This is a genomic window from Bacillus sp. SRB3LM (assembly GCF_015712745.1).
Classification (GTDB): domain Bacteria; phylum Bacillota; class Bacilli; order Bacillales; family Bacillaceae_G; genus Bacillus_A; species Bacillus_A thuringiensis_K.
Genome location: NZ_VWVQ01000021.1, coordinates 1 through 57,671 on the forward strand (window position 1 = coordinate 1; position 57,671 = coordinate 57,671).

Here is a 57,671-nt window from a genome sequence, read left to right on the forward strand (position 1 = left end):
CATAAAAAAATCCCCTCCAGATAAAACAGTATTGAGTCCATCATATCAGATGGACTCTTTTTTTACTGTCTACCTATAGGGGATAATACCAGCCTCAATAATAAGACTGACTCTTTTTTATATGGTAACTAGTTTAATACTTTAACTGTAACTGTTTTACGTCCCCAGTTACTAGATGTGCCTTTATCTGGCATTAAAACATCGATTTTATTTCCTTTAATAGCTCCACCAGTATCACCAGCGATTGCTACTCCGTAACCTTCAACCCATACTTTTGAACCTAATGGAATGACACTTGGGTCAACTGCAATAAGTTTCATGTTTGGATTAGCTGTTAAGTTGTGACCTAAAGCTGATTTTACTTGGTCGCCTGCTTTATAACCATTTTCAAGTGGATCTGCTGTGTAAGCAGTTGCTACAACGCGTAGTTCACGAGAAGATGATGGTGCACTTGTTTCAGTTTCTTTTGCAACAGGTTGTTGTGTAGCAGGTTTTTGAGCTTTAGCCGCTTCACGAGCTTTAGTTGACTCTTGAGCTTTAGCTGCCTCACGAGCTTCAGCTGCTTCTTGAGCTTTAGCTGCTTCACGAGCTTTAGCTGCCTCTTGAGCTTTAGCCGCTGCTTGAGCTTCAGCTGCTTCTTGAGCTTTAGCTGCTTCACGAGCTTTAGCTGCTTCTTGAGCTTTAGCTTCTGCTTGAGCTTCAGCTGCTGCCTGAGCTTTAGCTGCTTCTTGAGCTTTAGCTGCTTCACGAGCTTTAGCTGCTTCTTGAGCCTTAGCTTCTGCTTGAGCTTCTGCCGCTTCACGAGCTTTAGTTGCTTCTACTGCTTTAGCTTTTGCTTGAGTTTCAGCTACTTCCTGAGCTTTAACTGCTTCACGAACTTTAGCTGTATCTTGAACTTGAGTTGTTTTTTCAACTTTAGCTACTGGTTGAACTTTAACTGGTGCTTTACCTGTTAAGTAAGGAACATGAACATAAGCTGTTTTTCCGTTATATTCAAATTGAATCCAATCATTTTGTACTTGGTGTGTTGTTTCAATTACATCATCTTTTTTCAACTTACCAAGAATCTCTGAGTCTGTGTTTGCTCCAGCACGTACGTTTAATACGTTTGCCGTTACGTAGTAAGTGTCTTTTGTATAGTCAGCGCTTATGAAAGCTTCTTTACCGCTATTCAATTGAACTTTTGACCAACCATTTTCTGTATGTAAAACATTTACTTTATATCCATCTAATAATTTTCCTACAACTTTTGATTCAGTAGTTGGGTTTTCTCGTACGTTTAGTACGTCAGTCGTTACGATTGTTTCTGCTTTAGCAGATGTTGTGAAAATCCCAAGACCAAAAACCGCTGCTGTTGCTATACCCATAAATTTTTTCATAATAGCCTCCATTGCATTTGTTTTCGTTGACCTCATTATAGCAACCATTATTTTCTTATTTGCGAAAAACATAAAATTACAAAGCTTTCGTAACGGGGCATTAATATTCTGTAACAATTCCATAAATATCCTGATAGCGCTTCCTTGTTGTTTTTTGGCGTATTAGGGCATATAAAACACAAAATGAGTAGCATTTCAATTACTGTAACGTTAATAATGTTACAGTAATGTTTCTTGATGATATCTATGGTATTACAAAAGTGGCGTATTTTACTGTTCGAATGGAAATTTAGTTATGAAACGATAATCTTTTTAGGCGTGAAAATATATAAATGAGGTGAAATTTAATAAAATATCGATATAATTGTTACAAAATCAGTCGAAGTATGGAAAAAATTACGCCTTGATTTTCGTCTGTTACATAGTATTTTTGCAATAATAGAATTAGATAATAGCCTTAGTACCTATAAATAATGAAGAGTATTAGAATGATAGTTGTAACGTGAAACATATATAATAGAAGAAACTCAATTTAGTAGATGAATAAAAAACGCAGGAGTGTAAACTCCTGCGTTTTTTATTCATATCGTAAACATTCAATTGGATCCAGTTTTGCAGCTTTGTTAGCTGGTAGTAGACCGAATATAATACCAATTAACATAGAGATACCTACTGCAAGAAGTCCAAGTTCTTTTGAGACAACGAGTGGCCATCCGGCAAAGATGGAGACGATCCAAGCGAAGAAGATGCCGAGCATGAATCCGATGAAACCACCTAGTCCTGTTAAAATACAAGATTCAATTAAGAATTGTGTTAATACTTTACCACGCGTTGCACCAAGTGCTTTACGAATACCAATTTCACGTGTACGTTCTGTTACAGATACAAGCATGATGTTCATTACACCGATACCACCAACAAGTAAGGAGATAGCAGCAATACCACCGAATACCATTTTCATCATACCGATAGATTCGTCTAATTGCTTCGTAAATTCACCTAAGTCCTGTGCTTTGAATTTATTTTCAAATTTAGGAGATTTCATTTCGTTTAAAACAGAAACGGCTTGTTTTTCTACACTTTTACGCTCTGTTGGGGAGGTCATTGTTAATTTTACAGAGTCATACTCAGTTACTCCTGAAATGACAGGGACATTTTCAAGTGACGTATACCCTTCAGCCATAGCCATTCCGAATTCATTTTTCGTTTCGTACACACCGACTACCTTATACGGCTTTCCTTTTATATCAGTGTATAAATTTGATTCCCAACCATTAAATAATTTATTGAAAGCTTCTTCATTTAATATAACAGCAGGAATTGCTTGTGTTAATTCGCTGTCGTTTAATTCGCGACCGTGAACTAATTTTATTTTCGAATCTGTCATGAAGTCGCCTGTTCCACCTATTAAATCAAGCGAGACATCTTTTGAACCAGAAGCTGCTTTTACTTTCATACGTACATCTGGATACACATCCTTAACGCCTGGAACAGTTTGAAGACGTTTTAGCATATCAGCTGTAATTTTGGCAATATCTGTTCCATAGTCAGAGTTATCGTAGTAAATCGTTATTTCATTATCTTTTCCTTGGCCTAATTCTTTTTTAAACTTTGCGTTTGTACCATCACCCATTGAAATGATAGTAATGATAGCGCTAATACCGATAATAATACCTAACATCGTTAAGATAGAACGCATTTTATGAGCAAAGATAGAGGAAAGGGCCATGCGTATATTTTCACTCGTGTTCAAAATTAACCTCTCCAATCTTGGACGATATTTCCGTCACGAATTACAATTTGACGTGCTGCAGCTTCTCCAATTTCACGATCGTGGGTAATCATAATGATTGTTGAGCCTTGTTTGTTTAATTCGTAAAAGAGGTCCATAATTTGTGTACTCGTTTTCGTATCAAGTGCTCCCGTCGGTTCATCGGCTAAAATGAACTTTGGATTATTTACGATTGCACGTGCAACTGCGACACGCTGTTTTTGTCCACCTGATAATTCGTTCGGTAAGTGAGTAGCACGATCAGCTAAACCTACTTTTGTTAAAGCTGCTAGTGAGCGTTCACGTCGCTCTTTTTTATCAACACCTGCATAAATAAGAGGCAATTCAACATTTTGCATTGCTGTAAGTCTCGGTAATAACATAAAGTTTTGGAATACGAATCCGATTTCTTTATTACGGACATGTGCAAGTTCTGTTTCAGACATGTTTGAAATGTTTTGTCCAGCCAGCTCGTACGTACCTGTCGTCGGTTTATCTAAGCAACCGATAATGTTCATTAATGTTGATTTACCAGAACCAGAAGGTCCCATAATAGAAGTGAATTCTCCTTGGTTCAGTGTTACGTCAATTCCATGTAATATTTGAACGGATTCTGTACCATTTTGGAAGGATTTCGTGATGCCTTTTAAGTTAATCACTGGGCGACAACCTCCATACCATCTTTTAAGTCTTTTTCAGGTTTAGAGATAACTTCCTCGCCTTTTTTCACTCCAGAAACTTTTGCTTCGCTATCAGTTTCGAATTCAACAGTAACTGCTTGTTCTTTCGCTTTACCGTCTTTTACAACGAAGACAACATTTTTATCACCTTTTTTCACGATACTGCTTTTCGGAACAATGGTACCAGTTGCTTCGCCAGATTTACTTGTTACGTAAACGTGGAAGCCGTTTTGTAGTTCGTCACTATTATCTAATGTGACAGTGAATTGATAGTTAGAAACAGTTTTATTTTCATCCATGCTCTTTAAAGGTGTAGAACCGATTTCTGTTACTTTTCCTGTCCAAGTCTTACCAGCGACAGTTTTTGATGAAACAGTTACTTCTTGCCCAACTTTCATACTAGCAAGCTCATATTCAGAAAGTTGACCTTTTACTTTAAATTGACCAGCGTGACGAAGAGTAATTCCGCTCATACCTGTTTTTTCGTCAGCAGTTTTTACGATATCATCAATTACGCCATCAGCAGGACTTGTTACAGAAAGAGTGTTTACTTTCTCTTTTGCTGCTTTAATCATTTCATCAGCTTTTTCAACTTCAAACTTTTTCATTTCAAGTTGTGATTCTAATTGCCCAACTTCAACTTCTGATGCTTTTAATGCTTCAGCAGGAAGGCCTGCGTTTTTATCTTTTTGTAATTTTTGTTTCGCTGCATCAATTTGTTTTTGGAACAATGTTACTTCTTTTTGTGCGATTTTCTTTTGCATTTCTGCTTCTGTTATACCTTGTTTCGCAGTCGGATCATTGTATTTAAATAGAAGCTGACCCTTTTTCACTTCATCGCCTTTTTTAACAGCTAATTCATATGTTCCTTTTGTTGGATCGAATGAAATAGTTTCAATTCCATTTGGAATAACTTCGCCACCAAATTTTTGCGCGTTTTGGATTTGTTTTTCAGTTACTTTATATCCGCTATATGCCATTGCTACTTCTGAACCGCCACCAGCAAATGCAAAGTATGATCCAGCTGCAATTCCGATTGCTACTACACTAGTAATTAACACTTTATTTTTCTTCTTCATCTATTTATCACCTTTTCGTTCGTTTTAGTATCTACATTAAGTATAGAAGAGGTAAAGAATCTGACAAATCGTTTTAGCTTACAATAACCTTACAGTTTTGTAAGGTATGAATATGTAAATGTAAGGTAGAGGTTGTCCTAGTGTAAGCAAATGAATTGACTCGTCGTTTCTTTCTTACAATAATATTGTATGGAGGAAAGGAGGAAGGAAGATGGAAGCTTATTTTAGCGCGCATCCATTAAAACCGTTTATTCCCTATTCAAGGCAACATGCCATTATATTATTTATTATGTTGGTGGGGATATTTTTCCTATATCAATACCAAGATGTATTACGTCAAAATGAGTGGAATATAACGGTTCGATATGCGATTGCATTTCTATTTATAGGGAGTGAAATTGGACTGCATATGTGGGAGTGGAAAGCAGGGATTTTTGAGCTAGCCACTTCATTACCATTCGAGTTATGTACGATTAGTTTGTTGTTAGCATCGATTATGATTGTAACGAAAAGTTACCGTATATATGAGATTGTATTTTTTACGGGAATTATTGGTGCATCACAAGCCATTTTAACACCAAATTTGCAATATGCTTTTCCGCATTTTCGTTTCATTGAATATTTTATCGCGCATGTATTGCTCATTTGGGCACCACTCTTTATGACTTGGGTGGAAGGCTATAGACCGACCTTGCAATCTATTAAGCGTACGATGATATTTTTAAACATATTAATTCCGCTTGTTTCGTTTGTAAATTACAAAACAGGCGGTAATTATATGTTTTTAGCTCATAAGCCAGAGACTGCTTCATTACTCGATATGTTAGGACCGCATCCTTACTATATTATTTCATTAGAGCTTGCAGCGCTTATTGGATGTTTCATTTTATATATGCCGTTTGCGAAAAGAGAAGGGCATACGCATAAAGAATCACTAGGATCATAGCCTAGTGATTTTTCGTCTTTAAAATATTTACAATTCAGAAAATTAAGAATAGAATTAAGGGGTAAATTATATATAGAGAGAAGGGAAAACGTGGTCAAAAAAGTTTTTCTAAATGGAATGGAAGTGACGATTCAATTTCTTATTTCGATTTTGGGGATTATTATGTTAGGGGCTCTGCCGAAATTGTTTTATGGATTTAAGCTGGATGTATCAAAGTACATACAGAGTTTAAAAGAAGTGTTTGTGAACTTAATGGATATTTCCAATTTGCAATATGTGAGAGGTAAATTTTTATTTCCGCAGCTGTTCGTCCATTATAAAGAAACGATTATTATTTTTTTAGCTGCTTTTTTTATTTCATTATTTGTAGCATTTTGTATTGTTTATGTAATTATGAATAGTTCACCGCGTATACAACATCGAATTAAATCATTTCTTATCTTCCTAGAATCCATTCCAGATATCCTTCTTATTTTAGTATCACAAATTTTAGTTGTATGGTTTTTTAAACAAACAGGTTTTTTACCTTTTCAAATTGCTTCAATTGGAGGCGAGTCGATTAGGGGGTTGCCAATATTGTGTTTGAGCATTCCGACTACGATTATGTTTGTAAAAATGGTCGTGCTTCGTTTTGAAAATGAACTAGAAAAAGATTATGTACTATTTGCTAAGGCGAAAGGGCTGGGGCGCTTTCATATTTTAAATCGTCATATTTTACGAAATGTGTTGCTTAGTACATTATTCTTTGCGAAAACGAACATCTTTTTTATGTTATCTAATTTATATATTATAGAATGGATTTTTAATACGGGTGGTATTTTTATGTTTTTGAAATCGTATTTCGGTATTAGAGTTGAGGTTTTCATCGTTAGTGTGCTTCTTATATATATTCCGATTTTTATTTTATTTAAATTGTTTCATTATCTCATTCCGGCTGCGATGAAGGAGAGATTATAATATGTGGACGTATATAAAACGTGATAAAAGATTTTGGATAAGCATTGGGTTTCTTCTCTTATTAGTTCTTTTGAGCATCGGAAATACGTTATGGAATGATGGACATATTAGACAAGTTACATTGCAATATGATGCGGATGAAAATCCACAAGTGCCACCGTTTCCACCTTCATTACAATTTTTACTCGGGACAGACCGGAAAGGGTATGACCTGTTACATTTAGTCATTGAGGGCGCGAAGTGGACGATTGGTATATCTATTTTAATTGCGGCACTTAGAATGGTAATAGGTGTGTTTTTCGGTGTCGTACTCGGAACGTATATAAAAAGAGGATTTTCAAAAATTGAGGCTTTCTTTGATAGTTTTACAGTTATTCCGACAGTTATGATTGCGTATTTTTTTCTTCAATCTGCAAATTCATTTGGAAGCGGAGAGGAGACAACAACCTTTTTTGAAAGGGCTTCGTTTCAAGTGGTATTACTTGTACTGCTTGTAATGCCAGTTATTGCACTGTATGTTGCGAAGGAAGTTCGTAAATTGCGAACGGAAGAATTTGTTGATGCCGCGCGCATATTAGGTGGATCGAGAAGACATATTGTTATAAAACATATTTTTCCGCATCTCTATATGCCATTTATACTCGTATTTCTTCAGCAGTTTACGCAGACTCTTACTATTTTACTGCACTTAGGATTACTTGAAGTGTTCTTTGGTGGGACTGTTACGTTTGGTGGACCTATAAAAGAGGTGGAATCTTATACGCATGAATGGTCAGGTTTAATTGGAGTATACTTTAGATCATTAACAGTGCATCCATGGATTCCTCTCGTCCCAATTACATTTTTCGGGCTTACTATTTTTCAGGAAATATGATTGTAAAAAGTATAGAAGAGGCGATGTTGAAGGTAAGGTTAGGAGGAGAGCTAAAGAAGGATGTTGTAGAAGAGGAACAATCTGTTGTGCAGTCGAAAGAAGAGTTATTTACTTTTAAGCATACGATGTGAAAATAAAGAAAAGAAGCAAGCATGTATTTCATGCTTGCTTCTTTTCTTTATTTGGTAGAAACTTCGCCTTCAGCTTCTGTTTGCGGAATAAAGTATCCAATTATACCACCGATGATTGCTGGAACGATCCAGCCGATTCCTAAGTTATAAAAAGGAATCGTGTGTACGATATTAGCGATAAAACTTGGTATCATTCCCACATTATCAAGTGCATGAATACAGCTAATAATAAATGCTGCGATCATCGCTCCGATGTAGACAGAAGGTTTACGTTTCGTATATTTATCGATAAATGATACGAAAATTAAAATGATTGTAATTGGGTACAAAATAATTAATACAGGTAGTGTGATTTTAATTAATAAGCTTAATCCTAAGTTTGAAATAACGAAGCTAAAGATACAAACGTATAGTACAAGCTTTTTGTATGAAACATTTGTTAGCACTGTTGTGAAGTAATTTGCAAATGCACTTACAACACCAATTGCCGTTGTTAAACAAGCGAAGATAATGGCGATACTTAATAAAATATTACCGCTTGTCCCAAAGAATTGATACATAACAGTAGCTAATAGTTGACCACCGTTTTCGAATTGCCCTAAGTTTCCGTTTGAAGCTCCGATATAACCGAGTAAGAAGTAAACAATTGTTAAGAATAGAGCAGCGATGCTTCCGCAAATGATTGTATATTTTGCGATAGATTTCTTCTCTTGTATACCGTTTTGACGAATTGCATTTACAACAATTGTTGATAGAACGAGAGCGCCAATTGCATCTAACGTTAAAAATCCTTCAAGAAATCCTTTGAAAAACGGGATGTCTTTATAGTCACCGATAGGCTCTGCAAACGTTCCTGGTGAAAGAATCGCTTTTGTTGCCATAATTGCAATAATTACAAGTAAAATTGGCGTTAATATTTTACCGATATGATCTACTAGCTTGGATGGATTTAATGATAAGAAGTAAACGACTGTAAAGAAAATCGCACTAAAAACTAACATAGAATACCATTGATCTGTGAAAAGTGGTACAATCCCAATTTCATAAGATACAGATCCAGTTCGTGGAATAACAAATAGTGGGCCGATTGAAAGATAAATAATGATAGCGAATACTGCTGCGAATTTTGGATGAACACGGCTCGCTAAAGTGTTAAAACTACCACCAGCAAGGGCAACAGCAACGATAGCAAGTAAAGATAAACCGACGTCTGTAATAATAAATCCTGTAATGGAAACCCACATATTTTCTCCGGAAGAAAGACCAAGAAGGGGTGGGAAAATCATATTACCAGCACCGAAGAAAACTGCGAATAGTAATAAACTAATCGAAAGTATTTGCGCTGGTTTCAAAGTTGTACGCATATAAAGAAAATCCTCCTAATGAGTATTTTTGTCGAAAATTCAAATAATTTGTCGAGTAACTGTTATTATTTTAAAGGTCTGATGACTAGAAAGCAATAGGGAATTTTGAAAAAATTAAAAAATAATGCATTAAATCGAATAAATATACTATTTGTATGTTTAATAGGAAGGATTTAACTTTTAACGTGAAAAAAACACATATCGCTAGGATACGTGTATTAAAAATATATTTTTCTATCGCGTTCTTCTTTTAAAATTTCAACGGCTTCTCGGAAGCGTTGGGAATGGACAATTTCTCGTTCGCGTAAAAAGCGTAAGCTGTCATTTATGTCGGGATCGTCAGATTGGTTGATAAGCCACTGATATGTGGCACGCGCTTTTTCTTCAGCTGCAATATCTTCGTATAGGTCGGCAATTGGATCACCTTTAGCTTGTATATAGGTTGCAGTAAATGGAACACCAGCTGCGTTATGGTAATGAAGTGCGCTGTCATGATCGACGTAATGAGGGTCGAGACCAGCTGCCTTCATCTGTTCAGGAGTCGCATCTTTTGTCAGCTTATAAACCATCGTAGCAATCATTTCAAGATGCGCAAATTCTTCTGTACCAATATCGGTAAGGAGGCCAATGACTTTATCAGGAATGGTATAACGCTGGTTTAAGTAACGTAGTGCAGCAGCTAATTCTCCATCTGCACCACCGTATTGCTCAATTAATAATTTGGCAAGTGCTGGATTACAAGTTCCTACTTTAACAGGGTATTGTAATTTTTTTTCATAAATCCACATAGTTTCTCTCCTTTATATTTGCCATGGCCAAGGACCTTTACTCCATTCCCAAGGGGCATTAGAATAGCTATTTCCATACTGTTGAAGCGGTCCATATTTTTCTTCCACCTGTTGTTTTAATACTCTTCGTTTATAGGAAAAATCATTAAATTGGTTAATAACTGCTGTATCGTCTGGGTGGGTGTCTAAGTAAAGAGTTAGTTCAACTAATACAAAGTCTAATTCTTGGAGATTCTCTAAAAGTCGATAATACTCTTCTGGTAGAGGTTGATTCACGTCAGTAGTCACCGCCCTTTTTTATAAGGATTTTCGTAATAATCATAAAAAACAGGCCATAAAGTTCCTTTTTGTAGTGCTTCTTTCGGTGAGAATTGTGGTAAATTTGGCGGTTGAAAACCTAAATATAAATTAGGAGGGGTAGAGTAATATTTTTTCCCAATAGGAGGGCAAGGATCTTGAGGGCTATGATATGGCACATATGATTTCATGTATTTATCCATTAATAAACCTCCCTATATCTTCATCACTACGTATTGTATTCAGACATAATGAGCATTTATGACACATATAAAAAAGTAATAAGTACAGGGGGAATGAATGTGGAGAATGTAAAGAATTTAATCGTGTTAGAAGTAAAAAACTTAAAGGAAACTCTGTATTTTTACGAAGGGATTTTAGGAATAACACCTAGTTCATTGAGGCCGCAATTAGATGTTACAGGGGTTTGGTATGATATCGATTCAACGAGAATTAGTTTTGTTATGAATCGCATGTTAGGAGGAAGAGAAAAGAGTGTTACGAATTTATGCGAGGTTATAACATTTTCAATTTCTAACATAGAGAAGTTAAAAAAGAAGCTAACGTTTTATGAAATTTTATATATAGAAAACAAAAGTGAGAAGAGTATTGTAGTACAAGACCCAGATGGATATAAACTTCAAGTGATAGAGAAGGATGAATAAACGGAGGGGATTTAGTGGAGAGAAGTTATGAAGAAAGTGCGTTGTTTGAGCATCAATTTTGGCTAAAGGTACTTACTGATCATGCACAATTTTTACTGGATGCATTAGCTCCGAAGGAAAAAGAGGATATAAAGAAAGCTACTTACTTTGTTGAAACATTTACGAATCTGTTAAATAAAGTTCGCAATGTGAATCTGATGGTATTCTCCAAAGAGGCAGAACAAGCCGCTAAGGAGATTCGGGCGTTTAAATTAGATACTATACAGAAACAGCTGGAAGGGAAAATTACTATTCATTTTACGCCAACTTTTATTAATCATATGGTAAACGAAGTGGAAGAGTATATAACGGTTTTAGAGTTTTTGAAGAAAGGGGAAGTTCCGCCTGTTTTTCATGAATTACATTATCATCTCGTTTGGTTAACAGATGCGGCTGGTCATGCAGGTTCTATTTCTGGTGGGCTAGATCTTGTTGAAAAAAAATTGAAAGAGAAAAGCGAAGAATTTACGAAGCATTTTGAACAATTTTACTTAAAGGCAGTTGAGATGACTGGATATTTACGAACGGAGCTTCATCATTTTCCAGCATTAAAGAAGTTTACGAAAGATGTTTCACTTGAATTGAAATTATTTTCGCATTTTTTACATGAAGTGGAAGAGCTCGAGTTATCGAATGAAGTATTAAGTGTATTATCAGCTAGAATGGCAGATCATATGGCAAGAGAGGAATGTTACTACTTATTAAAACTAGCTCAATCGTCTGGACTTGAAATGCCAAAATGTAATCCGCTTTAAAGAAAAAGAGGCCAATTTTATTTGGCCTCTTTGTCTGTTTTATTGTTTCTTTTTATTTTTGCTTGTTCAATGCTTGCCTGTAATGTCTCCATAATATTAATGATGTTCGGAGCTGGAGAGATTGTTTCAGTTTTTTCCTGTTGTTCAATTTTATTCTCGATTAATTCGGTAAGGGCTTCTTTATATTCATCTGTATACATTTCTTGTTCAAAAGGATTTGTAAGATGGTGGATTAAATTAATTGCTGCCGTGAGTTCTTGTTTTTGTATAGGATAATTTTCGTTACTTGGTAAGTTAGGTGTATTTGTTATTTCGCGAATTTCATTAGGGTAGTGGATGGTTTGTAACATTAGCCCATCTTCAAAGTTACGGATAATAGCTAAATGTTGTTTTTTTCTAATAGAAATATGAATAAGCCCAAGTTTATTTGTACGTTCAAGAGCTTCTTTTAATAATAAATAGGATTTTTCATGTCCTGGGGTAGGACCTATAAAATAAGAACGGTCATAAAGAACAGAATTGATTTCGTTATTTTGGACAAAAGATATAATCCGAATGGATCGTGGTTCGTGAGCTTTTTGCAACTCAGCTAATTCTTTTTCATCCATAATAATGTATTTATGAGGTGCATATTCATAGGCTTTTACAATATCTGTATCATCAATTTCTTCATCCGTACAATCAGGAGCAAATTTTTTATATTTAATAGGTGTTAAGCATTCTTTATGGAGACTTAAAAATTTTATATCGTTTTCTTCTACGGCACTGTATAGTTTAATTCCTATATTTAATAGTCCAAGTGAAAGTGCACCTTTCCAGACGGTATGCAAATGAAACATCTCCTTTCGTTCAAAAATGGTTATGTATATTATGAGATAGTAAGAAATTTCCTATACGTTTTTTGTTTTTTACGGAAGGGATTGGGATATAAAATATATTGACAAGCTCTCTGAAATATTTTAATGTGATTGTATAAAATTGTGTATAAAGGGGAGTAACTTATTACAGTAAAGTCGTCATTACAGGGAGAAACCCTCGGCTTTATTGGCAACGTTTCGTTGTTAGTGAGACCTTTACCAGCAATGGTAAAGGCCCCTTATTGTCTTTTTGAGGACCCTTACCATATTTGGTAGGGTCCTTTTCGTATACAAAGAGAGGAGAAATAAAAATGAAAAAACTTATTAGTAGATTAAGAGTTGTATTTCATGTTCGCCGATTTGTTCCATTCCTATTTGACTTTTTCACTTCAAAAGAGGTTTCAATAAAGAAGAAAATTTTATCTATCGCTTTTTTAGTTGGTTATGTAGCGATGCCGCTTGATTTAATTCCAGACTTTTTACCGTTTATCGGTATTTTAGATGATATTGGAATTGTGTTATTTATTTTGAACCGAATTGTAAAAATGGCGCCAGTTCAATTACAAGAAAAGCATAACGTAAACGTAGGATAGGAGTTAAAAATATGGAGCAAATGATTTTAGATATAATCGAGTTTTTAAAGCAGTTTTCTTATTTTGGAGTTGTGTTAGCATTAACGTTTGAATTTATTCCAGCAGAAGTAGTTTTGCCCATGGTTGGGTATTGGGTGTACGAGGGAGATATGAATTTTTGGCTCGCTGTATTAGCTGGAACACTGGGCGGAACGACAGGACCTTTAACGTTATATGCCCTCGGTTATTACGGCGGTCGTCCTCTATTAATAAAATACGGGAAATACTTCTTTATTAAAGAAGAACAAATTCAAAAAGCGGATGATTTCTTTGAGAAATATGGACCGGTTGTAGCATTTGTTGGACGCTTTGTGCCAGGGGTTCGAACCCTTATTTCTGTCCCATGTGGTATGGCGAAAATGAATATATGGAAATTTAGCATATATACATTTATAGCAATGTTTCCGTTAACGACTTTGTATGTTTATTTTGGAATGAAATTAGGTCCGCATTGGGAGAAGGCAGCGGATGTTGTTGGGCAATATATGCTACCAATATTAGGAGGCGTTATTCTTATCGTTGCTAGTATCTTTGTCTATAAATATATGAAGAAAAGAAATAAAACGGAATCTATTTAGTCATTTGAATATTTTTTGAAAATAGATGAATAGTACAGGCAAAAGACTCTGAGGGACATACACATATAGGGAATATAAAAGAGAGAGGGGAAACAACTATGTCTTGTGAGTGCTCAGGGTCAGCATTAACTTGTTGTCCAGATAAAAATTATGTGCAAGATAAAGTGTGTAGTCCGTGGTCTGCTACTGTAGTTGCAACAGCAATTGATAATGTTCTCTATACAAATAATATTAACCAAAACGTAATTGGTACTGGTTTTGTTAAATATGATGTTGGACCAGGCCCAATTACTGTAGAGGCGCTTGATTCTGCTGGTACTGTAATAGATACACAAACATTAAATCCAGGAACGAGTATCGGGTTTACGTATCGTCGTTTTGATATTATACAAGTTGTGTTACCTGCAACACCTGCTGGAACGTATCAGGGAGAATTTTGTATTACAACACGTTATCCACTTTCATAGCAGAATAGGAGAGGATCGAAATGGGAATGAGAAGTTCCAGTTTGTCTTGTTGTTCTAATAAAACACTTGTGCAAGATCAAGTATGTACAGACTGGTCTATTACAGGTGCTGGTACTCAAATTGTATATACAAATAATATCACGCAAGAAGTATATGGTTCAGGTTATGTGAAATATGATGTAGGTGCCAACCCGATTACAGTTGATTTTTTAGTAGGTGCAACAGTAGTTGATACAATTACTGTACAACCACAAAGTAGTGGTACTTTCACTGTCCGATATTTTACTACTGTCCGAATTACTACGACAGGAACGACTGTTAATCAAGGAGAGTTTTGTATTACAGTACGTTATCCAATCTCATAAAAAGCATACCGTGAACGGTATGCTTTTTATATTAAGGAAATAATGAAATTGGTATTCTATAAGCAACATGTAAATTCGCAACAGTACTTGCCTTCTAAATATAGTGAAAGATTACTTGTTATATTGATAATATTGATCGACTGTAGGTCTTTTCCTGTGTACGATATTGTATTACCAGGAAACACAGTGAAAATATTGGTTACTGTTCCAATGATTTGAATTGTAATTGCTTCGGTGCTGCTAGTACTATTGTAAACCGAGACAGTACCTGATATAAGTAGTATCCCATCACTTTGCCATAGTATCATTGATTGTGATGCATCTTTGGCAGAGGGGATGGTGTTATTAGTTATGAGGAAATTCCCTGCAAATTCATTTTTTACTCGCTCGCAATTTGGATTTGGAGGAGGGGACGGTGGACAAGGGTCTGGACAAATAATAGATAAAGGAGCGAAACAGCCAATATTTTTTTTATTCTTCAATACAACCCCTCCTTTTAAGTTGTCTTTTACTACTATTAAATGTAAAAGTATGGCCGATGTGTTAAAAAAAGAAGGAAATATTAAAAATTAAGATTGTCTAATAGGCTTAAACCTTAACTTATCATTAGTGTTATAGAAAAGATTATATGTGAATAGTCATAGGAAAAGAATGATCAGACTCTTTTAGACAAAAGGTGGTTGTATACAATAGTACAAGTAATGTTGGACTTAATTTCTAATTAACTGTATATTTACAAAAATCTAATAAAGTTCATTTGTTATTTAAACGACATTAACATGTATTAGATAAAATAGCCCTTGTAATGAATCAATTATTATGAGGAGGATTCACGTGGACAGAAATGCTTTAAGAAAAGTAAAAGGCCTTATTGGATTATTAATGGTTTTTGTATTAGCATTTGTATCATTTCCGTGGAGTACATCAGTCAAAGCGGAAGAGAAAAAGCAAGAAAAGGCACCAAGTGAGAAGAAAATAGTTTTCCCTGTTGTAAGTGATGTTCATATTAAAAATAGTGGAACAGATGATATGTTTCGCTGGAAAAGAGCGATTGAACAGTTCAATACGCTTGCACCAAAGCAAGATGCTTTTGTTATTGTAGGAGATTTTACTGATTCAGGGTCTGTGCAGCAATATGATCGTTTCATGCAAGTGTATAATGACAATGCAAATAAAGATGCGGTGCGAATGAATTCTCTAGGTAACCATGATTATTGGAACGGTTTATCCGTAGAGGGAGCACAGAAGCGTTTCTTAGAAAAAACAGGTATGGAATCAATTTATTATCATAAAGTGGTGAAAGGATATCACTTCCTTGTTATGTCGCCAGAAAATGGGACAACACATGGATATTATTCAGATAAACAAATTAATTGGTTAAAAGAAGAGATGGCAAAGGCGCAAAAAGATGACCCGGAAAAACCGATTTTCGTATTTTTACATCAACATATTAAAGATACAGTGTACGGTAGCCAAGAATGGGGAACGAAGGATAGTGCAAAAATTAATGCAGTATTAAAAGAATACCCACAAGTCATTACGTTTTCAGGTCATTCACATTATCCATTAGATGATCCAAGGTCGATTCATCAAAAAGACTTTACATCTGTTGGTACGTCTTCTGTAAGCTATATGGAGGTAGAGGGCGGTAAAGTGCAAGGGAATATTCCTTTAGAATCGCGTGCATTAAGCCAAGGTTTATTAGTAGAAGTAGACGATAAAGAAGTAACGATTAATCGTCGTGATTTCCATACAAATTCTTGGACAGGTGAGCCTTGGAAAATTAAATTACCAGCAAAGAAAGAAACTTTTACACATGTAGAAGATCGTGATAAAGAAAAACCATCTTTTTCGACAGATGCGAAGTTATCAGTATCAAATGTAACAGAAAATGCAGCAACAGTAACATTCCCACAAGCATTGGACAACCTTCTCGTTCATTCGTATCGCGTACAAGCGAAGGATAAACAAACGGGAGAGATTAAAAACAAGTTATTAGCATTCTCAGAGTTTTATCGTGATCCAGTACCAAAAGATCTTACGTTTACGCTTGCTGGGTTAGAGGGTGGGAAAACATATACACTTGAAGTAGTTGCGATTGATTCATTTGGCAATGAAACCGCGCAGCCGTTAACAGCAGAAATTACTACAAAAAAAGATAATATTGACCCGAATGTGAAAGTACCAAAAGCGGATGTTTTTGATGTAAACTTTGCAGATGGTACATTTAAAGACAATTCACCATTTGGTACAAAAGGTGATGTGAAGGGCAATGTGGTTATTGAATATGATAAAGCATTGAAGAAGAATGCTATGAAGTTAAACGGAAAAGCAAATACATTTGGATATCTTCCATTTTCAGCAGCACAAAAAGAGAAAATAGCAAATACGTTTACGTTAGAAACTGTGTTTTCAATGAATGAAATTCGCGGGCAAGGTATTTTGCAAAATACAGAGAGCGGCGGAATTGGTTTTGAGTCTACAGGAAGTGGATATGTTGAATTATGGGCTCACATTGGCGGTAGCTACAAACGTGTTGGCGCTCAATTGGAAGCGAACAAAACGTATCATTTAACAGGAACATATAATGGAAGCGAAGTGGCAATTTACGTAGATGGTAAAAAAGTAAATAGTCAGTCAGCTCAAGGAAAAGTTTATAACCCGAACGTACCATTTGCATTTGGAGCGGATCCTGATAGTAACGGAAATGGTGGTATTCCGTTAAATGGACAAATCGCGCTTGCGAAATTATATAGTAAAGCGTTAAGTTCTTCAGAAGTATTAGCAGCGTACAATGAGTTTTCTAACCGTACGAAGTTAGAGCAAGTAAATGCGCTATTTGAAGAGCTTGGAAAAGTAAAAGAAGTGTTAGCTGGTACGTATGAGTTTGGTGACAAGCCAGGTCAATATTCAAAAGAAGCATTTCAAGAATTAGAGAAAAGCTTTAACATAGCAAAGCAAGCATTTGAAAATGTAGGGAGTACGGGAGAGCAAATCGTTCAAACGTATAACGAATTAAAAACAGCTAATGTAACATTTGTACAATCTAAAGTAGTAGAACAACTGAAAACACCGAAAGAAAAATTACAAATTAATATTGAATCTGCAAAAGCAGTAGTGAAAAAAGCGCAAGCTGCAAATGTAACGGACGGTTCAATGAAATCATTGAGCCAAAAAATTACAGTGGCAGAATCTGTGTTAAAAGATGCGAAAGTAAAAGATACACAAGTAGAAACGATGAATCGTACGATGGAATATGCGATTTCACTCGTTGAAAAAAGTATGAACAAATAAGAGAGAAGAAAAGAAGCTTATCATGATAGGCTTCTTTTTTGTTATACTAAAAGTAGCATAGAAAGAAGGAGCGAATAATTTGGAACAGAAAAAGCTAAAAAGAATTCTTGAATATGTATGGATCGCGGTTGTGCTCCTTGTAGGATATTATTTATTAAAAGATAAAAGTATTTGGGTTTTATTCTTAATGACGTTTTTATTAGCAGGATTAGGAACGTTATTTATTAACTTCTTCTTTGATAGTTTGAATGCCTGGAAGAAGAAAAAGAAGGGGACGAAGTAAAGGAGGGAATATATGCAAAAGTGGAAGCTCATATATCAGGTGATTATTTTCTTAGTGCTTGTGGGTATTGGAATGGTCAAATATTCGACACCAATAGGAAATTGGGCATGGTTTACAGCTTGCATCGGCATATTTTTCATTTTACAATCGTTAACGAAAAAATATAATAGTACAGAAAGATAGCTCGCCGTTTTATCGGCGAGCTATTTTGTTATGCTTTTTTCTGTTCATCATCTGTTTTTTCGTTAGCTAAATGACTATGTTTCCTAGAGTAGAAGAAATAGAAGCATAAGCCGACTATAAGCCAAACTGCAAAGCTAATCCATGTTGTTTTAGACAAATTGATCATTAAATATAAGCAGCAAAGAATCGCGACAACTGGTAGTACAGGTACGAAAGGTGTACGGAATCCACGTTTTAAGTCAGGATGTGTTTTTCGTAAAATAAGTACAGCGCAGCAAACGAATGTAAAGGCTGTTAATGTACCGATATTTACTAAATTCGCTAGCAAATGTAAGTCTAAAAGGCCTGCTAATAAAGCGGCAATGACGCCAGTAATCCATGTATTTAATAAAGGGATTTTTACTCTTTTATTTACACGTGCTAACGCTTTTGGAAGTAGACCGTCACGGCTCATCGCATATGAAACGCGAACTTGTCCATACATCACGACTAGGAGGACGGTCGTCATTCCAGTCATCGCTCCAACAGCGAGTAGTCCTGCAATTGCATCTTCACCAACGAAGTGCAATGCAAATGCAACTGGATCAGAAACGTCTAATTGTGTATAAGGAACCATACCTGTTAAAACGAAAGATACAATCATATATAAAATAGTACAAATAAGAAGGGAACCAATAATACCAATTGGTAAATCACGCTGTGGTTTTTTCGTTTCTTCCGCAGCGGTTGCGATTGCATCAAAACCTAAAAAGGCGAAAAACACAGTGGCAGCGCCAGTAATAATACCGTCGTATCCGAATGGAATGAACGGTGTCCAGTTTTCAGGTTTTACATATTTTGCGCCTGCTACGATAAAAGCGATAATAACGGCTAACTTGATAAGAACCATAATATTATTAATGCGTGCGCTTTCGCGTATACCAAAACTTAAAAGGGCAGTAATGATGAGTAAAATACAAACAGCTGGTAAATCGATGAGACCACCTTTTCCTACGCCGGGGGCTGAGGCGATTATGGCGGGCAGGTGTATATTGAACCCTTGTAGTAAAGATTGCAAATAACCAGACCAACCGACAGCTACTGCTGCAACGGCAAGTAAATATTCGAGCATTAAACACCATCCGACGATGAAGGCGACAACTTCTCCGACTGTCATGTATGCGTAAGTATACACACTTCCTGAGACAGGAATAGAAGAAGCAAATTCAGCATAACAAAAGGCTACACAAGCACAAGTAAATGCAGCAATAAGGAATGATAGCATAATACCAGGACCAGAATGTTTTGCTGCAACAATACCTGTTAATACAAAGATCCCTGTCCCAATTACGGCGCCGATTCCTAAAAATGTTAAATCGAGTGCAGTTAATGTTCTATCTAGCTGCTTTGGTGATTCAGTACTAAGCGCTTTTTTTCGTAATAATGACTTCACTTTGGACTCTCCCCCCATTTTTTTATTTCCATAACTGCGACTATAGTATGAGCCCATTAAAAAGAGTAAGTAAGGAAGTGGAGGTGCAGTTATGGTATGTAGTTTTTTTTAAAATTGCTGGATTAATCTTAATATAATTCAGAATATTTTGTCAAATAAAAATATGACAAATAAAATGCGGATCAATAGGGGAAACTACTTGCAGAAATGGACGGGGGTTAATAATCTACTTGGATGGAGAACCCCACTGATTAAAGTTAAAGTAGGAGCAGATGCTATGTTATTTTATTTTGAACTTGTCGTCATTTTACTTTGTACGAAATTAGCTGGTGACATTAGTGTGAGACTTGGTCAGCCTTCTGTACTTGGTAAGTTAATTGTCGGTATTATTATCGGTCCGGCTGTACTTGGTATTATTAATAGTTCTGAACTGATCGATGAACTGAGTGAGATTGGTGTTTTGTTACTTATGTTTATGGCGGGACTTGAAACAGATTTAGAAGAGTTAAATCGGAATTTGAAATCGTCGTTTGCAGTAGCGGCCGGTGGAATTATTTTTCCTTTCATCGGTGGTTATGTAACAGGATTGCTGTTTGGATTAATACAGTCCCATGCCATTTTTTTAGGGTTATTACTTTGCGCAACATCGGTTAGTATTACGGTCCAGACGCTACGTGATCTAGGAAAAATGAATACGAGAGAAAGTACAACAATTTTAGGTGCTGCCGTATTTGATGATGTCATTGTCGTTATTTTATTGGCATTTGTAATGAGTTTTTTAGGAACACAAGATGTGAATATAACACTTGTCATTGTAAAGAAAATTATTTTCTTTGTAAGTATTGTTTTTATTGCTTGGAAAGTCGTTCCTTGGATTATGAAAATGCTTGTACCGCTTCGTGTAACAGAAGCGTTAATTAGCGCGGCTCTTATTATTTGTTTCTCTTTTTCTTATTACAGTGAAATGATGGGAATTGCAGGTATTATTGGAGCGTTTGCAGCGGGAATTGCTATTTCTCAAACAGAGTATAAGCATGAAGTGGAACATAAAATTGAACCGATTGCTTATGCAATATTTGTTCCAGTATTCTTCGTAAGTATCGGAATGGAAATTACATTTCAAGGTATTGGAAGCCAGCTTTGGTTCATTATTATTATGACTCTCATTGCGATTTTCACAAAGTTAATCGGATCAGGTTTAGGAGCAAGGCTGACAGGATTTAATCTCCAATCTTCTATTAGTATTGGCGCGGGGATGGTATCACGTGGTGAAGTAGCGCTTATCATCGCTGCAAATGGACTTACGGCGAATTTATTAGCGAAAGAAAATTTCACAGCGATTGTTATTGTTGTTATATTGACGACGATTATTACACCGCCACTTTTGAAGAAATATTTTGTATAGAGAGGAAGGGCTTATCTGATGTAGGTAAGCTCTTTTTTTATTCCAAAAAGCAATGATCATATAGCATGAAGGGTTTGTAATTATGGTAAAATCTATGTATGTGATATGACAAGGAGAGGGAAGTGTGAAGATTACGAAGGAGAAGGTTATTGGTGTAATCGTACTTATTGCAGTATGTATACCATTTACTGCATGGAAAGAATCAAAAGTGAAAGATTTTCCGGTTTCTATTTTTTCGGAAGAAGCAGATGGTGAGTACGGTCAGAAGCTGAAATATACTGCTTTTTTACCTGATGTTGCGATTTGGATGAACGGTTGGGAAAAGAAGTGGACAGAAGGGGAAAGAACTGTTTATCAAAAAGGGAATCGCATTGTAAATGTGTTTCATCCTCCTGGCGATGATGGTTATTACCTTCTTGAAGCAAGAGAAAATAAGTGAACGCAACCGTAAGAAGTGGAGGTTAAATAGTGAAAGCTTCAACATTACTATTTAAAATTGAAAGTAATATGGATCAATTTTCACCAGCTGAGAAGAAGGTTGCCATGTACATAATGGAGAATGCAGAGATTGTACCGAATTTAACGACGAAAGAAGTGTCAACGAATGCAGGCGCAAGTGAAGCGAGTGTCGTTCGCTTTTGTAAATCGATTGGAATCGGAAGTTTTAAAGCATTTAAGATAGCACTCGTTCGTGAATTAACGATTGCTGATTATAATATTAACGATTTTTCAGTGATGAATACAGAAGATGGACCGTATGATTTATTTAATAAAGTTACTTATGTGAATAAAGCTGCAATTGAGGCGAGCGTGACGGCGATAGATAAAAAAGAACTTGAAAAAGCTGCAGATCGTATTGTAAATGCCGATAAAATTATCTTTTATGGAGTAGGCGGATCAGCTACTCCGGCGATGGACGGAGCTTATAAATTTACAAGGCTCGGATTTACAGCGATGATGCTATCTGATTTTCATATGATGTTGCCGCTTGTGACGAATTTAAAAGAAGGCGATATATTTGTTGCGATTTCAACATCTGGTCGAACGAAAGATGTGCTTGAAATGGCGCAGTATGCAAAGAGACAAGGTGCAACTGTTATTGGAATTACGAAACTAGATCAATCATCACCGTTATATAAAGAAGCGGATATTCGCCTTTGTATGCCAGATGTAGAACAAGATCATCGTATTGCGAGTATTGCTTCGAGAATGACGCAATTGAATATGATCGATGCTTTATATGTGATTACTTTCAATCGAATTGGTAATAAAGTATTGAATCAATTTATGGAGACACGAGAAGAAGCGTTGCGGTTACGGAAGTTAAAGTAGAAGAAAAGATGAGGAGACTCATCTTTTTTTATCCCCCTATTTGCCGGGCAGTAAGACCCTCACTTCAAAATTCAGCGGAAGCAAAGAAAGTTAGGTGGGGATCAACTGCCCGTAAATGCCCGATTGGTGCGGGCTAATAATCAGTGGGGATGAACAAAACCCACACTGATTAAAGTTTCACTTTATTATCTTTGACAAAAATATGTCATGTTGTGAAATTTTATTTCATAAAATAAGAAAGAGTAATTGATTTTTAGTTTCTTAAAGTTATAATAAAAGTGTGAAATATAATTTCAAAGAGGGTGGCAATATGTTAGAAAATTTATCGACAGAACATCGTAATGAGAAAACAATGAATTTGGATGAGATGAGCATAAAAGAAGTGTTGCAAAGTATGAATGAAGAAGATCGAACTGTTGCGTTAGCAGTTGAAAAAGAGATAGAACAAATTGAAAAGGTTGTACAGACTGTTATTAAATCTTTTGAAGAAGAGGGACGTTTAATTTACATTGGTGCTGGTACGAGTGGTCGTTTAGGTATTCTAGATGCAGTGGAATGTCCGCCGACATTTGGCACGGATGATAAAATGGTGCAAGGATTTATAGCAGGTGGATTGAAAGCGTTTACTAAAGCGGTGGAAGGTGCCGAAGATCGCGAAGAGTTAGCAGAAGAAGATTTAAAAAGTATTGGATTAAATGAGAAAGATACAGTGATTGGAATTGCTGCAAGTGGCAGAACTCCTTACATAATTGGCGGCTTGAAATACGCACAGAGTGTAGGAGCGAGTACAGCGAGTATTTCTTGTAATAAAAATGCTGAAATAAGTAAATATGCAAAGTTAAATGTGGAAGTAGAGACAGGTGCAGAAATATTAACAGGATCAACGCGTTTAAAAGCTGGTACAGCACAAAAATTAGTGTTGAATATGATTTCAACAGCTTCGATGATTGGTGTAGGAAAAGTATATAAAAACTTAATGGTAGATGTTCAATCCACAAATGAAAAGTTAGTAGAACGGTCAAAACGAATTATTGTGGAAGCAACAGGCGCTAGTTATGAAGTAGCGGCAGAGTATTATGAAAAGGCAGAACGTAACGTAAAAGCTGCCATTGTTATGGTGTTGTTGCAGTGTGAATATGGGGAAGCACTGGAGAAACTAAAATACGCTAAAGGGTTTGTGAAGAAAGCACTATAAAATAATAGGGAGGGGGATTCTATTATGAAGAAAGAAGAGAGAATGGCCAAGGAAATTTCGGAGCAACTTGGAGGAATAAAAAATATTCGTAGTATTGCTCATTGTATGACGAGACTACGATTAACGCTTCATGATGAAAGTAAAGTAAATATGGACCTTTTAAAAAAAGTTGAAGGCGTTATGGGTGTTATAGAAGATGAGACGCTTCAAGTTGTCGTTGGTCCAGGAACAGTAAATAAAGTAGCAGCTGAAATGGAAGGCTTAACAGGACTACGAATTGGTGAGGTAGCAGATCATCACCTTGAAGATATTGGGCAAGAGATGAAATCAGAGATTAAGAAGAAAAATAATACACCGGTGAAAAACTTTTTACGAAAAATAGGAAGTATTTTCATTCCGTTAATTCCAGGACTTGTTGCGTCAGGAATTATAAACGGGGTTGCTAACTTTGCGAAAAACGCTGGTGCTGATCCAAATGCAACGTGGTTACAAATGTTACTACTCATTGGCGGCGGTATCTTTACATTCTTAGGAATTTTAGTTGGTTGGAATACAGCGAAAGAGTTCGGCGGGACACCGGTTCTTGGGGCAATTGCTGGCATTTTAATTTTCAACCCAGCGATGGCAAACGTAAAATTGTTTGGTGAAGCATTAGTGCCCGGACGTGGCGGATTGTTCGCAGTTATTTTTGCAGCATGGCTTATGGTTGTAGTGGAAAGACAAGTTCGAAAAGCAGTGCCGAATGCAGTTGATATTATCGTGACACCACTCATTACTGTATTAGTTGTAAGTATCGTAACGATGTTAGCCATTCAGCCATTAGCAGGTTTCTTATCAGATGGTATTACGAGCGGAATTAATGCTATTTTAAATATTGGCGGAGCATTTGCTGGCGCAGTACTTGCGGGAACATTTTTACCTCTCGTTATGGTCGGATTGCATCACGGTTTAACACCAATTCATATGGAATTTATTAATCAAACACACGTAACACCTTTATTACCAGTACTCGCAATGGCTGGTGCTGGCCAAGTAGGCGCAGCAATTGCGATTTATGTGAAAACAAAAAACAAACGACTTCGAAATGTAATTAAAGGTGGATTGCCAGTTGGCTTTTTAGGAATTGGTGAGCCGCTATTATACGGGGTTACATTACCACTTGGGAAACCGTTTATTACTGCTTGTTTAGGAGCGGCTGTCGGTGGTGCATTCCAAGCAGTTATGCAAACAGCTTCTCTTGGAATTGGCGTATCAGGGCTATCTTTAATTCCGTTAATTGCTGACAATAAATATTTACTATATTTCTTAGGTTTAGTAATTGCATATGCTTTCGGATTTATCTTTACGTACTTCTTCGGATTTAAAGAAGAAATGGCAGAAAACATATAGAGAAAGGGATTCCTTTCTCTTTTTCTATTAATAGAGAGGGAGATTTATATGATCGGAGTTTCCATTTATCTTTCAAAAGAACGAGTAGAGAAACAAGAAGAGTGGCTAAAAGTAGCGAAGGAACATGGGTTTATATCTATTTTTACATCACTGCACATTCCAGAAGATGATCCAAATACGTATAAAGAGTTAATTCAAATATTAGGGAAACAAGCTTTTGCACATGAAATGGAGCTAATGGTTGATGTTTCTCCAAAATCGTTACACCATTTAGGGCTAACATATGAAAATGTGGAAGAGCTATTGGACTGGGGTATTACCGGTTTAAGAATGGATTACGGCATTGCGCCAAAAGAAATTGCAAGCGTATCTCATAAGATGAAAGTAGCTTTAAATGCGAGTACGATTACAAAGTCATTTTGGAAAGAATTACTTGCAGAACATATAAGAGTAGAGAATGTAGAAGCATGGCATAATTTTTACCCACGTCCAGAAACAGGACTAGCAAAGTCCTTCTTACAAAAGCAAAATCAATATTTACAGAAGTGCGGAATAAAGACGATGGCATTTATTCCAGGAGATGCGGAAAAACGTGGTCCGTTATATGAAGGTTTACCGACTTTAGAAAAACATCGCAATATGCGCCCGCTTGAAGCATACTTAGAACTTGTTCAAGATTGTGGTGTTGATAAAGTATTGATTGGAGATATAAGCGCAAGTTTAGAAAGTATGAAAGAAGTAGCTAGTGCAAGTAGAGGGATTATTCCATTGCGTTACAAATCATTTATAACTGATAAAGAAGTATTAAAAGTGGTGGAGCAAGTGCATACAAATAGACTAGATCCGTCTCGTGATGCTATTCGATCTGTAGAATCAAGGGAAGGAAATAGAGTGATGTTACAGCCGATGCATACAATTGTAAGAAAGAAAGGTAGCATTACAATTGATAATGAATTGTACGGTAGATATGCAGGAGAGATGCAAGTTGCCACACATGATTTACCTGTAGATGAGAAAGTGAATGTTGTTGGAATGGTTGTAGAAGAGGATATTTCTTTATTGCCGTATGTTGGCGCTGGAAAAATGTTTCAACTTTTTTGTGCGATAGAGTAAAAGCTTGAATTAGCGCTATTTTGTAAGAAAACATTATCCGTAAAAGGGATAATGTTTTTTGTTTTCTTTAAAAAAGTATTTGACGAATGAATTGAAATACCGTATTGTTTTGACTTGTAAATAAAAGTTCACTATAACAAAACGAAAAGGAGAGTTCAAAATGAACCAATATATTGGGAATTTAATTATTCGTATCGTGTTAGGAGTAACGTTCTTTGCGCACGGTTTAGCGAAGTTTCAATCAGGTATCGATAACGTAGCAGGATGGTTTACAAGCATCGGCTTACCAGGTGGCCTTGCATACGGCGTAGCAACAGTTGAATTAGTTGGTGGTATATTATTAATTATCGGTTTAGGTGTACGATATGTAGGATTGTTATTCGCTCTTATTTTAGCTGGAGCTATCGTAAAGGTAAATGGAGCAGCAGGTTTATTAGGAGATGGAAAGAATCCAGGATATGAATTAGATCTTGCATTATTATCAATGGGTGCGTATTTATTCGTAGTAAAAGCAGAAGGATATGTAGATCGTTTCTTAAAAGAGAAAGTAATGAAAACGAAGTAAATTTTATTTATAAATGTTGACTTGAAGAAATATTGTAACTATAATGATTACAACTAATGAATTACGAATGAAACAATTTAAATATTTTTTTACACAAGATGTAACTACATTAGTTACGTCTTGTGTAAAAATAAATAAACGGGAGGAAGTAATATGCCTAAATCAAATTTAGAAATTATTAAAAGCACGTATGAAGGATCAGCTTCTTCAAATGCAAAGCATTTAGCAGAAGCCTTCTCTGAAAAAGTGGAATGGACAGAGGCAGAAGGGTTCCCGTATGGCGGAACATATAAAGGCGTAGAAGCTATAATGGAAAATGTATTTAGCCGTTTAGGATCAGAATGGGATGATTATAAAGCAAGTGTAAATACGTATCATGAAGTAAACGGAAAAGATGTAATTATTGCTGAAGGTGTTTATTCAGGAATTTATAAAGAAACGGGAAAATCATTTGAAGCAGAATTTGTTCATGTATGGCAACTTGAGAACGGAAAAATTGTGAAGTTTAAGCAATATGTAGATAGTCATATTGTTAGGGAAGCGATGAAGAGATAATGCTTTTTAAATGGATCGTAGGTATATGCATTACAATTATAGTAATTTTCTCGTCTATAGTTGGCGGAAAGAAATTGCTTGCATATGTGGAAAAAGAAAATAAAAATATTCAAATCGAGCGAGCGGCAAACGAAAAAGAGAAAAAAGCTGCAGAAGAAGCTCCGCAAATTAGTGAAGGTGAAATTATTTCTACTATGCATAAAATGGTGCACCAAAAGGTAAAATCCTCTGAAAAATGGGGATTTGTAGAGATGACAAAAAAGGAGATTTCTAATGTAAAAAGAGATATTGAAAATAGTACAGGTTTTCAATATAAAATGAAGTTATTTTCTATTATAAATAGATGGGAAAAAGGAGATTTTTCTCAAACTGTTGAGGAGCATAACTTTTTATGGAGCCTTCAAGGTGGAGATACTGGCAAGGCGACGGAACGTTTATCGCCAGAAGAGGAAAAGCAGTATATAAAAGAAATGAAGAGTAAATAAAAACATCGCCAACCCAGATGACGATGTTTTTTCATTAAGAATGTTTTCGTATTAAAGGTCTAGTTGGCTGAACGGCAACAGTTTTGAAATGAGAAAATAAATAACATCCTGTTACAACGACCATTGTCCCTACAATTTGTATCCACGTTAATTCTTCACCGAGGAAAAGGAATGCTAAAATCGCTGTGAAAATCGGATTGAAGTTTAGAAAAATCCCGGATGTCGTAGCTCCTAATTTTTGTACACCAATATTCCAAAATACCATACAAAGAACTGTCGAAATAAGCCCAGTATATAAAAGTGATGTGATGAAAGAAGTATTTATATTTGAAACAGTGAAGCTACCTATGTTAAACGGTAGTAATAAAATAACGCCGAAAATACCAGAGTACAACGTTGCCATAAGTGGTGTAGTTGTTTTTGTTGCCCATTTACTACAAACAGAATAGATTCCCCAAATACAAACTGCTGCAATCATCCATAAATCGCCACTATTAAAATGTAGTGAAAATAAAAGCGAGAAATCCCCTTTTAATAGGACGAGGATAACCCCGAAGAATGAAAGAATCATGGATAGGATTTGGAGTGTATTTACTTTTTCTTTTAGAAATAATACTGAAAATAATGCGATTGAAATTGCATTCAAAGTAGAGATAAGACCTACATTTGTAGCGGATGTTTTTTCTAATGCTAAAAATTGAAAGATGTTAAAAAGAGCGACCCCTGAAATTCCCATCAATATTAACGGAAGTATTGCGGTACGTGGTGGAAGGATTTTCTTTTCTTTAAACCATACCATTGGTAATAAACAAACAATCGCAATCATCCATCTTAAATTTGTCAGTGTCATCGGCGATGCATGATCAACGAGTGATTTTCCAACGACAAAATTTCCTCCCCATAATAAGCTCGTTAGTAATAGTAAAAAGACGTAAAAATAAGGCATGCTAAAATCCCCTTTTTTGTAATCAATACGAATTGTAAATAATTTTAGCATTTTTCTTTATTGTGTAATATATTCTTTTGTATAATGGTTAAAACTCGATAAAATATTTAGTTATGAATGATATTTACGGAATAATATTCAGTTTTGTGTAAGGTATAAGGTATTTTTTCGAATAATCATCGGTAAGAAAAAAGGGGGAATTGTAATGGAGTCGTCTGTTATTAAAGTGTTGGATGATTTGGATGTACAAATTTTAGATATATTGCAGAAGGAGTCACAAGTAAGTAATGCAGAGCTGGCACGTCGCGTTAATTTATCACCGGCTGCGATGCATGCAAGAATAAAAAGATTGGATGGGGAAGGTTTCATCGATAAGCAAGTTGCGATTTTAAATCAAGAAAAGCTTGGATTTGATTTATTATGTTTTATTTTTATGAGTACAAATATTCATCAATTTGACAAGCTGGAAGTGTTGGAGAAAGAATTAGAATCGATGCCGGAAGTGTTAGAATGTCACTGTTTAACAGGAGAGTACGATTATTTATTAAAGGTTGCAAATCGTGATCGTAAAGAACTGGAGCAGTTTATTAGAAAGCTGAATAAGCTTGGTATTACACGTATACAGACAAGTTTAGCACTTCGTGAAATTAAATATTCAACAGTATTGCCGATACGAGATGAGGAACCGAGCATCGATTAGATTGCTTGGTTTTTTGTTTGCATAAAGTGATTGACGAGGAGAAAAGAGAGATGTATTATTATATAAAATTATGAATTAAAATTCATTTTAAATTATAAATATTAATATTGAGGGGCAAGGGGATGTAATATGAAAATCTGTAATGCGGTGACGAGTGATGTGAAAGAAATTTATAGTCTTATTGAGGTTTATGCAAAAGAGGGAGTTGTTTTACCACGTTCTCTTTTGTCTCTTTATCAATATTTGCAATGTTTATATGTTATGAAAGAAGAAGAGAAAGTTGTTGGAGTTGCTGGTTTACATGTGTTAGGAGAGGACCTTGCAGAAGTTCGGTCGTTAGTCGTTTCGCATACATATGCAGGGAAAGGAATCGGGCGTATGTTAGTGAATCATGTAATAAATGAAGCAGTGAAAATAAAAGTAAGTAGAGTCATTTCTTTAACATATGAAACAGAATTTTTTCAAAAGTGTGGATTTGATTTTGTGAATAGAGATGCGCTACCAGAGAAAGTATGGGTTGATTGTAGACATTGTCCAAAGGTTGATTATTGTGATGAGGTGGCGATGATTCGATATGTTGGATGAAATAAAAGGAAAAAAGAGCAGCTAGCAAAAGCTAACTGCTCCATTCAAGGGATCTCTCCAAGGGGGAGTGGAGAAAATATTATGTTACTAGCAGTATTGACAGATTATTAAGAAATATACAAATCAGATGAAAGAAATTTTAAATAAACTTTCGGCATTGACAGTTTTTAAAATGTTCATGTACAATATATATGAATGACATTCAGTCATTTTTATGTGACAGGATGCAGTTAGCTTAGAAATGGAACAAATACAATGGTAAATGAGGATGATAGTTGTTTTTATATAGTATTGATGAAAGAGTATATTTTTTTAAAACAAAAATGACTGATAGTCAGTCACAAGAGGTGAGAGGTATGAAAAATAAAGCTTGGTTATATGTCATATTAACATGTATCTTTGAAATTTTTTGGGTGTTTGGTTTTAATACAGCCAATACTTGGTGGCATTGGATTATTATTTTAGGAGTTATCGCTGTTGATTTTCACTTCCTTTCTAAAGCGTGTGAACATCTTGCAACAGGGACTGTATATGCTGTTTTCGCCGGAGCTGGTACGGTAGGTACTTTCTTAATGGATGTATTTCTTTTCGGTGGAAGTTTCAGTGTAGGGAAGTTATTTTTTATCGTGATGGTTGTAGCTGGCGTTATCGGTTTAAAGCTAGCTGATAATAAAGAAGAAACTGTGGAAGGAGCTGCTTAAAAATGGGTTGGTTTTTCGTATTTTGTGCTGCAATTAGTGAAATAGTCGGTGTGATAGGACTTAAAATGTATAGTAAAGATAAGACATTAGCCAATGGTGCGATTTATATCGGTGGGTTTGCTACATCCTTCGCATTTTTGTATACTTCCTTCTTATTTTTACAAGTAAGTGTCGCGTATGCGGTTTGGATTGGTATCGGAACAGCAGGTGCAGTTTTGTTAAACATGTTCTTGTTTGGTGAGTCGAAAAGTAAAGCGCGTATCATTAGTGTGTTTCTTATTGTATGTGGAGTGACAGGATTAAAGGCACTTTCTTAAAGATATATTGCATTTTTATCTCCTAATTGTTTATTAGGAGATTTTATTATAAAAAAACGATTTCCTCTTAGAGTTCACTATCATTGACAGTACAATCGATTATCTTATAAAATGAGTGACAGTCATTCAATATGCGTGTGAAAGGGTTTAGATGATGAATAAAAAAGAGAAAATTGTCTATGCAGCTATTGAAGTGTTTCAGGAGAAGGGCGTCGAAAAAACGAAGATTTCTGATATCGTGAAATTAGCTGGCATTGCGCAAGGAACTTTCTATTTATATTTTCCTTCTAAGTTATCTGTTATGCCTGCAATAGCAGAAGTGATGGTTGAAAAGATGATACTTGCAGTGAAAGAAAAAGTGCAAAACAATGCGCCTTTCTCAAGTAAAGTGACGCAAGTAATAGATGCGGTGTTTCACTTTATAGCTGAATATCGTGAAATACAAGCTTTAATGTATGCTGGTCTTGCATCTACAGAACATATAAAAGAATGGGAAGCTGTGTATGAGCCCCTTTATATGTGGCTAAGTGAATTTTTAAATGAGGCAAAAGAAGCTGGTGAAATTCGTAATTCGGTTCACGCAGAGCGAACAGCGAAGTTATTTATCGCTCTAGTTGAATCAGCAGCGGAACAAGTGTATTTATATGATCATAAAGATGATGAGCAGGTGGATTTGCAAAAGGAAGAAGTACTAGATTTTTTAACACATGCACTACATATAAAGAAGTAGTAAGATGAACCTGTCTGAGAAGGTAGGTTCATTTTTGAGGAAAAATGAATGATAGTCATTCACCTAATACTTATGTATGTGTGGAAGGATAGAGTGAAATTCTAATGAGTGGAGGCATCTCTACTCATGATTAGCCCACAAATAGCAGGATAAAGAAAAAGCTTCTTGGGCATTATTTTTTGGGAGGAGCTTACGGGAAGAGGTGTTAAAAGTGAAGAAACCGATAAAAGAACAAAAGATGGTACTGGTCATTCTTTTGAGTAATATATTTATCGCTTTTCTAGGGATTGGATTAATCATTCCGGTTATGCCGTCCTTTATGAATGACATGCATTTAACAGGGAAGACGATGGGGTATCTCGTTGCAGTGTTTGCAATGGCTCAGCTTATTGCTTCACCTATTACAGGCCGGTGGGTTGATCTTTACGGTAGGAAGAAAATGATAATCATTGGATTATTTATTTTTGGTGTTTCAGAGCTTCTTTTTGGATTAGGAAAAGATGTGTGGATGCTTTATGTAGCGAGGGTGTTAGGCGGAATTAGTGCTGCTTTTATTATGCCTGGTGTTACGGCATATGTTGCGGATATTACATCTATTCAGGAACGTCCAAAGGCTATGGGATACTTATCTGCGGCTATTAGTACTGGATTCATTATAGGGCCTGGAATCGGCGGATTTATTGCAGAATACGGTATACGTGTGCCGTTTTTTGTTGCAGCAGCAATTGCCTTTATAGCATGTGTGATTTCGATATTTATTTTAAAAGAACCGTTAACGAAAGAAGAGCTTGCAGAGATTTCTTCTAATACGAAAGAATCAAGCTTTATTGGTGATTTAAAGAAATCATTACATCCAATGTATGCAATTGCATTTATTATCGTATTTGTACTCGCATTCGGATTATCAGCATATGAAACTGTGTTTAGTCTGTTCTCTGATCATAAATTTGGATTCACACCGAAAGATATCGCAGCAATTATTACAATTAGTTCAATCTTTGGGGTAGTTGTGCAAGTATTTATGTTTGGCAAATTGGTAGACATGTTCGGTGAGAAAGTATTAATTCAAATATGTTTAATTGTAGGTGCAGTGTTAGCATTCGTCTCAACTGTAGTCTTTAATTATTGGATTGTACTTCTCGTTACGTGCTTTATTTTCCTTGCATTTGATTTACTTCGTCCAGCTTTAACGACGTTTTTATCAAAAGCAGCTGGAAAAGAGCAAGGATTCGTTGCTGGGATGAACTCGACTTATACGAGTTTAGGAAATATCGCAGGACCAGCGATGGGCGGAATATTATTTGATATGAATATTCATTATCCATATGCATTTTCAGGCGTTGTTTTAATAGTTGGTCTCGGCATTACATTTATGTGGAGAGAGAAACAGTTGGCTGAAAGTTTTGCGAAGTAATGGGAATAAAGAATGATTGGAAAGCCCCTTTTTGTAAGGGGCTTTTTTTCATGTTAACGTAGGACTCGCTTTTTATATAATTTTTAGAACGGATCAACTTCAGCTAAGTCTGGAGTGGTACTAGGCTGTAGCAAAAGCTTTTTTAGTGTTCCTACTTTAGAAAGAGCTACTAATATGTAGTCACTAATCAGTAAAATAAGTCCAATAACGCTTAACGTTTGTAAGCTCACTTCATTATTATTCGTTTCCGTTGGATTTGAGGGCGTTGAAGGTGGATTGTTATTCATGATTAAGGCTCCCATCTTTTTTATTTATATATGTGTAAAATCATTATTTAACTTATGGATAGGAATCGTATAGTCATTTTCACTATATGAGAAATGACTATGAAAAGTGATTAGAAATTTGGGGACGAGAAAAGAGTGTAAACCAAAAGGTCATTAAAACTGCACTTTTGGATTACACTCTTTTTATTTATCTCGCTATTTGTGGAGGTCGGATTGCCTGTAAACGACCAGTTGGTGAGGGCTAATAATCAGTAGGGGATGAACAAAACCCCACTGATTAAATTTTTTTCATACAAATAAAATGAGGTTAGCCAAAGTAACTATCCTAATATACGTAACGATTCTTCAATAAACGCTGGGATATCCTCCGGTTGTCTACTTGTGACTAGCTGATTTTGGCATACGACAACCTCTTTGTCATGAAAATGTCCACCAGCATTTTTTAAGTCGACCGCAATAGATTTATATCCAGTCACATCGCGTCCTTCAAGTGTTTGTGCAGTGATGAGTAATTGGGGTCCGTGACAAATAGCAAAAACAGGTTTTTTCGCATCCATAAATGCTTTGCTAAAGCGAACAAAACGTTCATCTGCACGAAGTATATCTGGGGAAAATCCGCCTGGTATGAAGAGTGCATCAAAGTTTTCTGGAGAAACACCATCAATATTTTTATCAATTACGACTTCGCTTTTTTCTTGTTTACCGTGTACCGTTTTACCTTTTTCCATTTCAATAGTTGTTAATTCATATCCCTTCTGTTTAAAAGCTTCTACTGGCTCTGTGTATTCTGTGTCCTCGAAATAATCCGTTATTAAAATAGCAATTTTTTTACTCATTCTAATCCGCTCCTTACATTATATTATCGGTTCCAGAATCGTCCTTGGGCAATGCCTTCTATAAATGACTCAATTGAAGTGTTTGTTAAGTTGTAAACTCCTGCTCCATCCAGTTTCACCTTACTATGGTCTAAAGCATGAGGGTCACTAAGGACATGAGCTATCGGTTTAAAATGTTTAAAAGTAGTTTCTGCAAATTCTAAAACAGGGGGTTGAATGACAGATTTACTACTAAACACTAATACTGCATCAAAAAGTGAGGAGTCTGCTGTTGTATAAGTATCCGTTACTTTAATGGAATTATTGAAATGATAAATTTTATTATCTATGATGCTATAGTTAATTCGATGCTGTGCAAAAGCTTGAATCCATTCGGACAGAAGAGAGATGCTTGGGTCACCATTTAATAGAATTGCAACATTTTTGGAATCAGCTTTAAAAATAGTATTGGACATGCTGAGTGCAGGTGATTTTGCATCTGAATTTACTTCGTGATTTTCCTTAGGTAAAGGAGCTCCAATAATGTTAGCGACTTCTTGTGCTAATTGACGATCGACGTGGTTTAAAAGAGCAATTACATTTGCCTTCACCATGTCTGATTTGCACTTCCCAACTTCAAAGCAAAAAGCTTCTTTTATATGTTGCTTTTCAATAGGGCTCATACTATTATAGAAAAGTTTAGCCTGAGAATAAAAGTTAAGGAAGCTTTTACTGCGCCCTCTAATTTTATGTCCATCAATCTTTTCTTGATAATGCTCATATCCTCCTTGTTCTGCTTGGACTGTTGCTGGTTGATTATTATTTAAGCCATTAGGATGATAGCTTGTTTGACCACGATGAATTTGCATTTGATGCATACCATCACGTTGATTATTATGAAAAGGACATACAGGCTGATTAATAGGGATTTGATGGAAATTAGGTCCTCCTAAACGAGATAATTGTGTATCTGTATAGGAGAATAATCTTCCTTGCAGAAGAGGGTCATTTGAAAAATCAATACCTGGTACGACATGACCAGGGTGGAAAGCTACCTGCTCCGTTTCCGCAAAGAAGTTATCAACATTTTTGTTCAATGTCATTTTACCAACTAGTTTTACAGGAACTTCTTCTTCCGGCCATAATTTCGTTGGATCTAAAATATCAAAATCAAATGCATGCTCATCTTCTTCTGGAATTAACTGTAATCCAAGCTCCCATTCCGGATAATCGCCTTTTTCAATTGCTTCGTATAAATCTTGACGATAGAAATCAGGATTTTTCCCAGCAATCTTTTGAGCTTCATCCCATACTAATGAATGAACCCCAAGGGCAGGTTTCCAGTGAAACTTTACGAAATGGGCTTTTCCTTCTGCGTTAATGAGTCGAAATGTGTGAACTCCAAAACCTTCCATCATTCGTAAACTACGCGGAATAGCACGGTCGCTCATTTGCCACATGACCATATGCGTGGACTCAGGGTTATGTGCAACAAAATCCCAAAAGGTATCATGAGCGCTAGCTCCTTGAGGAATATCATTATGTGGTTCTGGTTTAACTGCATGGACAAAATCAGGGAATTTAATAGCATCTTGGATAAAGAATACTGGCATATTATTGCCTACTAAATCATAGTTTCCTTCATCTGTATAAAATTTTGTAGCGAATCCGCGTACATCTCTTACTGTGTCGTTGGATCCTTTAGAACCTTGAACGGTTGAGAAACGTACAAATACAGGTGTTTTCTTTGAAGGATTTGTAAGAAAATCTGCTTTCGTATATGCTTCTAACGATTCATAAAGCTGAAAATAACCATGAGCGCCAACTCCGCGTGCATGAACAATTCTTTCGGGAATTCGCTCGTGATCAAAATGGGTCATTTTCTCGCGAAAGTGGAAATCCTCCATTAAGGTTGGGCCTCTTAAGCCCATCTTTAAAGAAAATTCATCTTCGGCTATTTTTACTCCTTGGTTTGTTGTTAAAGCATGTTTGTATTGATTGTCAGTAACGTGATGCTTCAATTGTTCCGTTTTTTTATTCACAATATAGGCCCCTCCTTTACTCTGTTAATTTAATAGATACCCTTTTTATTAGGACGTAAACATGTATTATCATTTTTGTATGTAAAATCATAAAATATCGGTTGTTCCGGTGATTCTTGTTTGAGGAAAAAAATAAAACGCCAAGGAGAAAATTTATTTTCTCCTTGGCGTTTAAGATAATTCTTTTCGTTAAAACGAGGAAACACGTTGCTTCGTTTTTGGTACAATAATAAATTTGATCCAGAGTAACCCGATAATCATAATGATAAGGCTATGTAAAATTTCTCCTGTAGCAAGGAGTATAACAATTGAAAATACAATGAGCTGAATGCTTAACAATATAAAGATTAAGTGAAGAAATTGATTCAGTCGTTTTTCAGTATCAATTGGATATAATGCTACAATAATATTTCCCGAAAAATATTTCCATAGGGAACGGAGCTGCATAGAAATCATATATAGGACGATGTAAGCGATAGCGCCCTTTACGTATATGTTTGGTATAAAATATAAGGCGAAGGCACCAATCAGCCCTAAGCGAATATATATACCGAAATAATCATTCCCGCGTAAAAATGCGAGTGTATGTAAATAGAAGAAAGTTGCTCGTTTTTTATGTAATAAAGGTTCAATCCAAGTTGTAAGCCATTTTCTTTTATTTACTTGCTTGTTTAGTTGCGGAACATCGGTGAAGATGCTAGCAAATTGATAGAAACGAACGTTCATTTTTTCTTCTTGCTCAATTATGTAATCCCACGGTATTCGTTTTGTAGGCTGTTTTTTCGTATATAGAAGTAGGAAAGCAAGTAGTAAGAGTAGTCCGCCCAATATGAGAACATTTGCGGAATAAAACAGCATGTAAATGATTAGGGCGTTACAAGTAATACGAATGATCAGCCATATATTTTTTTCGTGACTATCACGCCACATCCAATGTATGTACATGTTCCAGGCTTTCGTAATCATTAACACGATAAAGATTGTACATAAAAAAGGTACAGTTAATTGTAATGATTGCATAGCAAGTGGAACGAGAATAAGGAACGTAAATAACAATGGGAAAAGCTGAATGATGTAATTGTATAGAAGAGATTTTTTGAAATAAGATGTTAATTTCTCTTCTAGTGCTAGTAAATAGACAGCATCAGGTTTTTGAATAAATGTACGGATAGGGCATCTCGTTATAAGGAATGTAAGTACAATCGTTATAATTATTAAAGATATTCCTTTAGAAGGAGATGCTTTTAGAAACTGAGCATAATAATATGCGCCAACGCATGAAATAAAGATAAAGCTATATAGTAAACCGTTAATCATACGTGCAAAGTATGTAATGATATTTTGAATATGTTGTTGGAAGCGACTGCTCCATAGCGATTCGATTGACATGTTTTTCACCTCTTTGTTCTATTATATATGTTTTACAAAAGAAAAAACGAGCAAATTGCGTTATGCAACTTGCCCGTTTTTCTTTTCGTTATTTTTTTTCTGATCACGATTCATTAATGGATAGAAAGCAAATCCAATTACGAATAAACCAATTCCGAGAAGGAACGTTTTTATATCGGATGCGCCAGTTTTAATAACCCATAGTGCGTAGCAAAGTGCGATAACTGCGACTATGCCATCTGTAATTCTTGCCCGCATTTCATTTTTATATGTTTCACCAGTTGCGACTAGTTTTAACTGGAAGATTGGTGAAACGAGATATGGAATGAGGTAGGCCAGTGTTGATACGGTAATAACGAATGTATAAGCTTCCGCAATGGTTCCTGATAATGTTGAGAATAGGAATACTTGAGACATAATGTTTGTTAATCGTAATGAGTAAATTGGACTTCCTTTTTTATTTGTTTTCGTGAAGAAGGAAGGGAAGAAACCTTCTTTTGCTGCTTGATAAGGTACTTCTGAGCTTAATAAAATCCAGCCTAAGATAGAACCGAACAGGGAAGTAAGAGCAAGTAATGCCATCAGTTTCCCGCCGCCGTGACCCATTGCAGCATTTAGTGCATCTGCTAATGGACGTTCAGAAGCTTGTAATGTATCAACGTGAAGTACACCCATTGTTAAAATTGTAATTCCTAAGTAAATCGCAACTGTAATAAGTAATCCCGCAACTGTTGCACGTTTTACCGTTTTTGGAGAAACAGCACGGTTTGATAAAAGAACGGCTGATTCAATTCCGATAAACGCCCAAAGCGTTGTAAGAGCAGCTAAATTTACTTGTGAAAGAAGACCGTGTGATGCACCTGATTTATCAATCATCGGTGTGTACCATTGTCCAAACTTAGAAGCTTCGAATGCAAATAACGTAACGACGATGAATAAAAGGAATCCAGTTACTTTCGTTGTTGTTGCTAAAAAGTTTAGCTTTCCAGCTCCGCTTACACCGTTTGTTAATATAATATGAGTTCCCCAAAGTAAGATGGAACAAATCGTAAATGTAATTAGTTTTCCGACTTCTACGTTAAACGAACCGATTGAAAATAGTAGTCGCGTATCTTTCATAATTGGGAAGAAGAGTGATAAATATCCCGCAAATGATGTAATGATGGCAACGTTACTTGCCCAGTTTGCAACCCAATATCCCCATACCATACTGAAACCAGCCATTTTTTTCTTTTTTGGTGTTGAGAATAAAGCATATGCATGACTTTGTGGCCCTGTCGTTAAATCAGGACGACGAATTGCTAAATTACCGAAAACAAGAGCTAGCATTAAAACACCAAACCCTGTAGTTAACCAAGCTAAAGTGACACCGAGTGGGCTTGCTGTTTGTGCCAACGTACTTGGCACCATGAAAATACCAGCGCCAACCATGTTACCGACAACGAAAGCTGTTAGTACCCAAAAGCCCCATTTTTTTTGTTGCATAGAAAATACCTCCAAAGTTAGTATAACCAAGTCAAGCGAGGAGATATGTATGTCTTCCTGAGTCAGGAAGAGAAGTCCCAAACAAAACAAAAAAAGCACGTAATTTGCCGCTACATGCTTTCTATCTTATAAGAAACCCACGACATACCTCTCGATAGCTCTCCACAAACGAAACGTTTGTGACAGTTCTGCACTTATTAAATGCAGACCCAGCAAGCGTGCATGGTGGACACGACTTACTTCGGCAACCATTCCTTTCTCATTCCTTCATCAATGCCACTACATCTCCTGAAATGATACTCTTAATGATTGCAACCTCTACCTCACCGAGATACGAATGAGGATTTAAATATTAAATTAACGTCTTTAAGAGTAACAAATGAATTTTTATACGTCAATGGATATAGTAATAATCAGATTATAGAGAAGAGTTTGTGATTAAAAGTGAGTTAGGAGAAGATGTAACGATTATTAGTTCTGCAGAAGAAACAGCGATAGAGTTAAGTACCATTTTACAGCACAAAGGAATTTTGTCTGACAATCTGAATCCGAAGCATCGTTTTTTTACGACGGGATCTGTTTTATCATTTGAACATATTGCTGAGCAATGGCTAGGGTATCAAATTTCTGTAGAATGTGTACATTTGCCTATGCAAAATGCGTGTATGCATAATTAAGATTTAGTAAATTACGTTTTTAAATAAATAAGGTTCGTTTCATAAGAAGGAAAGACTAAGCTTTTAATTGAATTGATTAAGGTCATTTCAATTAAAGGGGAGATTGGATTATGGAATTATCAAGATCTCAATTATTTGCTTTAGAGTATATTTCAAAATATGCAGAGAACGAAAAACGAGAGGCTAAAGCAACGATTAATCATATACTTAAAATGTCTAATATTACAGATGAAATATTTGAAGAAGCTGTCGCTAATTTAAAATCTCATGCACGGATTGCTTTACACTTTCATCCAGACAGACTAGATTCGAGTATGAAAAGTGTTGCTGAAGCACTGTTTGAGCAAGGAATATATAAAAGTCAGTTTGAAACATTGCTATCTAATGGAAGCGTATCTGCTTACCCTAGTGGTGAACGTGACTTTTGGGAAAAGAGAATATTTGGAGGGGCATATCAATTAGAAGGCGTAACGAATGATCAACGGCCAAAATACGGAGCGCTAAATTTAATGTTACATCCAGATGGGCCGGCTCCGCGTTTTGGTTCATGTTATTTTCTCTTATCTCCAAAAGTTTCTTCGCGCTCTACATATACATATTTAGATTCGCATCAAGATCCGAAAGAAAAGGGGACTTATGAGGAGTTTGATATGATTTTAGCTGCTCTTTTGGAAGAGACATTCGTAAGAGATTTTGCAATTGGTGAAGGGAATTTGACGCCAACAATATTAATTAATCATTTACTGGCTAATCTGAAAAGGCCGTTTATAGATTTAGTAAGCAAAGAGCCAGCCCGTAATCTTAATCATTATATCGAAGCGCAAATTCATGGAGAGATTTCTCTTAAAGAAGACGTAGAGGTGCTTGTTGCAGATCCTTCATTTAAGGGTACGGATGTAGGAAAAGTTTTAGAAGAAATTTGTCTGAAGTATGCGATTGATTTGTATTGGCACATCGGTTTTGTACTTATGGTAGACGAAGTTCCAATGGATTTTAGAGGTTCAAAAATGCCATCTTTAGCAAGACGCATTGCACGGAATCATTGTATCGATGCCAATATAATTGGCTCTGCTGTAGTGGATTTGAAACGCAATCCATTATCTTGGAGTGATCGTGGTACTTATGAAGAAGTGCTTCAGGAATTAAAATTATTATGGCATGTTTTAGTTCGATTTGGAAAACCAAATCGGAAGTAGAACTAACTACTCTGTTTTTTGGAAGTATATATAGAAAAGAAGCTGATCTAAAAATAGATCAGCTTCTACATATAAGATTAAACTAAGTTTAATACAGTTACTTTTTCACGTGTCATAGACTCAAGGCTCTTACGAATACCTTGTGCGCCCATACCTGAACCTTTTACACCGATGAATGGGAAGTGGTCAGGGCCGCGCTCTGTGCGTCCGTTAATTTGAACAGAACCAGTTTCGATTTTGTTAGCAATTGCAAATGCTTTGTTAATGTCTTTTGTGAAGACACTTGCTTGCAGACCGAACTCTGATTTGTTAGCAATCTCAATTGCTTGCTCATCTGAAGAAACACGGATGATTGGAAGGATTGGGCCGAATGGCTCTTCCCAAGCAACTTTCATTTCTTCTGTTACGTGGTCGATTAATGTTGGGTAAATTAAGTTACGCTCACGTTTGTTACCGATAACGATTGTAGCACCTTTTTCAACAGCATCGTCAACTAAGCCTTGAACGAAGTCAGCAGACTTGTCGTCGATTAATGGAACGATTGTGCTGTCTTGTTCTGGAGATCCAACTGATAGTTCAGCTACTTGCGCTTTTAATAAGCTAACAAGCTCGTCCGCTACGTTTTCGTGTACAAGTACACGTTTAATAGCTGTACAACGTTGACCAGAGTAAGAGAATGCACCGCTTACGATATGGTTTGCAGCATCTTGTAAGTCAGCATCTTCACGAACGATACCAGGATCTTTACCACCAAGTTCTAATACAAGTGGAATCATTGAAGCTTTTTTCGCTAAATGTTTACCTGTGTTTGTACCACCTGTGAACGATACCATATTGATGCCTTCGTGTTCTACTAAGTAGTCACCAATTACAGAACCGCGTCCTGTAGCTACGTTTACAAGACCTTTTGGAAGGCCAGCTTTGTGAAGTGCTTCCACCATTTTAATACCACTAATTGCACCTTGAGTTGCTGGTTTGAAAATAACAGCGTTACCCATAATTAATGCTGGTGCAAGTTTTGCAGCAGATAAGTTTACTGGGTAGTTAAACGGTGCGATTGCTAATACAACACCAAGTGGTGCGCGTTGGATAATCGCAAGTTTAGATTTTGTACCGCCCGGGAAGCTATCGCCCATCATGCTTTCTCCGTGCATATGTAAAGCTTCTTCGATCGTGTAACGAATGAAGTCAGCTGTACGAACAACTTCTTTCTTCGCATCTTTATATCCTTTACCGACTTCTTTCATAATGATATCGGCAATTTCATCTTGCATATTTACGAGCTCATCAGCCCATTTATATAAATATTTTGCGCGATCTTGTAGAGAAGCTTCTGCCCATGATTTTTGAGCTTCTTTTGCAGATGCAATTGCTTCATCTACTTCTCCGCGAGTAATTGCTTGTACTTGTCCAATTACTTCGTGTAAGTATGGAGATGGAATTTCGATTGTTTCTCCTGAAGAGCTTTCTCTCCATTCTCCATTTAAATAAAATTTGTACGTATTGCTAGTTGTCATGATTAGTCCTCCTAAAATAGCAACTTGTAAGAGTGAGTATAAGGTGATTGTAGGGGGTTTGATAACATTTTTCAAATGAAATGTTTGTGAAAACGATTTCTTATTATTTTTTTATTTTGTATGCCCTTTCTTACAGAACATTCCCTTATTTCAAAATGATGTATCGTATATTTTCATTCGATCTGTAAAAAAAAATAATTGACAGAATACTCAATAAAGTTGTAAGATTATAAATGGAAAATAAATGAAAGGGGTGTGCGTAATGATTGTAATCGTAAATGTAATGGGTTTAGCTCTGTTAAATGGCAGAAAACATTCATATCATTACGCAACCCGTGCGGATATATAAGGCATTCTCTGTCTTATAAAAAGCGTACGTTGCGTATATCGTAACGTACGCTTTTTATGCATTTTTGTGCATATCGTCAAGCGGCGGTATGCTTTTTTTTGTTTATTTTCCATATTCCTATATAAAACTTTGGAAGGTGGACAAATGTGATGAGATTGTATGGGTTACGAAATGTAAATGTAATGGGTTTGGATAGTGGATAAAGAAATGAGAAGTAAACGAGAACGAGAAGGGAGAGGTTACATTGTTATCAGTATTACTAAAGTTAAAATGGTTTTTTAAAGAGCACTGGAAGAGATATAGTATTGCCATTGGAGCTCTTTTAATTGTGAATATAGTTGAAGTGATTCCCCCGAAAGTGTTAGGGGTTACGATAGATAACATAAAAACAGGAACGTTATCAAACGAAGCTATTATACAGTCTATTCTTATTTTAATAGGGGTTACAATCGTTGGGTATGGTCTTACTTTCGTATGGCAACATCAATTGTTTGGAGGTGCATTCGTACTTGAGAAAACGATGCGCTCTAAATTTATGGGGCATTTACTTAAGATGACGCCGACTTTTTATCAAAAAAATCGTACTGGTGATTTAATGGCGAGAGCGACAAATGATTTGAAAGCAATCGCTATGACAGCTGGTTTTGGTATATTAACGCTCGTGGATTCGAGTTTATATATGCTTACGATTGTCTTTATGATGGGATTTACAATTAGTTGGGAGCTTACATTTGCGGCGCTTATCCCGCTTCCAATTATGGCGTATGCGATGAATATATATGGAAAGAAATTGCATGAAAGATTTACAGTTGCGCAAGATGCGTTTGGTGATATGAACGATAAAGTGCTTGAATCAATCGCTGGTGTGCGCGTTATTCGTGCATACGTACAAGAGAATGCAGACGAGGAAAGATTTCATCACTTAGGAGATGACGTCTACGAAAAAAATATGAAAGTAGCGAGAATTGACGCATTATTCCAACCAACTGTGAAAATGCTTGTTGGCCTTAGTTATTTAATCGGTTTAGTGTACGGCGCATATCTTGTATTTCAATCAAAGGTAACACTTGGTGAACTTGTTTCATTTAACGTGTATTTAGGGATGATGATTTGGCCGATGTTTGCAATTGGTGAATTAATTAATGTTATGCAAAGAGGAAATGCTTCGCTTGACCGTGTGAATGAAACGTTAGCGTATGAGCCAGATGTAAAGAATCCGAAACATCCAAAGCTTGTACAAGAGCCGGATTATATTCAGTTTGATGATGTTACCTTTTCATATCCTTCATCAACTGAAACAAATTTAAAAAAGGTTTCGTTTACATTAAAACAAGGGGAAACGCTTGGGGTTGTTGGAAAAACAGGAAGCGGGAAAACGACGCTTGTACGTCAGCTTCTTCGTCAATATCCGCTTGGAGATGGGGATATTGCAGTCTCTGATGTGACGCTAGATAAAATGACAAATGAAAATGTGCTCGGTTGGATTGGATATGTACCGCAGGAACATATTTTGTTCTCAAAAACAGCGAGGGAAAATATTTTATTCGGAAATAGGGAAGCGACGGAAGAAGAACTCGAGAAAGCGATTGAAATCGCGGCGTTTACAAAGGATTTAGAGTTTTTACCAGAAGGGTTAGAAACGCTCGTTGGAGAGAAGGGTGTTTCTTTATCAGGAGGGCAAAAACAAAGAATCTCGATTGCGCGAGCTGTTATTCAAAATCCAGAAATTTTAATTTTGGATGATTCTTTATCAGCTGTAGATGCTCGTACGGAAGCAGCGATCATTGAAAATATAAGAACGGAAAGAAGCGGAAAGACGACGATTATTACGACGCATCGTTTATCTGCCGTACAACATGCGGATTGGATTCTCGTTATGGATGAAGGCGCAGTTATAGAAGAAGGTACGCATGCTCAGCTTATCCAGAGCGGAGGCTGGTATGCTGAGCAGTTTGAAAGACAACAAGGAGAAAGTGAAAGTGCGGATAGTGGGGTGAAAATATGAGCGTTTCAAAACGATTATTTCAATACGCGATGAAAGTGAAAGGGACGATTTTTGCAGCGATGTTAATGTTATTTATTTTCGTCATCGCAGAGCTTGCCGGTCCTTTCGTCGCTAAAACGATGATTGACGATCATATCGTCGGGATAGAGAAACCTTGGTATGAAATAGAACAGAGTGAAGAGGCTGTTTCGTATAATGGCGCCTTTTATAAGCGAAGCGATCGCTTCCAGCAAGGCGAGACAAAAGGTAAAGAAGTACGTGTGATGCAAGTTGGTTTTCAATATTATTTTGTACCGAATAAAGTGAATATTGAAGGATCACGTACTGTAAAAGGGGGGATGATTACCGTTCAAAATGGTAAGGCGGTGCAAGTGTATAAAGCGAAAGCATTAACGAAAGAAGAAGTGTTTGCGTTTTATAAACCGGAAATAAACCGTCTATTATTGCTTGGTGGTGGCTATTTCGCTTTACTAGTAGTCGTATCATTATTTGCATACGGAAAGCAATTTTTCTTACAGAAGGCAGCGAACAAAATTATTCAAATTATGAGGGAAGATGTGTTTTCTCATATTCAAACGTTGCCAATTCGGTACTTTGATCATTTACCGGCGGGGAAAATTGTTTCGCGTGTGACGAATGATACAGAGGCCATTCGTGATTTATATGTAACGGTGCTGGCAACATTCGTTTCTAGTATCATTTATATTATTGGGATATTTGCTGCGCTATTTTTACTAGATGTGAAGCTCGCTTCATTATGTTTGTTAATTATCCCGATTTTAATTGTTTGGGCCATTTTATATAGAAAATATGCGTCTGTATACAATCATAAAATGCGTTCGCGTTTATCTGATATTAACGGAACAGTGAATGAATCCATTCAAGGGATGCCAATTATTCAAGCGTTTCGTCAAGAGCGTGAAACGAAAAAAGAGTTTGAAGAATTAAATGGCGATTATTTTAAGTATCAAAATAAAATTTTAAATTTAAATGCAGCAACTTCGCATAACTTAGTAGCCGTATTAAGAAATATCGCTTTCACAGGAGTAATTTGGTATTTCGGCGGTGCGTCATTAAGTGCTACAGGTATTATTTCACTTGGGGTACTGTATGCGTTCGTCGATTATTTAACACGATTATTCTCGCCAATTACGAATATGGTGAACCAGCTTGCAAACTTAGAGCAAGCGCGCGTTGCATCAGAACGTGTCTTTGAATTGTTAGAGGAAAAAGGAGAAGCGGTAGAAGAAGAACGTATGCCTCGTTTAAAAGGAAATGTAAAATTTGATAATGTATCATTTTCTTATAATGGAAAAGATGAAGTGTTAAAAAATATTTCTTTTGAAGCGAAACAAGGCGAGACAGTGGCACTTGTCGGTCATACTGGATCGGGAAAAAGTTCCATCATGAATGTACTCTTTCAATTTTATGAGTTTGAAAAAGGGAAACTTACGATTGATGGTCACGATGTAAAAGAAATGCCGAAACAAGCAACTCGTGAGCATATGGGAATCGTACTGCAAGACCCGTTTCTTTTCAGCGGAACGGTTGCTTCCAATGTAAGCTTAGAAAACGAAAAAATTTCAAAAGAGCGTATCATAAAAGCATTGCATGATGTTGGTGCTGAAAGATTTGCGAACAATATAAATGAAGAAATTACAGAAAAGGGAAGTACACTTTCAACCGGAGAACGTCAGCTTATATCGTTTGCTAGGGCGCTTGCTTTTGATCCCGCTATTTTAATTTTAGATGAAGCAACGTCTAGTATTGATACAGAAACAGAGGCGATGATTCAACAAGCATTGGAAGTTGTAAAAAAAGGAAGAACGACATTTATTATTGCTCATCGTCTTTCAACGATTAAAAGCGCAGATCAAATTATTGTGCTCGATAGAGGGACGATTTTAGAAAAAGGGTCTCATGATGAACTAATGAAAAAGCGCGGGCGTTATTACGATATGTACAAAACGCAAATGGAAGGTAATCAGAGTGCTTAATATGTACGGGGGAGAACTTGTGATTTTCACAAGTTCTTTTTTATTGATGAACATGTCGACTCTTTAGCAAATTACTACAGTTGAATAAGAAGTATTGTTTTACCTTTTTCTTTATAAATGCTATATTAAAAAATGTTACTTATTTTTTGTATGTAGCGTTATTTTTCCCTTTTGTTTGATTATGAAGAAAAAGGATAAACTAAATAAGAACATTTTCATTGAAAAATTGTTCAAGATTGCATACAATCAATATAGTTTTTAAATTCCTATCAGAATACTTGGAGGATTACTATCATGAAGAAATTATTTTCAGTGCTTGCAGTAACTACATTAGCGATCGGGATTGTAGCCGGCTGCGGTAAAGAAGAGAAAAAAGATACAGCTAGTCAAGACGCGTTACAAAAGATTAAACAAAGCGGTGAACTTGTAATTGGTACAGAAGGTACATATCCACCATTTACGTTCCACGATTCAAGCAATAAATTAACTGGATTTGACATTGAACTATCAGAAGAAGTTGCAAAACGTTTAGGTGTAAAACCTGTATTTAAAGAAACACAATGGGATAGCTTACTTGCTGGCCTAGATGCAAAACGTTTCGATATGGTTGCAAACGAAGTTGGTATTCGTGAAGATCGTCAAAAGAAATACGATTTCTCTAAACCATACATTTCATCTTCAGCGGCATTAGTTATTGCAAAAGATAAAGATAAGCCTGCTACATTTGCTGATGTAAAAGGGTTAAAAGGAGCACAATCTTTAACGAGTAACTATGCAGATATCGCTAAGAAAAATGGTGCGGAAATTATTGGTGTAGAAGGATTTAGCCAAGCGGCAGAATTATTAGCTTCAGGACGCGTTGATTTTACAATTAATGATAAGTTATCAGTATTAAATTATTTAGAAACGAAAAAAGATGCAAAAATTAAAATTGTAGATACTGAAAAAGAAGCTTCAGAAAGTGGATTCTTATTCCGTAAAGGTAGCACTAAGCTTGTACAAGAAGTAGATAAAGCGTTAGAAGATATGAAAAAAGACGGTACGTATGACAAAATAACGAAAAAATGGTTCGGTGAAAATGTATCTAAGTAGTGCATTGGTTTCAGATCGATTGTCTACTTGGACAGATATTATGCAGTCTTCCTTCATGCCTATGCTGAAGGAAGCTGTTTTTACGACAATTCCATTAACGCTTATTACATTTATTATCGGGATTATACTGGCAACGTTAACAGCGCTCGCACGTATTTCTGGTAGTCGTATTTTACAATGGATTGCTCGTATCTATGTATCTATCATTCGCGGAACGCCACTTCTTGTACAGTTATTTATTATTTTCTATGGTCTTCCAACTCTTAATATTGAAGTTGAGCCATATACAGCAGCAGTTGTTGGATTTTCATTAAATGTCGGTGCATATGCATCTGAAATTATTCGTGCTTCTATCCTTTCCATCCCGAAAGGGCAGTGGGAAGCAGCTTACACAATTGGGATGACATATCCACAAGCATTAAAACGTGTTATTTTACCACAAGCAACGCGCGTATCAATCCCGCCGCTTTCGAATACATTTATTAGCTTAGTGAAGGATACTTCATTAGCATCGTTAATTTTAGTAACAGAAATGTTCCGAAAAGCGCAGGAAATTGCGGCGATGAACTACGAGTTTTTAATTGTTTATTTTGAAGCAGGTCTTATTTATTGGGTTATTTGTTTCTTATTATCAATCGTACAACAGATGTTAGAAAAGCGTTCAGAACGCTACACATTAAAATAATCCTTTTACAAAAGGAGTTTTTGTTTTTATGATTTCAATTCAGCACTTACAAAAAAGTTTCGGAGATAATACCGTACTAAAGCATATAGATTTAACAGTTGAGAAGGGCGAGGTTGTTGTTATTATTGGGCCGTCTGGATCTGGTAAAACGACATTCTTACGTTGTCTCAATGTATTAGAAACACCAAACGCTGGTAATATTCGTATCGGTAATAAAGAGCTTAACTTCTCTCAAAAAGTAACGAAGAAAGATATTGTCAATCTTCGTACGCAAACAGGTATGGTATTCCAGCACCATAACTTATTCCCGCATTTAACAGCACTTCAAAATGTAATGGAAGGGCTCGTTACAGTGAAAAAGATGGGGAAAGAAGAAGCGAAGAAAAAAGCAAACTATTTCCTTGAAAAAGTTGGTCTTGCGGATAAAGTAGACTTATATCCGTTCCAATTATCAGGCGGACAGCAACAGCGCGTTGGAATTGCGCGCGCGCTTGCGATGGAGCCGGAAGTGTTACTATTTGATGAGCCGACGTCAGCACTTGATCCTGAACTCGTTCAAGAAGTTCTGAAAGTAATGAAGGAACTTGCTAAAGAAGGCATGACGATGGTAATTGTAACGCACGAAATGCGCTTTGCACATCAAATTGCGAACCGTGTTATCTTCATGGATGGCGGTGTCGTTGTCGAACAAGGTACACCAGAAGAAGTATTTACAAATCCAAAAGAAGAACGCACGAAAAAATTCTTACAAATGTTGCAGTAAATTAAGAAAGGTCTCAGGGTATATGCCCTGAGACCTTTTTGCCATATATATTTATTTGTGGAATCCGCCAAGGCTTTGCTCAGCCATTGCAACTAGACGTTTTGTGATTTCTCCACCAACTGAACCGTTAGCGCGAGCCGTAGAATCTGCTCCTAATTGTACACCAAATTCTTGAGCGATTTCGTACTTCATTTGATCGATTGCAGCTGTTGCACCTGGTACTACTAATTGATTTGAAGAATTTTGGTTTGCCATAGGAATATATCCTCCTTAGAGTTATAAAAGTTTTTTTGGTTGGACTAGCTGGAGTTGAACCAGATTATCGCCCCGGTTGGCGCTAATCCATCGGTAATTAAGTTTGTACTCATAGTATGGATGTTACCTAGAAAGATATACAAAATAATAATTTGTAAATTTTGTCAAAAAAACTTATTGATTTCGTAAATTATGAAATAAGAGTAATCGTTGTATTTTTAAGAAAACAGGCCAAACTAAGAGGGATATTAAATATATTTTTCTCTTTGTAGCCTATTACTTGTAGGCTAATCATTAGCTTCTTATTTATGATTTATTGAAATGAAATCGGTAGCAACTTTATAGTTCTATTTTTAAGTAGTGGTGGAGTGACCGCTCCTATGCCTGGATAGGTTGCTTTCTTTCTTCACTCTAAAAAAGAGAGGCTTTAAACGATAATGTATGGAGGAATCATGATGGGGATTTGCCCGCTTTGCAACGCATTAGAATCACAAACATATTCTTGTCAAAATTGCCAAAGTATACTCCAAGATTATGGGAAGTCTGTAGATTACATAGACGATTATAGTGCCTATATGGATCAAGAATTATTAAGTGCAGTAGATGGTTTAACGCATAATAATTCAAATGAATATTGCAATCATATTTTTTATTGCGGAGTATGTAACGTGGAAACTGAGGTTGTAGTAAAACTTGTGTAAATAGAAAACTTCCACCTTATTATCTAGGTGGAAGTTTTTGTTTTTGTATTTGTGAGTGAATCATAGGAGAAGGGATATGTTCGGTGTTTGATGAAGCCCCTGATTTTATTTGAGACATTTTTTCTTTTGTATCACGTAAAGAATGTTCAGTTAAGTAGACGGCATATTCGTAAAATAACTGGCGCGTCAGTTCGCTTTGCTCTTTTAATTTGGCATCTTGGAATACAGTTCGCCCAGGTTTCGAGTTGGCTTCAAAGAGCCACGGATTTTCCTTCGTGTCTAAACCGATATCAAAACCGATTTCTCCAATATTTCCGGTTACTTGTTCATCGAGCGCGTAACTTATTTGTAAGGCAGTATGTTTTAATTTATTTTCAATTTGAACTTGTTTCGTTGAATCTGGAAAAAGCTCTTGTAATAATTTTGTATCACCGCCGCTATTTACGTGCGTTGTTAAACTGCCTTTGCCGGCAATTTTGGCGACAATTGCACTAACTATCCAATTACCGAAATGATTTTTATTTGTATGAATGCGGAAATCAACAGGTTGCCCATCGAAGCGAAGTAACGAAATACCTTGCTGTACGATAAACTTTTTTAAATCATGTCCTTTTAATAAGTGGTTTAGAAGAGTTTCTAATGATTGATACTTTCTCAGTTTATTTTCTTCATTTTCGCGATAACGACAGTAGTAGCAATTCTCTGTTTGAGAATAAAATATTTGATGAATATTTCTACCAAAGCTCCCGTGTATTGGTTTCATGTACACTGATTTATACGTGCCAAGAAACCGTTCTACTTGTTCAAAATGCTGAAATGTTTCTGTATGTGGTAATAAGGGTTTAATTGATTCGTCTTTCATAAGAAGTTGATGAACTTCCCATTTATTGAAAAACCCTGGGTTAAACCATGGGATGGAGTAGTCATGTTCTAACTTTCTTTTTGCTCTGACAATTGGTTTATAATTTTCCGCTTGTCGATTCGGTAATCGATCGTAAATGACATTTGGTAAAGGGACTTTTTTCTTTATCCATTGTTTCTCTTGAAAGAAATATCCTTCAATCGTTTCTTCTTCCCAGTTTATATGTTGAACGCCAAAGACGAATACGAACGGTCGTAATGAGAATGGTGGTGTTAACAACTCACTGAGAGCAATTGAACGATTTCCTAAAGGGTTAGAAGAATCATCGTTAAAGCCAGTTGTAAAAATGCCAATCAATGGTCCGAAAATAATCGTTTGGTTTTGTGTGAATGCATGAATAGTAGTTGATTGAGGCAGTAAAAGTTTTTCGGCAATATGTTTTCCGATAATAATTTCGCGAGTAAAGGAATAATGAATTTTCACCTCTTCACTTGCTATATGACGTATGCCGAAGGAGAGGGATGTAATAGGTGGTGTAATAGAAAAAACGTAAGGTAAAGTAATGCTATTTGGATGTTCATCTGAAATGTTTAATGTATATATATGTTCTTTCAAAATAGATTTACCTCCTTTCATTATGGTGTAAAGCGACTGAATTTAAGTGGTCCGTGAAATATCTTTTCAGCTAATAAATCACTATGACGAATGTATTGTTCGTAAGGAGGGATCGTGTTGACATACATAAGCCAGATTGCACCTTTTTGATCCATAATTGTGGAAAGTTCTAGTTCAAATAACGAAGAATAAGATTGATCTAGTGTTTGGAATACTTCATTTATAATGTCGTGTAAAGCGTCATGCAATAGTTCCACACCTGTACTAGATAGTACGTATTTAATTTTTGAAAATGAATGCAATGAATCATCGGCCGTTGCTGAGGGTAAAAGCTGATTAGGAAATGAGCTTTTTTGTATAAATTGACCGATAACATTCCAAGTTTGTTCTTTGTTTTTTTGCAAAATGGTTCGAATGTGCAGTGGATATGTTAATTGATTTGGTGGTTGTAGCATAGTATGCACTATGTAGCGTGATGAACGTATGTTAGATTTACACCAAGATATAAATTCATCTGTCCTCTTGATTGGAATAGATGTATGGTATTTTTCATTTACTGTATCGATATGAAACGTTTTATTTTTGTAAGCGACTCGATATAAGTTATCTTTAGAATGTATATTAGTGGGGCGTATAATAATATCTTTAGTTTTTAACAACAGTTTGAAAATGATTTGTATCGTTGCCACTTCAAATTTTGGTATATAAGGAGACAGTTTTTTATTAGTAAGAAATAAATCATGTAGTTCACTTAAGTTAATAAGTGTGTTATTTAAAAAGGTAGTGGAAGGACGGTTGTGCAAAGAGTGAATAATTGATTTTGCTTTTTCAAAGTCTGTTTCCTCGTGAAAAGAATAACGATCATATATATAAGAAGGAATAGGGAATGTTTGCTCTTTCCATTTTCCTGTATCTGTATCGTAAATAAGACCAGAAACAAGGTCTGTTTTAGAATCAATACAAAATGGCGTAAACTGGGCAACGACATTATGATAAAGCCGAGCGCGTTTAGCGATTTCGGTGTAATACGTTTGCTCATAATGAAGTTTAGAAGTTAAAAGGCCGAGAACCAACGAAATCACTCCTTTACTACTATTTGCATAAAAGGAGAAGCTATATATTGCAAATACGTTTTTATACCATTATACTTTTGTCCGTATGATGATATGCTATAGTTTTGGAGAAGTGAAAGGTTGATTGTAATGAATATATGGTTAAATATGTTAACGATGACAGGACTCGGAGCAATTATTGGGGGATATACGAATCATCTAGCGATAAAAATGTTATTTCGTCCTCATCGTCCTATTTATATCGGAAAGTTTCAAGTTCCATTTACACCAGGATTAATTCCGAAGCGTCGTGATGAACTTGCTGTTCAATTAGGGAAAATGGTTGTAGAGCATTTGTTAACACCAGAAGGAATCGGAAAGAAGTTAACAAATGAAGAGTTTCAAAAAGGTTTAATCCACTGGGCCAAAGTAGAAGTGGATAAAGTAATTACGAATGAACAATCACTGCGACATATGTTAGAGAAATGGAATGTAGCGTATGTAGAAGATGAAGCGATTCGAAAAATCGAACATGTGATTACAGAAAAAATTCATGCATTTTTAGCAGAGTATTATACATATACATGGGAACAGGCTTTACCTCATTCTGTACATGAAAAGATAGAGAATGCGATTCCGAATGCCTCGGCGTTTATTTTAGAGCGAGGAATTAGCTTTTTTGAAAGTGAAGAAGGGAAAGCGCGTCTTTCAAAAATGATTGATGATTTCTTTGCTTCTCGCGGAACGCTACTTAACTTAGTCGGAATGTTTTTAGGAAATGTAAGTGTAGTGGATCGTGTGCAGCCAGAAGTTATTAAGTTTTTAGGTCAAGATGGTACAAAGCAGCTTTTAACTGATGTACTGCAAAAAGAGTGGGAAAAGTTAAAAGGAAGAGATGTAAAAGAATTAGAAGCATTTGTAGAGAAAGAAATGATTGTAAGCTCCGTGCTGTCAGCAGTTAAAGTAGAGGAAACAGTGAGTAAGTTTTTAAATCAATCTGTTCAGCAAGTATGTGAACCAGTTCGAGAAACAATTATTGAAAAAGTGGTTCCAAGCACAGTAACGAAAGGCTTGAAGTGGGGAACAGAAAATGTAGAGAGTATACTAAACAATCTACACCTTGCGGAAATTGTCCAGCAAGAAGTGTCTACATTTTCAACAGAAAGATTAGAAGACCTAGTTCTGTCTATTACGAAAAACGAATTGAAAATGATTACGTATTTAGGGGCGTTATTAGGCGGAATGATCGGACTCGTACAAGGATTGTTACTATTGTTTCTTAGATAATAAGGTGAGTACATAGAAATAAAAGTGAAATTTCTTCACATCTCTTGCATAGTTTGATATGGTAAGAAGAGGTGCGTATGTAAATGCACTGAAAAGGCAGTGCGAGTGAAAAGCGCTAGCCTTCTAAAGGAGGAAAAATAAAATGACAAAGAACATTCATGATGTTGCATATGAATTACAAAAAGCAATCGCTGAAAACGAAGACTTCAAAACTTTAAAAGAGAGCTACGCAGCAGTTCAAGCTGATGCGGCTTCAAAGAACTTATTCGATGAGTTCCGTACAATGCAACTTAGCTTACAACAAAAAATGATGCAAGGCCAAGAAATCACTGAAGAAGACAACCAACAGGCACAAGAAGTTGTAGCTCGCATTCAACAAGATGCTAAAATTACAAAATTAATGGAAACTGAGCAACGCCTAAACGTTGTAATCGGTGACGTTAACAAAATTATCATGAAGCCACTTGAAGAATTATATAGCGCGCAACAACAAGCGTAATAGTGGAAGACGCTCCTATGGGAGCGTCTTTTTTGTTTAGGGAATTTAATAGTTATACCACAAAAACTCCCTTTCAAAATAGCCATTTCTTATTGGTTATTTTGAAAGGGGTATGTAATACATCTAATTTTTTTATTGCTGTTAATTGAAGTTTTAATGTTTTTTTCGTTCAAAAACTTTTCAATCTCTTTTTGTTTCCTCCCATTTATTTTCTCAAGGCGTTTTGTAAAAGAAAAATTGGCTTTGAATAAGTTACCATCTTGGGCGAGTTTGTCTAATTCTTGATCTAGCTCTACGAAAATATCTGTAGATGAAGACATAAATTCATATATTTCTTTTGAAGGCTTTTTATAATCATTAGGTAAATTATTATTACTAATAAACTCATGGAAATTCATATCGTTTTGTTTCGCTAAATCGATTAGCTTTTGTAATTTTTCTCGGTCAGGTTCCGTGAAATCAGTATCAGAATTTGTTGAAGCGAGAGGGATAATATTTTCAGATAACTCCCAACTATAATCTATATAACTTTTTATATTTTGTTTCATTTCGTCTTCACTAATAGTTTCATTTTTCTTTGAGGAACTAAATATATTTTCTGGAACTTTAATAACAACATCTTTGATAGATTGTACATCATTTTTTTCCTTAGGCTGTACACTGTTTGAACAAGCTGATAGAAATAACATTGTAAGTAACATGAGTGGGTATAAAATATAATTTTTCATCTTAATCTCCTTTTGCATTAGTGTCGTTGCAAAATAGCTACATTCCATTTCAAATACTTAACTAAAGCTACGTATAGATGTTTTATTATTTGATAACATATGACTGATATTAGTAAGCCGATGCAAAAAGCTATGAATACATTGTAAACATCAGAATAACTGATTTGATGAAACCCTTTAAAGAATCCTAACCCTAGTAATAATATAGGCGAAATAATTAATAACGGTGTAGCAATTATAAGTGCTAGAAGAAGCGGTAATAGAAAGAGTAATACGAAAAAGGCGATAATGATAAATATAAAGTTTAAAACACTTAAGCTCATAACAGAAAACAGTGCTTTCATAATGTTTTTTAGGCTGCGCCTATTGTCAGCGTTGCTTATTGCATATGAAACGTTAAGTTCTTTAGCGATAGTTTTAGGGTTTCCTAGTTTTTTAGAAATTTCCTCTTCAGATATTCCATCCTGTTTACCACTAATAAAATGAGTTTCGTACTCCGAGATAATATCCTCCTTTTCTAAAATATGCATATTCCGTAGGGAAGAACTAAGTTGCTCTAAAAATTCACTTTTGTTCATAACAATCACTTTCCTTAATAAAATGATGAATTATGGCTGAAAATCCTATCTTTTTTCTAAACAGCACACACAATCTATATCTACTTTTTGAAAGGAGATATAGATTGCGAATAACATTCCAAATAATGGTTATTCCATTATTTACAAATATATCACTTACTATTGTTCTTTGCAAGGTACTATAAAATTTTTAATATTATAAATGAATGGAAATATTTTTGCGTATTTTTAGAAGAGATATAAAAATGTTATTTTAAGATAAACAAAAGGTTGTAAGCGCATTCTTTGAATCTTGTCAAAATAATGTCGAATTCATATTGTTGGAAAAATAATGCATTTGTAATATAATGATAAAGATACTTCACCACATTAATTAACTAGGTGAAATTAAAATCTTTATTACACACATTATGAAATAAAGGGTGATTAGTTTTGAGTACAGATGTAAAAGCAAACGACGTGAAGACAAAAACAAAAGGAGCAGATCTTGTTGTTGATTGTTTAATTAAACAAGGTGTTACACATGTTTTCGGTATTCCAGGAGCGAAGATTGACTCTGTATTTGATGTATTGCAAGAAAGAGGACCAGAGTTAATCGTTTGTCGTCATGAACAAAACGCAGCATTTATGGCAGCTGCTATTGGTAGATTAACAGGGAAACCGGGCGTATGTCTTGTAACTTCAGGACCAGGGACATCAAATTTAGCGACAGGTCTTGTTACTGCGAATGCGGAGAGTGATCCCGTTGTTGCTTTAGCTGGTGCAGTACCTCGTACGGATCGATTAAAACGTACGCATCAATCTATGGATAATGCTGCACTATTCGAACCAATCACAAAATATAGCGTAGAAGTAGAGCATCCTGATAATGTGCCAGAAGCATTATCAAATGCATTCCGAAGTGCAACTTCCACAAATCCAGGCGCTACTTTAGTAAGTCTGCCGCAAGACGTTATGACTGCGGAAACAACTGTAGAGTCTATCGGTGCGCTTTCTAAGCCACAGCTTGGAATCGCTCCCACACATGATATTACATATGTAGTAGAAAAAATAAAATCAGCGAAATTACCAGTTATTTTACTCGGTATGAGAGCGAGCACAAATGAAGTGACGAAAGCTGTTCGTAAATTAATTGCGGATACAGAACTTCCTGTCGTTGAAACATATCAAGCAGCTGGTGCGATTTCACGTGAGTTAGAAGATCATTTCTTCGGCCGCGTTGGATTATTCCGTAACCAACCAGGTGATATTTTACTAGAAGAAGCAGACCTTGTTATTTCAATTGGTTATGATCCAATCGAGTATGATCCAAAGTTCTGGAATAAACTTGGCGACAGAACGATTATTCATCTTGACGACCATCAAGCAGATATCGACCATGATTACCAACCAGAGCGTGAATTAATTGGTGATATTGCCTTAACGGTAAATAGCATCGCGGAGAAATTACCGAAACTTGTATTAAGTACGAAATCAGAAGCGGTATTAGAACGATTACGCGCGAAATTATCAGAACAAGCAGAAGTTCCAAATCGTCCTGCAGAAGG

60 protein-coding genes, 2 pseudogenes and 1 riboswitch (1 of these 63 running past the window's edge) are annotated in these 57,671 nt (G+C 35.9%); of the genes and pseudogenes, 39 read left to right on the top strand and 23 right to left on the bottom strand.

The genetic code is table 11. The features are described from left to right. Window positions 1–128: 128 nt before the first annotated feature. From entC to F3I02_RS13305, 4 genes are all read right to left on the bottom strand, one after another. A complete protein-coding gene (gene entC / locus F3I02_RS13290; protein ID WP_196478051.1) occupies window positions 129–1,502 on the bottom strand; it encodes a cell wall-binding protein EntC in 1,374 nt (457 codons plus the stop codon). A 454-nt stretch (window positions 1,503–1,956) separates the two neighbouring features. After that, window positions 1,957–3,108: an ABC transporter permease gene (locus F3I02_RS13295; RefSeq protein WP_003300097.1), complete on the bottom strand. Its 1,152-nt coding sequence runs from the start codon at window positions 3,106–3,108 to the stop codon at window positions 1,957–1,959. A 26-nt stretch (window positions 3,109–3,134) separates the two neighbouring features. Continuing rightward, complete coding sequence (locus F3I02_RS13300) at window positions 3,135–3,809, bottom strand: ABC transporter ATP-binding protein (protein ID WP_000609108.1); 675 nt, start codon at window positions 3,807–3,809, stop codon at window positions 3,135–3,137. Continuing rightward, a complete protein-coding gene (locus F3I02_RS13305) occupies window positions 3,806–4,909 on the bottom strand; it encodes an efflux RND transporter periplasmic adaptor subunit (RefSeq protein ID WP_196478052.1) in 1,104 nt (367 codons plus the stop codon). Before F3I02_RS13305 ends, F3I02_RS13300 begins: the two co-directional genes overlap by 4 nt. A gap of 211 nt (window positions 4,910–5,120) precedes the next feature. Here F3I02_RS13305 and F3I02_RS13310 point away from each other — a divergent pair, with 211 nt between their 5' ends. The 3 genes and pseudogenes from F3I02_RS13310 to F3I02_RS13320 all read left to right on the top strand — a co-directional run bounded on the left by F3I02_RS13310 (window position 5,121) and on the right by F3I02_RS13320 (window position 7,817). Then, window positions 5,121–5,855: a YwaF family protein gene (locus F3I02_RS13310; protein WP_000388683.1), complete on the top strand. Its 735-nt coding sequence runs from the start codon at window positions 5,121–5,123 to the stop codon at window positions 5,853–5,855. 90 nt (window positions 5,856–5,945) lie between these two features. After that, entirely contained in the window at window positions 5,946–6,812 is an 867-nt protein-coding gene (locus tag F3I02_RS13315; RefSeq protein ID WP_000239696.1) for an ABC transporter permease subunit, read from the top strand. Between the two features lies 1 nt (window position 6,813). Continuing rightward, a pseudogene (locus F3I02_RS13320) lies at window positions 6,814–7,817 on the top strand (ABC transporter permease). A 47-nt stretch (window positions 7,818–7,864) separates the two neighbouring features. Here F3I02_RS13320 and brnQ2 read toward each other — a convergent pair. From brnQ2 to F3I02_RS13340, 4 genes are all read right to left on the bottom strand, one after another. After that, a complete protein-coding gene (gene brnQ2 / locus F3I02_RS13325; RefSeq protein WP_001260942.1) occupies window positions 7,865–9,181 on the bottom strand; it encodes a branched-chain amino acid transport system II carrier protein BrnQ2 in 1,317 nt (438 codons plus the stop codon). A gap of 218 nt (window positions 9,182–9,399) precedes the next feature. Continuing rightward, complete coding sequence (gene cotJC / locus F3I02_RS13330) at window positions 9,400–9,969, bottom strand: spore coat protein CotJC (RefSeq protein ID WP_000265278.1); 570 nt, start codon at window positions 9,967–9,969, stop codon at window positions 9,400–9,402. 12 nt (window positions 9,970–9,981) lie between these two features. Next, window positions 9,982–10,245, bottom strand: a complete 264-nt coding sequence (cotJB, locus tag F3I02_RS13335; protein ID WP_374058644.1) for a spore coat protein CotJB — start codon at window positions 10,243–10,245, stop codon at window positions 9,982–9,984. Window positions 10,246–10,253: 8 nt separating this feature from the next. Beyond that, on the bottom strand, window positions 10,254–10,469 hold the full coding sequence (locus F3I02_RS13340) for a spore coat associated protein CotJA (RefSeq protein WP_000362188.1): 216 nt from the start codon (window positions 10,467–10,469) through the stop codon (window positions 10,254–10,256). 33 nt (window positions 10,470–10,502) lie between these two features. Between F3I02_RS13340 and F3I02_RS13345 the strand changes: the two genes are divergently transcribed. Then, window positions 10,503–10,931 (top strand): VOC family protein, encoded by a 429-nt coding sequence (locus F3I02_RS13345; RefSeq protein WP_165498028.1) that lies wholly within the window; start codon window positions 10,503–10,505, stop codon window positions 10,929–10,931. Window positions 10,932–10,945: 14 nt separating this feature from the next. Further along, window positions 10,946–11,725 carry a DUF2935 domain-containing protein gene (locus tag F3I02_RS13350; RefSeq protein ID WP_000442439.1) on the top strand — a complete coding sequence of 260 codons (780 nt, stop codon included), beginning with the start codon at window positions 10,946–10,948 and terminating at the stop codon, window positions 11,723–11,725. Window positions 11,726–11,742: 17 nt separating this feature from the next. Here the strand turns inward: F3I02_RS13350 and ku are convergent, their stop codons facing one another. Next, the gene (gene ku / locus F3I02_RS13355; protein WP_196478164.1) at window positions 11,743–12,555 is read right to left on the bottom strand and encodes a non-homologous end joining protein Ku; all 813 of its coding nucleotides are present in this window, start codon (window positions 12,553–12,555) and stop codon (window positions 11,743–11,745) included. Between the two features lie 338 nt (window positions 12,556–12,893). On the opposite strand from ku, the gene F3I02_RS13360 reads away from it, so the two are divergent. The 4 genes from F3I02_RS13360 (at window position 12,894) to F3I02_RS13375 (ending at window position 14,624) form a co-directional block, all read left to right on the top strand. Continuing rightward, window positions 12,894–13,175: a YkvA family protein gene (locus F3I02_RS13360; protein WP_000733844.1), complete on the top strand. Its 282-nt coding sequence runs from the start codon at window positions 12,894–12,896 to the stop codon at window positions 13,173–13,175. Window positions 13,176–13,186: 11 nt separating this feature from the next. Next, window positions 13,187–13,792 (top strand): DedA family protein, encoded by a 606-nt coding sequence (locus F3I02_RS13365; RefSeq protein ID WP_000437063.1) that lies wholly within the window; start codon window positions 13,187–13,189, stop codon window positions 13,790–13,792. Window positions 13,793–13,890: 98 nt separating this feature from the next. Continuing rightward, the gene (locus tag F3I02_RS13370; protein ID WP_131250544.1) at window positions 13,891–14,259 is read left to right on the top strand and encodes a DUF3992 domain-containing protein; all 369 of its coding nucleotides are present in this window, start codon (window positions 13,891–13,893) and stop codon (window positions 14,257–14,259) included. A 20-nt stretch (window positions 14,260–14,279) separates the two neighbouring features. Continuing rightward, window positions 14,280–14,624, top strand: a complete 345-nt coding sequence (locus tag F3I02_RS13375; RefSeq protein ID WP_000525819.1) for a DUF3992 domain-containing protein — start codon at window positions 14,280–14,282, stop codon at window positions 14,622–14,624. A gap of 56 nt (window positions 14,625–14,680) precedes the next feature. On the opposite strand, the gene F3I02_RS13380 is transcribed toward F3I02_RS13375, so the two are convergent. Further along, complete coding sequence (locus tag F3I02_RS13380; RefSeq protein WP_231122449.1) at window positions 14,681–15,064, bottom strand: S-Ena type endospore appendage; 384 nt, start codon at window positions 15,062–15,064, stop codon at window positions 14,681–14,683. On the opposite strand from F3I02_RS13380, the gene F3I02_RS34650 reads away from it, so the two are divergent. From F3I02_RS34650 to F3I02_RS13395, 4 genes are all read left to right on the top strand, one after another. Then, window positions 14,949–15,197: a hypothetical protein gene (locus tag F3I02_RS34650; RefSeq protein ID WP_003300113.1), complete on the top strand. Its 249-nt coding sequence runs from the start codon at window positions 14,949–14,951 to the stop codon at window positions 15,195–15,197. The two genes, F3I02_RS13380 and F3I02_RS34650, sit on opposite strands and share 116 nt — an antisense overlap. A gap of 261 nt (window positions 15,198–15,458) precedes the next feature. After that, complete coding sequence (locus tag F3I02_RS13385; RefSeq protein ID WP_196478054.1) at window positions 15,459–17,918, top strand: LamG-like jellyroll fold domain-containing protein; 2,460 nt, start codon at window positions 15,459–15,461, stop codon at window positions 17,916–17,918. A 79-nt stretch (window positions 17,919–17,997) separates the two neighbouring features. Beyond that, on the top strand, window positions 17,998–18,201 hold the full coding sequence (locus F3I02_RS13390) for a hypothetical protein (protein ID WP_000435800.1): 204 nt from the start codon (window positions 17,998–18,000) through the stop codon (window positions 18,199–18,201). Window positions 18,202–18,213: 12 nt separating this feature from the next. Continuing rightward, complete coding sequence (locus tag F3I02_RS13395; RefSeq protein WP_001174854.1) at window positions 18,214–18,384, top strand: hypothetical protein; 171 nt, start codon at window positions 18,214–18,216, stop codon at window positions 18,382–18,384. Between the two features lie 28 nt (window positions 18,385–18,412). Here the strand turns inward: F3I02_RS13395 and bcaP are convergent, their stop codons facing one another. Next, a complete protein-coding gene (gene bcaP, locus F3I02_RS13400; RefSeq protein WP_000838709.1) occupies window positions 18,413–19,816 on the bottom strand; it encodes a branched-chain amino acid transporter BcaP in 1,404 nt (467 codons plus the stop codon). Between the two features lie 199 nt (window positions 19,817–20,015). Here bcaP and F3I02_RS13405 point away from each other — a divergent pair, with 199 nt between their 5' ends. From F3I02_RS13405 to F3I02_RS13445, 9 genes are all read left to right on the top strand, one after another. Further along, window positions 20,016–21,221, top strand: coding sequence for a cation:proton antiporter (locus tag F3I02_RS13405; RefSeq protein WP_001174890.1), 1,206 nt, complete (start codon window positions 20,016–20,018; stop codon window positions 21,219–21,221). Window positions 21,222–21,345: 124 nt separating this feature from the next. Beyond that, window positions 21,346–21,660 (top strand): hypothetical protein, encoded by a 315-nt coding sequence (locus F3I02_RS13410; protein ID WP_000704958.1) that lies wholly within the window; start codon window positions 21,346–21,348, stop codon window positions 21,658–21,660. 29 nt (window positions 21,661–21,689) lie between these two features. Further along, entirely contained in the window at window positions 21,690–22,553 is an 864-nt protein-coding gene (locus tag F3I02_RS13415) for a MurR/RpiR family transcriptional regulator (RefSeq protein ID WP_000648164.1), read from the top strand. 310 nt (window positions 22,554–22,863) lie between these two features. Then, on the top strand, window positions 22,864–23,748 hold the full coding sequence (gene murQ / locus F3I02_RS13420; protein WP_196478055.1) for an N-acetylmuramic acid 6-phosphate etherase: 885 nt from the start codon (window positions 22,864–22,866) through the stop codon (window positions 23,746–23,748). Window positions 23,749–23,772: 24 nt separating this feature from the next. Then, window positions 23,773–25,137, top strand: coding sequence for a PTS transporter subunit EIIC (locus F3I02_RS13425; protein ID WP_000711293.1), 1,365 nt, complete (start codon window positions 23,773–23,775; stop codon window positions 25,135–25,137). A gap of 48 nt (window positions 25,138–25,185) precedes the next feature. Continuing rightward, window positions 25,186–26,250, top strand: a complete 1,065-nt coding sequence (locus tag F3I02_RS13430) for a DUF871 domain-containing protein (protein ID WP_196478056.1) — start codon at window positions 25,186–25,188, stop codon at window positions 26,248–26,250. A gap of 160 nt (window positions 26,251–26,410) precedes the next feature. Then, the gene (locus F3I02_RS13435; protein WP_001077751.1) at window positions 26,411–26,815 is read left to right on the top strand and encodes a DoxX family protein; all 405 of its coding nucleotides are present in this window, start codon (window positions 26,411–26,413) and stop codon (window positions 26,813–26,815) included. A 153-nt stretch (window positions 26,816–26,968) separates the two neighbouring features. Then, window positions 26,969–27,370, top strand: coding sequence for a nuclear transport factor 2 family protein (locus F3I02_RS13440; RefSeq protein WP_001126687.1), 402 nt, complete (start codon window positions 26,969–26,971; stop codon window positions 27,368–27,370). Then, entirely contained in the window at window positions 27,370–27,855 is a 486-nt protein-coding gene (locus F3I02_RS13445) for a PRK06770 family protein (protein WP_000897978.1), read from the top strand. The genes F3I02_RS13440 and F3I02_RS13445 overlap by 1 nt, the downstream gene beginning before the upstream one ends. Window positions 27,856–27,889: 34 nt before the next feature. On the opposite strand, the gene F3I02_RS13450 is transcribed toward F3I02_RS13445, so the two are convergent. Then, window positions 27,890–28,801 carry a DMT family transporter gene (locus F3I02_RS13450; protein WP_046946561.1) on the bottom strand — a complete coding sequence of 304 codons (912 nt, stop codon included), beginning with the start codon at window positions 28,799–28,801 and terminating at the stop codon, window positions 27,890–27,892. 205 nt (window positions 28,802–29,006) lie between these two features. Between F3I02_RS13450 and F3I02_RS13455 the strand changes: the two genes are divergently transcribed. The 6 genes from F3I02_RS13455 (at window position 29,007) to F3I02_RS13480 (ending at window position 33,248) form a co-directional block, all read left to right on the top strand. Further along, entirely contained in the window at window positions 29,007–29,501 is a 495-nt protein-coding gene (locus F3I02_RS13455; RefSeq protein ID WP_000446095.1) for an Lrp/AsnC family transcriptional regulator, read from the top strand. Window positions 29,502–29,630: 129 nt separating this feature from the next. Next, window positions 29,631–30,086 carry an N-acetyltransferase gene (locus F3I02_RS13460; protein ID WP_000686671.1) on the top strand — a complete coding sequence of 152 codons (456 nt, stop codon included), beginning with the start codon at window positions 29,631–29,633 and terminating at the stop codon, window positions 30,084–30,086. Between the two features lie 356 nt (window positions 30,087–30,442). Continuing rightward, a complete protein-coding gene (locus F3I02_RS13465) occupies window positions 30,443–30,787 on the top strand; it encodes a DMT family transporter (RefSeq protein ID WP_000790626.1) in 345 nt (114 codons plus the stop codon). A gap of 2 nt (window positions 30,788–30,789) precedes the next feature. After that, complete coding sequence (locus F3I02_RS13470; protein WP_000539671.1) at window positions 30,790–31,104, top strand: DMT family transporter; 315 nt, start codon at window positions 30,790–30,792, stop codon at window positions 31,102–31,104. A gap of 151 nt (window positions 31,105–31,255) precedes the next feature. After that, entirely contained in the window at window positions 31,256–31,834 is a 579-nt protein-coding gene (locus F3I02_RS13475) for a TetR/AcrR family transcriptional regulator (protein ID WP_003300131.1), read from the top strand. 211 nt (window positions 31,835–32,045) lie between these two features. Beyond that, the gene (locus tag F3I02_RS13480; RefSeq protein ID WP_061883805.1) at window positions 32,046–33,248 is read left to right on the top strand and encodes an MFS transporter; all 1,203 of its coding nucleotides are present in this window, start codon (window positions 32,046–32,048) and stop codon (window positions 33,246–33,248) included. A gap of 83 nt (window positions 33,249–33,331) precedes the next feature. Here F3I02_RS13480 and F3I02_RS13485 read toward each other — a convergent pair whose 3' ends face one another. The 5 genes from F3I02_RS13485 to F3I02_RS13505 form a co-directional block, all read right to left on the bottom strand. Beyond that, entirely contained in the window at window positions 33,332–33,535 is a 204-nt protein-coding gene (locus F3I02_RS13485) for a hypothetical protein (protein ID WP_074593850.1), read from the bottom strand. A gap of 320 nt (window positions 33,536–33,855) precedes the next feature. After that, window positions 33,856–34,371 (bottom strand): type 1 glutamine amidotransferase domain-containing protein, encoded by a 516-nt coding sequence (locus F3I02_RS13490; RefSeq protein WP_074593849.1) that lies wholly within the window; start codon window positions 34,369–34,371, stop codon window positions 33,856–33,858. A 23-nt stretch (window positions 34,372–34,394) separates the two neighbouring features. Continuing rightward, the gene (locus F3I02_RS13495) at window positions 34,395–36,392 is read right to left on the bottom strand and encodes a catalase (RefSeq protein ID WP_196478057.1); all 1,998 of its coding nucleotides are present in this window, start codon (window positions 36,390–36,392) and stop codon (window positions 34,395–34,397) included. A 189-nt stretch (window positions 36,393–36,581) separates the two neighbouring features. Then, window positions 36,582–37,781 (bottom strand): ABC transporter permease, encoded by a 1,200-nt coding sequence (locus F3I02_RS13500; protein ID WP_000021376.1) that lies wholly within the window; start codon window positions 37,779–37,781, stop codon window positions 36,582–36,584. Window positions 37,782–37,841: 60 nt separating this feature from the next. Beyond that, window positions 37,842–39,266, bottom strand: coding sequence for an amino acid permease (locus F3I02_RS13505; protein ID WP_001186308.1), 1,425 nt, complete (start codon window positions 39,264–39,266; stop codon window positions 37,842–37,844). 147 nt (window positions 39,267–39,413) lie between these two features. After that, a riboswitch (Lysine riboswitch) is annotated at window positions 39,414–39,595 on the bottom strand. Between the two features lie 99 nt (window positions 39,596–39,694). Between F3I02_RS13505 and F3I02_RS13510 the strand changes: the two are divergent. After that, window positions 39,695–39,943, top strand: a pseudogene (locus F3I02_RS13510) (glutamate racemase); the annotation flags it as partial. 110 nt (window positions 39,944–40,053) lie between these two features. Beyond that, window positions 40,054–41,139 (top strand): DUF3626 domain-containing protein, encoded by a 1,086-nt coding sequence (locus tag F3I02_RS13515; RefSeq protein ID WP_196478058.1) that lies wholly within the window; start codon window positions 40,054–40,056, stop codon window positions 41,137–41,139. 77 nt (window positions 41,140–41,216) lie between these two features. Here F3I02_RS13515 and gapN read toward each other — a convergent pair whose 3' ends face one another. Continuing rightward, window positions 41,217–42,656 carry an NADP-dependent glyceraldehyde-3-phosphate dehydrogenase gene (gene gapN, locus F3I02_RS13520; protein WP_000213634.1) on the bottom strand — a complete coding sequence of 480 codons (1,440 nt, stop codon included), beginning with the start codon at window positions 42,654–42,656 and terminating at the stop codon, window positions 41,217–41,219. A gap of 593 nt (window positions 42,657–43,249) precedes the next feature. On the opposite strand from gapN, the gene F3I02_RS13525 reads away from it, so the two are divergent. From F3I02_RS13525 to F3I02_RS13545, 5 genes are all read left to right on the top strand, one after another. After that, window positions 43,250–45,010, top strand: a complete 1,761-nt coding sequence (locus tag F3I02_RS13525; protein WP_163050681.1) for an ABC transporter ATP-binding protein — start codon at window positions 43,250–43,252, stop codon at window positions 45,008–45,010. Next, window positions 45,007–47,007 carry an ABC transporter ATP-binding protein gene (locus F3I02_RS13530; protein WP_196478059.1) on the top strand — a complete coding sequence of 667 codons (2,001 nt, stop codon included), beginning with the start codon at window positions 45,007–45,009 and terminating at the stop codon, window positions 47,005–47,007. Before F3I02_RS13525 ends, F3I02_RS13530 begins: the two co-directional genes overlap by 4 nt. 294 nt (window positions 47,008–47,301) lie before the next feature. Next, the gene (locus F3I02_RS13535) at window positions 47,302–48,099 is read left to right on the top strand and encodes an amino acid ABC transporter substrate-binding protein (protein ID WP_163050683.1); all 798 of its coding nucleotides are present in this window, start codon (window positions 47,302–47,304) and stop codon (window positions 48,097–48,099) included. Next, the gene (locus tag F3I02_RS13540; RefSeq protein WP_000281502.1) at window positions 48,086–48,784 is read left to right on the top strand and encodes an amino acid ABC transporter permease; all 699 of its coding nucleotides are present in this window, start codon (window positions 48,086–48,088) and stop codon (window positions 48,782–48,784) included. The genes F3I02_RS13535 and F3I02_RS13540 overlap by 14 nt, the downstream gene beginning before the upstream one ends. A gap of 28 nt (window positions 48,785–48,812) precedes the next feature. Next, a complete protein-coding gene (locus F3I02_RS13545) occupies window positions 48,813–49,547 on the top strand; it encodes an amino acid ABC transporter ATP-binding protein (RefSeq protein ID WP_000623610.1) in 735 nt (244 codons plus the stop codon). Window positions 49,548–49,598: 51 nt separating this feature from the next. Here the strand turns inward: F3I02_RS13545 and sasP are convergent, their stop codons facing one another. Further along, window positions 49,599–49,802 carry a small acid-soluble spore protein, SasP family gene (gene sasP / locus F3I02_RS13550; RefSeq protein ID WP_000013338.1) on the bottom strand — a complete coding sequence of 68 codons (204 nt, stop codon included), beginning with the start codon at window positions 49,800–49,802 and terminating at the stop codon, window positions 49,599–49,601. Window positions 49,803–50,257: 455 nt separating this feature from the next. Here sasP and F3I02_RS13555 point away from each other — a divergent pair, with 455 nt between their 5' ends. Continuing rightward, complete coding sequence (locus F3I02_RS13555; RefSeq protein ID WP_000510474.1) at window positions 50,258–50,503, top strand: hypothetical protein; 246 nt, start codon at window positions 50,258–50,260, stop codon at window positions 50,501–50,503. A 19-nt stretch (window positions 50,504–50,522) separates the two neighbouring features. Here the strand turns inward: F3I02_RS13555 and F3I02_RS13560 are convergent, their stop codons facing one another. Further along, on the bottom strand, window positions 50,523–51,980 hold the full coding sequence (locus tag F3I02_RS13560) for a YheC/YheD family endospore coat-associated protein (RefSeq protein ID WP_196478060.1): 1,458 nt from the start codon (window positions 51,978–51,980) through the stop codon (window positions 50,523–50,525). A 20-nt stretch (window positions 51,981–52,000) separates the two neighbouring features. After that, the gene (locus F3I02_RS13565; protein ID WP_196478061.1) at window positions 52,001–53,053 is read right to left on the bottom strand and encodes a YheC/YheD family endospore coat-associated protein; all 1,053 of its coding nucleotides are present in this window, start codon (window positions 53,051–53,053) and stop codon (window positions 52,001–52,003) included. 129 nt (window positions 53,054–53,182) lie between these two features. On the opposite strand from F3I02_RS13565, the gene F3I02_RS13570 reads away from it, so the two are divergent. Together F3I02_RS13570 and F3I02_RS13575 are read left to right on the top strand one after the other, a co-directional pair. Beyond that, a complete protein-coding gene (locus F3I02_RS13570) occupies window positions 53,183–54,319 on the top strand; it encodes a DUF445 domain-containing protein (protein ID WP_196478062.1) in 1,137 nt (378 codons plus the stop codon). A gap of 142 nt (window positions 54,320–54,461) precedes the next feature. After that, window positions 54,462–54,818 carry a YlbF/YmcA family competence regulator gene (locus F3I02_RS13575; protein WP_000164612.1) on the top strand — a complete coding sequence of 119 codons (357 nt, stop codon included), beginning with the start codon at window positions 54,462–54,464 and terminating at the stop codon, window positions 54,816–54,818. Between the two features lie 89 nt (window positions 54,819–54,907). On the opposite strand, the gene F3I02_RS13580 is transcribed toward F3I02_RS13575, so the two are convergent. Beyond that, a complete protein-coding gene (locus F3I02_RS13580; protein ID WP_074593843.1) occupies window positions 54,908–55,546 on the bottom strand; it encodes an NDxxF motif lipoprotein in 639 nt (212 codons plus the stop codon). Between the two features lie 17 nt (window positions 55,547–55,563). Next, a complete protein-coding gene (locus F3I02_RS13585; RefSeq protein WP_046946579.1) occupies window positions 55,564–56,124 on the bottom strand; it encodes an HAAS signaling domain-containing protein in 561 nt (186 codons plus the stop codon). Window positions 56,125–56,556: 432 nt separating this feature from the next. Here F3I02_RS13585 and alsS point away from each other — a divergent pair, with 432 nt between their 5' ends. Then, window positions 56,557–57,671 carry the 5' portion of an acetolactate synthase AlsS gene (alsS, locus tag F3I02_RS13590; protein WP_000102393.1) on the top strand. It continues 574 nt past the right edge of the window, so 1,115 of the gene's 1,689 nt are visible here — the first part of the coding sequence; its start codon is at window positions 56,557–56,559; its stop codon lies off the right edge, out of view.

Bases quoted from the DNA above. Each gene is read 5' to 3' on its own strand.
- F3I02_RS13365 (WP_000437063.1), top strand. From the start codon at position 13,187: ATGGAGCAAATGATTTTAGATATAATCGAGTTTTTAAAGCAGTTTTCT.
- F3I02_RS13540 (WP_000281502.1), top strand. From the start codon at position 48,086: ATGTATCTAAGTAGTGCATTGGTTTCAGATCGATTGTCTACTTGGACA.
- F3I02_RS13425 (WP_000711293.1), top strand. From the start codon at position 23,773: ATGAAGAAAGAAGAGAGAATGGCCAAGGAAATTTCGGAGCAACTTGGA.
- F3I02_RS13575 (WP_000164612.1), top strand. From the start codon at position 54,462: ATGACAAAGAACATTCATGATGTTGCATATGAATTACAAAAAGCAATC.
- F3I02_RS13475 (WP_003300131.1), top strand. From the start codon at position 31,256: ATGATGAATAAAAAAGAGAAAATTGTCTATGCAGCTATTGAAGTGTTT.
- F3I02_RS13535 (WP_163050683.1), top strand. From the start codon at position 47,302: ATGAAGAAATTATTTTCAGTGCTTGCAGTAACTACATTAGCGATCGGG.
- murQ (WP_196478055.1), top strand. From the start codon at position 22,864: ATGTTAGAAAATTTATCGACAGAACATCGTAATGAGAAAACAATGAAT.
- cotJC (WP_000265278.1), bottom strand. From the start codon at position 9,969: ATGTGGATTTATGAAAAAAAATTACAATACCCTGTTAAAGTAGGAACT.
- entC (WP_196478051.1), bottom strand. From the start codon at position 1,502: ATGGAATTGTTACAGAATATTAATGCCCCGTTACGAAAGCTTTGTAAT.
- F3I02_RS13445 (WP_000897978.1), top strand. From the start codon at position 27,370: ATGCTTTTTAAATGGATCGTAGGTATATGCATTACAATTATAGTAATT.
- F3I02_RS13340 (WP_000362188.1), bottom strand. From the start codon at position 10,469: ATGGATAAATACATGAAATCATATGTGCCATATCATAGCCCTCAAGAT.
- F3I02_RS13470 (WP_000539671.1), top strand. From the start codon at position 30,790: ATGGGTTGGTTTTTCGTATTTTGTGCTGCAATTAGTGAAATAGTCGGT.
- F3I02_RS13455 (WP_000446095.1), top strand. From the start codon at position 29,007: ATGGAGTCGTCTGTTATTAAAGTGTTGGATGATTTGGATGTACAAATT.
- F3I02_RS13435 (WP_001077751.1), top strand. From the start codon at position 26,411: ATGAACCAATATATTGGGAATTTAATTATTCGTATCGTGTTAGGAGTA.
- F3I02_RS13585 (WP_046946579.1), bottom strand. From the start codon at position 56,124: ATGAACAAAAGTGAATTTTTAGAGCAACTTAGTTCTTCCCTACGGAAT.
- F3I02_RS13370 (WP_131250544.1), top strand. From the start codon at position 13,891: ATGTCTTGTGAGTGCTCAGGGTCAGCATTAACTTGTTGTCCAGATAAA.
- F3I02_RS13450 (WP_046946561.1), bottom strand. From the start codon at position 28,801: ATGCCTTATTTTTACGTCTTTTTACTATTACTAACGAGCTTATTATGG.
- F3I02_RS13515 (WP_196478058.1), top strand. From the start codon at position 40,054: ATGGAATTATCAAGATCTCAATTATTTGCTTTAGAGTATATTTCAAAA.
- F3I02_RS13500 (WP_000021376.1), bottom strand. From the start codon at position 37,781: ATGTCAATCGAATCGCTATGGAGCAGTCGCTTCCAACAACATATTCAA.
- F3I02_RS13580 (WP_074593843.1), bottom strand. From the start codon at position 55,546: ATGAAAAATTATATTTTATACCCACTCATGTTACTTACAATGTTATTT.
- F3I02_RS13505 (WP_001186308.1), bottom strand. From the start codon at position 39,266: ATGCAACAAAAAAAATGGGGCTTTTGGGTACTAACAGCTTTCGTTGTC.
- F3I02_RS13555 (WP_000510474.1), top strand. From the start codon at position 50,258: ATGGGGATTTGCCCGCTTTGCAACGCATTAGAATCACAAACATATTCT.
- F3I02_RS13440 (WP_001126687.1), top strand. From the start codon at position 26,969: ATGCCTAAATCAAATTTAGAAATTATTAAAAGCACGTATGAAGGATCA.
- F3I02_RS13295 (WP_003300097.1), bottom strand. From the start codon at position 3,108: ATGGCCCTTTCCTCTATCTTTGCTCATAAAATGCGTTCTATCTTAACG.
- F3I02_RS13375 (WP_000525819.1), top strand. From the start codon at position 14,280: ATGGGAATGAGAAGTTCCAGTTTGTCTTGTTGTTCTAATAAAACACTT.
- F3I02_RS13460 (WP_000686671.1), top strand. From the start codon at position 29,631: ATGAAAATCTGTAATGCGGTGACGAGTGATGTGAAAGAAATTTATAGT.
- F3I02_RS13545 (WP_000623610.1), top strand. From the start codon at position 48,813: ATGATTTCAATTCAGCACTTACAAAAAAGTTTCGGAGATAATACCGTA.
- F3I02_RS13465 (WP_000790626.1), top strand. From the start codon at position 30,443: ATGAAAAATAAAGCTTGGTTATATGTCATATTAACATGTATCTTTGAA.
- sasP (WP_000013338.1), bottom strand. From the start codon at position 49,802: ATGGCAAACCAAAATTCTTCAAATCAATTAGTAGTACCAGGTGCAACA.
- F3I02_RS13530 (WP_196478059.1), top strand. From the start codon at position 45,007: ATGAGCGTTTCAAAACGATTATTTCAATACGCGATGAAAGTGAAAGGG.
- brnQ2 (WP_001260942.1), bottom strand. From the start codon at position 9,181: ATGCGTACAACTTTGAAACCAGCGCAAATACTTTCGATTAGTTTATTA.
- F3I02_RS13490 (WP_074593849.1), bottom strand. From the start codon at position 34,371: ATGAGTAAAAAAATTGCTATTTTAATAACGGATTATTTCGAGGACACA.
- F3I02_RS13570 (WP_196478062.1), top strand. From the start codon at position 53,183: ATGAATATATGGTTAAATATGTTAACGATGACAGGACTCGGAGCAATT.
- F3I02_RS13395 (WP_001174854.1), top strand. From the start codon at position 18,214: ATGCAAAAGTGGAAGCTCATATATCAGGTGATTATTTTCTTAGTGCTT.
- F3I02_RS13360 (WP_000733844.1), top strand. From the start codon at position 12,894: ATGAAAAAACTTATTAGTAGATTAAGAGTTGTATTTCATGTTCGCCGA.
- gapN (WP_000213634.1), bottom strand. From the start codon at position 42,656: ATGACAACTAGCAATACGTACAAATTTTATTTAAATGGAGAATGGAGA.
- F3I02_RS13430 (WP_196478056.1), top strand. From the start codon at position 25,186: ATGATCGGAGTTTCCATTTATCTTTCAAAAGAACGAGTAGAGAAACAA.
- F3I02_RS13485 (WP_074593850.1), bottom strand. From the start codon at position 33,535: ATGAATAACAATCCACCTTCAACGCCCTCAAATCCAACGGAAACGAAT.
- F3I02_RS13310 (WP_000388683.1), top strand. From the start codon at position 5,121: ATGGAAGCTTATTTTAGCGCGCATCCATTAAAACCGTTTATTCCCTAT.
- F3I02_RS13305 (WP_196478052.1), bottom strand. From the start codon at position 4,909: ATGAAGAAGAAAAATAAAGTGTTAATTACTAGTGTAGTAGCAATCGGA.